This window comes from Spirosoma montaniterrae, from assembly GCF_001988955.1.
Classification (GTDB): domain Bacteria; phylum Bacteroidota; class Bacteroidia; order Cytophagales; family Spirosomataceae; genus Spirosoma; species Spirosoma montaniterrae.
The window spans coordinates 2,650,203-2,707,873 of record NZ_CP014263.1; the positions used below are offsets into that span (position 1 = coordinate 2,650,203).

Annotated in this window: 47 protein-coding genes (2 of these 47 cut by a window edge); 24 read left to right on the plus strand and 23 right to left on the minus strand. The window is 53.1% G+C overall.

Going from position 1 to position 57,671, the window contains the following annotated elements; all coding sequences use genetic code 11:
* The 3 genes in view from AWR27_RS11550 to AWR27_RS11560 are tightly spaced (at most 46 nt apart) and all read right to left on the minus strand, a layout consistent with a single transcriptional unit that may run on beyond the window.
* A protein-coding gene (locus AWR27_RS11550; protein ID WP_198045130.1) for an ABC transporter permease crosses the window boundary here: on the minus strand, positions 1 to 701 show its 5' portion. Its footprint begins 154 nt before the window's first position; 701 of the gene's 855 nt are visible here — the first part of the coding sequence; its start codon is at positions 699 to 701; its stop codon lies beyond the left edge, outside the window.
* Between the two features lie 33 nt (positions 702 to 734).
* Positions 735 to 1,856, minus strand: a complete 1,122-nt coding sequence (locus AWR27_RS11555; RefSeq protein ID WP_077131316.1) for an ABC transporter substrate-binding protein — start codon at positions 1,854 to 1,856, stop codon at positions 735 to 737.
* 46 nt (positions 1,857 to 1,902) lie between these two features.
* The gene (locus AWR27_RS11560) at positions 1,903 to 2,394 is read right to left on the minus strand and encodes an Lrp/AsnC family transcriptional regulator (RefSeq protein WP_077131317.1); all 492 of its coding nucleotides are present in this window, start codon (positions 2,392 to 2,394) and stop codon (positions 1,903 to 1,905) included.
* Between the two features lie 243 nt (positions 2,395 to 2,637).
* Here AWR27_RS11560 and AWR27_RS11565 point away from each other — a divergent pair, with 243 nt between their 5' ends.
* Positions 2,638 to 2,958, plus strand: coding sequence for a heavy metal-binding domain-containing protein (locus tag AWR27_RS11565; RefSeq protein ID WP_077131318.1), 321 nt, complete (start codon positions 2,638 to 2,640; stop codon positions 2,956 to 2,958).
* A 68-nt stretch (positions 2,959 to 3,026) separates the two neighbouring features.
* On the opposite strand, the gene AWR27_RS11570 is transcribed toward AWR27_RS11565, so the two are convergent.
* The 10 genes from AWR27_RS11570 to AWR27_RS11615 all read right to left on the minus strand — a co-directional run bounded on the left by AWR27_RS11570 (position 3,027) and on the right by AWR27_RS11615 (position 21,335).
* Positions 3,027 to 4,433, minus strand: coding sequence for a purple acid phosphatase family protein (locus AWR27_RS11570; RefSeq protein WP_077131319.1), 1,407 nt, complete (start codon positions 4,431 to 4,433; stop codon positions 3,027 to 3,029).
* A gap of 88 nt (positions 4,434 to 4,521) precedes the next feature.
* Complete coding sequence (locus AWR27_RS11575; protein ID WP_083732820.1) at positions 4,522 to 5,955, minus strand: alpha-L-fucosidase; 1,434 nt, start codon at positions 5,953 to 5,955, stop codon at positions 4,522 to 4,524.
* An 8-nt stretch (positions 5,956 to 5,963) separates the two neighbouring features.
* Positions 5,964 to 9,425 (minus strand): VCBS repeat-containing protein, encoded by a 3,462-nt coding sequence (locus tag AWR27_RS11580; protein WP_083732821.1) that lies wholly within the window; start codon positions 9,423 to 9,425, stop codon positions 5,964 to 5,966.
* A gap of 35 nt (positions 9,426 to 9,460) precedes the next feature.
* Positions 9,461 to 11,017: a RagB/SusD family nutrient uptake outer membrane protein gene (locus AWR27_RS11585; protein WP_083732822.1), complete on the minus strand. Its 1,557-nt coding sequence runs from the start codon at positions 11,015 to 11,017 to the stop codon at positions 9,461 to 9,463.
* Between the two features lie 14 nt (positions 11,018 to 11,031).
* Positions 11,032 to 14,355 (minus strand): SusC/RagA family TonB-linked outer membrane protein, encoded by a 3,324-nt coding sequence (locus AWR27_RS11590; RefSeq protein WP_198045131.1) that lies wholly within the window; start codon positions 14,353 to 14,355, stop codon positions 11,032 to 11,034.
* Between the two features lie 233 nt (positions 14,356 to 14,588).
* Positions 14,589 to 15,677, minus strand: coding sequence for a FecR family protein (locus AWR27_RS11595; protein ID WP_077131321.1), 1,089 nt, complete (start codon positions 15,675 to 15,677; stop codon positions 14,589 to 14,591).
* Positions 15,678 to 15,851: 174 nt separating this feature from the next.
* Positions 15,852 to 16,460: an RNA polymerase sigma factor gene (locus AWR27_RS11600; RefSeq protein WP_077131322.1), complete on the minus strand. Its 609-nt coding sequence runs from the start codon at positions 16,458 to 16,460 to the stop codon at positions 15,852 to 15,854.
* A gap of 91 nt (positions 16,461 to 16,551) precedes the next feature.
* Entirely contained in the window at positions 16,552 to 18,186 is a 1,635-nt protein-coding gene (locus AWR27_RS11605) for a UxaA family hydrolase (protein WP_077131323.1), read from the minus strand.
* 140 nt (positions 18,187 to 18,326) lie between these two features.
* Positions 18,327 to 19,580 carry an L-fucose:H+ symporter permease gene (gene fucP, locus AWR27_RS11610; RefSeq protein ID WP_077131324.1) on the minus strand — a complete coding sequence of 418 codons (1,254 nt, stop codon included), beginning with the start codon at positions 19,578 to 19,580 and terminating at the stop codon, positions 18,327 to 18,329.
* 219 nt (positions 19,581 to 19,799) lie between these two features.
* Positions 19,800 to 21,335, minus strand: a complete 1,536-nt coding sequence (locus AWR27_RS11615) for a P-loop NTPase family protein (protein ID WP_077131325.1) — start codon at positions 21,333 to 21,335, stop codon at positions 19,800 to 19,802.
* A 174-nt stretch (positions 21,336 to 21,509) separates the two neighbouring features.
* Here AWR27_RS11615 and AWR27_RS11620 point away from each other — a divergent pair, with 174 nt between their 5' ends.
* Positions 21,510 to 23,309, plus strand: a complete 1,800-nt coding sequence (locus tag AWR27_RS11620) for an IPT/TIG domain-containing protein (RefSeq protein WP_077131326.1) — start codon at positions 21,510 to 21,512, stop codon at positions 23,307 to 23,309.
* Between the two features lie 104 nt (positions 23,310 to 23,413).
* On the opposite strand, the gene AWR27_RS11625 is transcribed toward AWR27_RS11620, so the two are convergent.
* On the minus strand, positions 23,414 to 24,352 hold the full coding sequence (locus AWR27_RS11625; protein WP_077131327.1) for an NAD(P)-dependent oxidoreductase: 939 nt from the start codon (positions 24,350 to 24,352) through the stop codon (positions 23,414 to 23,416).
* A 203-nt stretch (positions 24,353 to 24,555) separates the two neighbouring features.
* On the opposite strand from AWR27_RS11625, the gene pdxA reads away from it, so the two are divergent.
* The 17 genes from pdxA to AWR27_RS11710 all read left to right on the plus strand — a co-directional run bounded on the left by pdxA (position 24,556) and on the right by AWR27_RS11710 (position 38,586).
* Complete coding sequence (pdxA, locus tag AWR27_RS11630) at positions 24,556 to 25,968, plus strand: 4-hydroxythreonine-4-phosphate dehydrogenase PdxA (RefSeq protein WP_077131328.1); 1,413 nt, start codon at positions 24,556 to 24,558, stop codon at positions 25,966 to 25,968.
* A gap of 107 nt (positions 25,969 to 26,075) precedes the next feature.
* Positions 26,076 to 26,963, plus strand: coding sequence for a YicC/YloC family endoribonuclease (locus AWR27_RS11635; protein WP_077131329.1), 888 nt, complete (start codon positions 26,076 to 26,078; stop codon positions 26,961 to 26,963).
* A 34-nt stretch (positions 26,964 to 26,997) separates the two neighbouring features.
* Complete coding sequence (gene bla / locus AWR27_RS11640) at positions 26,998 to 27,912, plus strand: class A beta-lactamase, subclass A2 (RefSeq protein WP_157579197.1); 915 nt, start codon at positions 26,998 to 27,000, stop codon at positions 27,910 to 27,912.
* A 12-nt stretch (positions 27,913 to 27,924) separates the two neighbouring features.
* Entirely contained in the window at positions 27,925 to 28,503 is a 579-nt protein-coding gene (locus AWR27_RS11645; protein WP_077131330.1) for a GrpB family protein, read from the plus strand.
* Positions 28,504 to 28,778: 275 nt separating this feature from the next.
* On the plus strand, positions 28,779 to 29,699 hold the full coding sequence (locus AWR27_RS11650) for an NAD(P)-dependent alcohol dehydrogenase (RefSeq protein ID WP_077131331.1): 921 nt from the start codon (positions 28,779 to 28,781) through the stop codon (positions 29,697 to 29,699).
* Between the two features lie 41 nt (positions 29,700 to 29,740).
* Positions 29,741 to 30,106 carry a DUF1801 domain-containing protein gene (locus tag AWR27_RS11655; protein WP_077133944.1) on the plus strand — a complete coding sequence of 122 codons (366 nt, stop codon included), beginning with the start codon at positions 29,741 to 29,743 and terminating at the stop codon, positions 30,104 to 30,106.
* A gap of 77 nt (positions 30,107 to 30,183) precedes the next feature.
* A complete protein-coding gene (locus tag AWR27_RS11660; protein ID WP_077131332.1) occupies positions 30,184 to 30,402 on the plus strand; it encodes a Kazal-type serine protease inhibitor family protein in 219 nt (72 codons plus the stop codon).
* Positions 30,380 to 31,027 carry a succinate dehydrogenase/fumarate reductase transmembrane subunit gene (locus AWR27_RS11665; protein ID WP_077131333.1) on the plus strand — a complete coding sequence of 216 codons (648 nt, stop codon included), beginning with the start codon at positions 30,380 to 30,382 and terminating at the stop codon, positions 31,025 to 31,027. Before AWR27_RS11660 ends, AWR27_RS11665 begins: the two co-directional genes overlap by 23 nt.
* Before the next feature lie 160 nt (positions 31,028 to 31,187).
* Positions 31,188 to 31,715 carry a DUF2975 domain-containing protein gene (locus AWR27_RS11670; protein ID WP_077131334.1) on the plus strand — a complete coding sequence of 176 codons (528 nt, stop codon included), beginning with the start codon at positions 31,188 to 31,190 and terminating at the stop codon, positions 31,713 to 31,715.
* 3 nt (positions 31,716 to 31,718) lie between these two features.
* Positions 31,719 to 31,925 (plus strand): helix-turn-helix domain-containing protein, encoded by a 207-nt coding sequence (locus tag AWR27_RS11675; RefSeq protein ID WP_077131335.1) that lies wholly within the window; start codon positions 31,719 to 31,721, stop codon positions 31,923 to 31,925.
* A 26-nt stretch (positions 31,926 to 31,951) separates the two neighbouring features.
* Positions 31,952 to 32,518 carry a DUF7010 family protein gene (locus AWR27_RS11680; protein WP_077131336.1) on the plus strand — a complete coding sequence of 189 codons (567 nt, stop codon included), beginning with the start codon at positions 31,952 to 31,954 and terminating at the stop codon, positions 32,516 to 32,518.
* 122 nt (positions 32,519 to 32,640) lie between these two features.
* Positions 32,641 to 33,279, plus strand: a complete 639-nt coding sequence (locus tag AWR27_RS11685) for a DNA-3-methyladenine glycosylase (RefSeq protein WP_077131337.1) — start codon at positions 32,641 to 32,643, stop codon at positions 33,277 to 33,279.
* A 222-nt stretch (positions 33,280 to 33,501) separates the two neighbouring features.
* Entirely contained in the window at positions 33,502 to 34,662 is a 1,161-nt protein-coding gene (locus AWR27_RS11690; RefSeq protein ID WP_077131338.1) for a 3-dehydroquinate synthase, read from the plus strand.
* Between the two features lie 59 nt (positions 34,663 to 34,721).
* A complete protein-coding gene (gene eboE, locus AWR27_RS11695) occupies positions 34,722 to 35,951 on the plus strand; it encodes a metabolite traffic protein EboE (RefSeq protein ID WP_077133945.1) in 1,230 nt (409 codons plus the stop codon).
* Between the two features lie 69 nt (positions 35,952 to 36,020).
* Complete coding sequence (locus AWR27_RS11700; RefSeq protein ID WP_077131339.1) at positions 36,021 to 37,421, plus strand: alkaline phosphatase family protein; 1,401 nt, start codon at positions 36,021 to 36,023, stop codon at positions 37,419 to 37,421.
* A 33-nt stretch (positions 37,422 to 37,454) separates the two neighbouring features.
* Complete coding sequence (locus AWR27_RS11705) at positions 37,455 to 38,012, plus strand: hypothetical protein (protein WP_077131340.1); 558 nt, start codon at positions 37,455 to 37,457, stop codon at positions 38,010 to 38,012.
* 178 nt (positions 38,013 to 38,190) lie between these two features.
* On the plus strand, positions 38,191 to 38,586 hold the full coding sequence (locus tag AWR27_RS11710; protein ID WP_232326042.1) for a hypothetical protein: 396 nt from the start codon (positions 38,191 to 38,193) through the stop codon (positions 38,584 to 38,586).
* Positions 38,587 to 38,674: 88 nt separating this feature from the next.
* On the opposite strand, the gene AWR27_RS11715 is transcribed toward AWR27_RS11710, so the two are convergent.
* The 7 genes from AWR27_RS11715 to AWR27_RS25780 all read right to left on the minus strand — a co-directional run bounded on the left by AWR27_RS11715 (position 38,675) and on the right by AWR27_RS25780 (position 45,618).
* Complete coding sequence (locus AWR27_RS11715) at positions 38,675 to 40,468, minus strand: SLC5 family protein (protein WP_077131342.1); 1,794 nt, start codon at positions 40,466 to 40,468, stop codon at positions 38,675 to 38,677.
* A gap of 124 nt (positions 40,469 to 40,592) precedes the next feature.
* Positions 40,593 to 41,762, minus strand: a complete 1,170-nt coding sequence (locus AWR27_RS11720) for an LLM class flavin-dependent oxidoreductase (protein WP_077131343.1) — start codon at positions 41,760 to 41,762, stop codon at positions 40,593 to 40,595.
* Positions 41,763 to 41,777: 15 nt separating this feature from the next.
* On the minus strand, positions 41,778 to 42,185 hold the full coding sequence (locus AWR27_RS11725; protein WP_077131344.1) for a hypothetical protein: 408 nt from the start codon (positions 42,183 to 42,185) through the stop codon (positions 41,778 to 41,780).
* Positions 42,186 to 42,198: 13 nt separating this feature from the next.
* Positions 42,199 to 43,434, minus strand: coding sequence for a sulfite oxidase (locus AWR27_RS11730; protein WP_077131345.1), 1,236 nt, complete (start codon positions 43,432 to 43,434; stop codon positions 42,199 to 42,201).
* A gap of 87 nt (positions 43,435 to 43,521) precedes the next feature.
* Positions 43,522 to 44,439 (minus strand): YeiH family protein, encoded by a 918-nt coding sequence (locus AWR27_RS11735; RefSeq protein ID WP_077131346.1) that lies wholly within the window; start codon positions 44,437 to 44,439, stop codon positions 43,522 to 43,524.
* Between the two features lie 57 nt (positions 44,440 to 44,496).
* The gene (locus AWR27_RS11740) at positions 44,497 to 45,447 is read right to left on the minus strand and encodes a LysR family transcriptional regulator (RefSeq protein ID WP_232326043.1); all 951 of its coding nucleotides are present in this window, start codon (positions 45,445 to 45,447) and stop codon (positions 44,497 to 44,499) included.
* 18 nt (positions 45,448 to 45,465) lie between these two features.
* A complete protein-coding gene (locus tag AWR27_RS25780; RefSeq protein WP_157579198.1) occupies positions 45,466 to 45,618 on the minus strand; it encodes a hypothetical protein in 153 nt (50 codons plus the stop codon).
* Positions 45,619 to 45,732: 114 nt separating this feature from the next.
* Between AWR27_RS25780 and AWR27_RS11745 the strand changes: the two genes are divergently transcribed.
* The 5 genes from AWR27_RS11745 (at position 45,733) to AWR27_RS11765 (ending at position 56,326) form a co-directional block, all read left to right on the plus strand.
* Positions 45,733 to 48,630: a TonB-dependent receptor gene (locus AWR27_RS11745; protein WP_077131347.1), complete on the plus strand. Its 2,898-nt coding sequence runs from the start codon at positions 45,733 to 45,735 to the stop codon at positions 48,628 to 48,630.
* 136 nt (positions 48,631 to 48,766) lie between these two features.
* A complete protein-coding gene (locus AWR27_RS11750) occupies positions 48,767 to 49,750 on the plus strand; it encodes an Rpn family recombination-promoting nuclease/putative transposase (protein ID WP_077131348.1) in 984 nt (327 codons plus the stop codon).
* A gap of 133 nt (positions 49,751 to 49,883) precedes the next feature.
* Entirely contained in the window at positions 49,884 to 53,417 is a 3,534-nt protein-coding gene (gene ileS / locus AWR27_RS11755; RefSeq protein WP_077133947.1) for an isoleucine--tRNA ligase, read from the plus strand.
* A 116-nt stretch (positions 53,418 to 53,533) separates the two neighbouring features.
* Positions 53,534 to 53,935, plus strand: a complete 402-nt coding sequence (locus tag AWR27_RS11760; RefSeq protein WP_232326044.1) for a hypothetical protein — start codon at positions 53,534 to 53,536, stop codon at positions 53,933 to 53,935.
* A 72-nt stretch (positions 53,936 to 54,007) separates the two neighbouring features.
* Entirely contained in the window at positions 54,008 to 56,326 is a 2,319-nt protein-coding gene (locus AWR27_RS11765; RefSeq protein ID WP_077131350.1) for a metallophosphoesterase, read from the plus strand.
* Position 56,327: 1 nt separating this feature from the next.
* Here the strand turns inward: AWR27_RS11765 and AWR27_RS11770 are convergent, their stop codons facing one another.
* Together AWR27_RS11770 and AWR27_RS11775 are read right to left on the minus strand one after the other, a co-directional pair.
* Positions 56,328 to 57,236, minus strand: coding sequence for a 1,4-dihydroxy-2-naphthoate polyprenyltransferase (locus tag AWR27_RS11770; RefSeq protein WP_077131351.1), 909 nt, complete (start codon positions 57,234 to 57,236; stop codon positions 56,328 to 56,330).
* Positions 57,237 to 57,334: 98 nt separating this feature from the next.
* On the minus strand, positions 57,335 to 57,671 hold the 3' portion of the coding sequence (locus tag AWR27_RS11775) for a glutathione peroxidase (RefSeq protein ID WP_077131352.1). It continues 284 nt past the right edge of the window; 337 of the gene's 621 nt are visible here — the last part of the coding sequence; the start codon falls outside the window, past its right edge — the gene reads right to left on this strand; its stop codon occupies positions 57,335 to 57,337.

A 57,671-nucleotide genomic window follows, 5' to 3' on the forward strand; every position in this document is an offset into this window, starting at 1 on the left:
AGGGTGTTAGGCCCTCCCAGCAGAATAGGAGCCAGAAAATCGCCCAGCGACAGCACGAACGAGAACGTACCCCCGGCAATAATGCCTGGCAGACTTAGGGGAAACACTACCTGCCGGAAGGTGGTCCAGCGGCCCGCACCGAGGTCTTTCGACGCTTCGATCAGCGACTTCGGAATCTGCTCGAAGGCCGTATAAATAGGCATCAGCACGAAGGGTGTGTAGATATGTACCATGCAAATAAACACCGCCACGTCGCTGTAGAGCAGCAGGTGGATGGGTTCGTGAGTTAGTCCTACATACATCAGGAAGGTGTTTAGCACGCCCTCCTCGCCCAGAATGGTTTTCCAGGCATAGGCCCGCACGATGTAGCTGACCCACAGTGGCAGAATGATGAGCGTGTAGAGCAGCGTTTTGTTGCGTCTGGCTTTGAAGGCAATGTAGTAGGCCAGCGGCAGACTCAGCAGCAAACACCCCAGCGTAACGGCCCCCGCCAGCACAAAGGTTTTGCCAAGCGTACCGTAATACAATGGCCCCGTCGCAAACCGCCGGTACGAGTCGAGCGAGAAACCCGGCTGTAGTAGCCCGAAGTCATCGACGGTGTAGAAACTCTGCACCAGCACCTGCGCATAGGGCAGTATCAAAAAAGCCGTCATCCACAGGGCCAGTGGCCCAAACAAAAGCCAGAAACGTGTTTTTAGCATAATGAGCATTCGTTACGCGTAACGACAATCTAACTAAGCTCCACTTTTGATCTCGTTCCAGATTTCGTTGTAGCGTTTGCGATTCTTGACATACTGCCAGAAGTTCAGCCGCTCGAAGTAATAGTCGGTATTGTTCATCTGGGTGATTTCCTGCAACTCAGCCGACATAAACCGTTTGGCATTCGGGTTGGCTACGGAGTAGTTGGTCACTTCGCCCACTTTCGCCATGTTTTCGGCTTGGGTGATATAGTCGATCCAGGCTTCGGCCAGGTCTTTATTGGCGGTGTTTTTGGTAATCATCAGCCGGTCAATCCAGCCCGTCGCGCCTTCTTTCGGAATCAGGCCCTTCACGTTCATGCCTTCTTTTTTCAGCGTAGCAGGGGTCAACGGCCAACCAACAGCCAGCGTTACCTCCTTGTTTTTCATAAGGTTATCCAACTCACCCGCCGTTACCCAGTACTTGCGGACCTGCGGCTTCAACTGCATCAGTTTTTTCTTCACCTCGGCCAGTTGCGGCTCGGTCATGTTGTAGATACCACCCTTGTCGGGTTTGTCGTAGCCGAGCAGCATCCCGGCCAGATACAGGCTCGAAATATCGTCCCAGAGAGCCACTTTGCCTTTGTATTCGGGTTTGAACAACTCGTTCCACGAAGTTGGCTCGGTTTTGATAACATCGGCGTTATACACCAGATAGTCAGGCCCCCACGTAAACGGTACGCCATATGTCTGCCCGTCTTTCACTACGTCCTGCATTGACCGCAGTTTCCCGGCCAGGCTATCATAGTGCGTTATTTTTTTAAGGTCGATAGGCTGCACGAGGTCGCGTTCTACGAGAGCCTGCGCCATATCGGGCGAGGGCGTAACGATGTCATACACCTCGCCACCGCCCGCCGTCAGCTTGGCAATCAGTTCGTCTGACGAGCCGAAGTAGGTGCCTTTGATGGTGACACCGTATTTTTCCTCAAATGCCTGCGTGAATTTTTTGTCGGCATAACCTTCCCAGCATAAAATGTTCAGGGTCTTGCCTTTGAAGTCGGCCACAGAAGTCTGACCGGTCGATTCAGACGCAGCGGATTCGGATTTTTTCTCGCCACCGCACGACCAGACGCTTGCGGTAAGGGCTACAGTGAGGGCTGAAAGCAGAAGCTTTTTCATCTTAGGAATAAATTGGTTATGTATATGAAGTAGTGCTACCGGAATGCTACCTGATGAGCGACAGTTCGGGCTGTCCCCATTTGTAAACTTTCAAATACATCACCGTTTCAGTCTTCCGAATCCCCTCAATCTTCGACAGGTGATTGTTCATTAAGTCGAGCAGGTGGTTGTTGTCGCAGCACATGACGTTGACTTCAAGGTCATATTCGCCTGTACGCATGGCCAGAAAACTAACCTCGGGCAGTTCGGCAATCTGGGCCGCCACCCGGCTAATACCCTGAATACCATCCACCTGCACCAGAATAGCCGCGTATGAGTTAAACCCAACCTTGTTTGGGTCCACGCGGCCAATAATCTTTACTATTCCCCGATCAACCAGATTCACGTACCGTTTGCTGACTGTGCTGACAGCGATACCCAACCGTCGGGCCATATCCGAAAATGACTCACGCCCGTCGCGTTGTAGCGACTGCATAATCTGCACGTCCAGTTCATCGGGAACGTAGTTATCAATAGCCTGACTCTCGGTTGCGTTCATATATTTCCAGCAAATGTAATATTGTCTTTATTGTATTGTCAAGAATTAAATCGAAATATTTTTCATAAAAACCATTATTACAGAAATTTTTTTGAATAAAATAGAACATTTCAAAATATTTAGCTACTTCATTTGGCATTTATACCAGTGGTACTGACATGAAATGGCCCTATAAGAGCTATTTATCGAATTCAGATAGATTCCTATAACTTTACGACTTCGCAACCATACACCTAACAGCGAATGCTCATCACAACTACCCCCAATATTGAAGGGAAACAGATTGCCAGCTACATTGGCTTAGTCAATGGTGAGGCCATCATCGGGGCCAATCTGGTAAAAGATTTTTTCGCTAATATCAGCGATATAGTCGGTGGTCGGTCGGGGGCCTATGAACAGGGCCTGCGCGAAGCCAAAAGCATTGCTATCAAGGAAATGACCGACCAGGCTACGCGGCTTGGTGCCAATGCCATTATCGGTGTCGATCTGGATTATCAAACCATCGGTGGCAACGGCTCGATGCTCATGGTAAGTTGTAATGGTACAGCCGTTATTGTGCAGTAAATGCGGCACAACTGGCGCGAGCCGGTCCGACGTATTGGTCCGCTCGTGCCAGCGTACACGTAGCTACGCTATTGTTTCCGAATCGTAAACGAATCCTGCACCGACCCATCGCCCGTAATCCGCCGGCCTGTCAGTGTATTTCCGTCGATTTCGAGATAGAGCGACCCACCGGCACCATCGTACCACGACCGCATGGCTTTATGCGGCCACGGGGCATCGCCGGTATTAACGGGTGTGCCGCCAGCCCCACCGTCGCCATTGACGATGTACATGGTGCCGTGGTGGCCTGTTCGCTTTAGTGGCTTGGCGTATTCGGCAACCGACGCGCTGCCAGCAGCTACTACCTGCGTTTTGGCATCGAACGATAGCGCGTTGCCGTAGTGACCGCGTATCAGATCGGTTCGTTCATAAACGTGGCTGTGGCCGCACATAACCAGGTCAACGTCATATTGCTCCAGCACCGGCAGCAGGTTGGTCCGCACGTCGATAAGTTGCTTTTCGGTGTCAGAGTCGTGGGTGCCTTTGGTATAGGGCGGGTGGTGCCAGAAAGCAATAATCCACGTAATGGCCGGGTTTTTCTGGGCAGCGTCAAGATCGCGTTTCATCCAGGCTACCTGCGTTTTCGATGGCACAAAACGTGTGCGGGCCGTTTGGTCATCGCTATCCTCGTAGCGGTCAGAATCCAGACTGATGAAGTGAATGTTGCCGTAGTTAAACGAATAATACGACTCCGTACCCGATGGAAGGCCCCCCGCTTCGCCCTGCGCCGGGTTAGACACTATCTGGAAATACGGAATGTTCAGACTCAGCCGCAGCGTATTGTCGCCCGCATAATCATGATTACCCGGCGTAGCAAAAATAGGCGTTTGTTTCATGTATCGCCCGGCAGCATAGCCCACATCTTTGCTGAATACAAATTGTTGAAATTCAGTATCTAACCCCCGGCTATAAGCATTGTCGCCTAACCACAGCCAAAGGTCGATGTAGGGATCGCCCTGTTTCCTGACAAAGGCGTCGAAGGCATCGCGCACGGCCACCTGCCGTTTAGAACCGTTCCCAAAATCGCCCAGCGACCAGATACGCGTTTTCTTCGCCGTGCCTTCTGTCGGAAACGTATGAAAGTAGTTGCTTGTATCGCCCTGTAAGCGGTTGTCGGGCGTTTCAATGGCGTAGAAGTACTGCGTGGCCGGTGTCAGGCCCGTTAGCGTTACTTCATGATCGACGGTCGGACTGCTTTCACCGACCGATTGCGTAAGTTGGTTGGCAGCGGTTCCGAAACGCACAACGCCAACCGAAGCCGGTTCGGTGCGCCACCGGATAGTTATGCTGGTAGGCGTCGCTTTTTGCAGATACGGCCCCCGTACCAGTGCGGGCATTGTTTGCGAAAAAGCCGATCCGCCAATCAGCAGATGCAGAAACCAGACAAATTTGGGGTGCGTGACCCGGATTAAGCGCGTTTGCCAGAGAAAGTTCATGTACACAAAGCTATGATAACCACCCTCATTCTGCGTTACGTACCTGTGAATTTACTCCCCATTTCGTCAAACTTTGTTAATAGTTCTGTTAGTTGATTCGGAAAGCGTAGGCTACAGATTTGGCCTGTTTGGCAGGCATTGTCAGTGTCAGTGTACCATTAGCGAAAGTGTGTTTCACTGGTTTACCATCGCTCAATGCCGTAACAGCGCGAACATCAGTCAATGGTAATTCGCTAATAGTAACTGTTTTTCCGGTTGGCTCATCGAGCAGAATGGCGTACAGCGATTCGCCTTTTTTCGTGAACCGAACGCGTCCGTCAGTGCTGGTTTTAGCTTCGGCCTTCGTCCAGGGGCGGGTGCCATAAATGGCTTCGCCGTTGGTTTTGAGCCAGACACCCAGCCCGTTGAGCCGCTCCAACTGCCCCGCCGGAATAGTACCATCGGCTTCGGGGCCAACGTTTAGCAGCAGGTTACCGTTCTTGCTGACAATATCCACGAACGAGTCAACCAGCCCATCGACCGATAAAAACGTGGCGGCATCTTCGGTGCGGTTATAGCCGAACGACAGGCCAATGCCCCGGCAGGTTTCCCACTTTTTTCGCGCAATGGAGTCCAGCATCTGGTATTCGGGCGTAGTGAAATCGTAATGCACGGCGGGCTTGGCCGAGGGTGCAGCAAACTCGAACGTGTGGCGGTTATTGACCACGCCCTGTGGGTTTTTGTTATAAAATTCGGCAATCACCGGCACGGGGTTATAGGCTTTGGGGCTACCGATGTCGGCCCAGAGCACGTAGGGATTGTAGCGGTCGGTCAGTTCGCGCCAATGGTTGCCGAGGTAAGTCACGTATTCGGGTTGTTGCGGGCCAGCCGTGAACAGGTCGGGGAAATTATTGATCGTTTTCTGATTGAAGGTCCAGTCTAAGCCGCTCGAATAATACAGCCCCATTTTCAACCCCTGACCGTTGACAGCCTGCGTCAATTCGCCCACGATGTCGCGGCTGGCCTGATAGTTTTTCTTGAACGGATTAGGCTGTTTGCTGGGCCAGAGCAAGAATCCGTCGTGGTGTTTGGTGGTCAGCACAACATACTGCGCCCCCGCGTCTTTAAACAGTTTGGCCCACTGGTTGGGGTTCCACTTCTTGATTTCGCGGTTAAAAACCGGTACGAAATCGTCGTAACTAAACGAGTCGCCGTAGGTGGCTTTGTGGTATTGTTGAGTACTGCTACCATCAATTCGCAGCGAGTTCATGTACCATTCGGCATAGGGGTTGTTGGCAAACCATTCTTCGCCTTTGGTAGTCGCCAAAATCTCCTGCAACGGTTTTTTGGTGCCTTTAGCCCAGCCCGGCACCGAATACAAACCCCAGTGAACAAAAATACCCAGTTTGGCATCATCGAACCAGCCCGGCAGTGGGTGTTTGTCGATAGACGCCCGTGTGGTATCGTACCGGGCAGGAGCCTGCGCCCAGGTTTGGTTGGCCCAGAAGAGCAGTAAAAGCGAACAGAAGATCTTGATGTTCATAATAAAAACTACGGTTTAATGGTCTGAGAAAAGGATACAACGCTATCGGCGTTGGCAGCCGCTAAAAAAAGGGACGTACCCCGCCGGGTTTTGAGCCGCACCAACGCACGCTGATCGCCACGCAGCCAGATGCCGCTTCGTTCGGGCGAGATGGCCCGGAAATTTCCCCGCCCGTCGCCCGCCAGCAGCAGACCCACCGATGCGTCGGCCCAGCCATACAGCACCTCACCCGCGTGGTTGTTGCCGCTCAGGAGCAGGTCGGGCAGGCCATCGCCCGTAAAATCACCAGCCAGCAAACCCGTTGTTGTCGAAAACTGCGCTTCGATAGGCAGGGCGCGTCGTCGAAACCGACCCTTGCCCAAATTCTCCAGCACACTGGTTTCAAACGTGCAGGCTTTCAAATGTTTAGCATTGGCAGGCAGCGGATTGGGCAGGAGTTTGGCGAGGGTGGTCTGGCCGTAACTGGCGTAATCAACGAACTGTTTACGCAGACTAACCCACTGTTTCAGCAGGTCGTCGCGGCCCGCAAACGGCACGGGTTCACGCTGGCCTGCGTTGGTCAGCAGATACTGAAATATCACAGGTTTGATGCGGTTGTTGTTGTCGAAATCGCCCGCCACCAATTCGAGCGGTTGCTGTACCGATGGCGCGTAATCGACGTTTGTACCTGCATTGCCTATCACATAATCGAGGTCGCCGTCGCGGTCCATGTCAAGGGGTAGAATACTGGTCCACCAGCCCCGGCTTTCGCCCAGCCCGGTTTGGCCGGTCACGTTCACGAATCGCCCGCGCTGATTCCGAAAAAACGACAACGGCATCCACTCACCCACGGCAATGAGGTCGGGCCAGCCGTCGCGGTCGAAGTCAGACCAGACGGCCCCGCTCACCATGCCTGCGCGGCTCAGGCCGGGAGCCACCCGCTCGGTGACGTCGCGAAAAATGCCGCCGTTGTTTTGCAGTACATAGCTACGGGGAGCGTCGGGGTAACGGCCCGGCTCGTAACGGCCACCCACAAACAGGTCGGTGTCGCCATCGCGGTCGTAGTCGGCTCCTACTACGCAACTTTTACTGCTACGCATGGCAGGCAGGACATTGGGTAGTAATGTGAACTGCCCGCGCCCGTCGTTCTGATACAGACGATCCTGATAATCAGGCGAATCGGGTTGGAATTCGCTACCGCCACTGGCTACGTACAGGTCAGCATCGCCATCGCCGTCAGCGTCGAAAAACAGGCTCCCGGCGTCTTCGCAGCGAGTCTCGGTCTGATTGATCGGTTCGGATGAAAAGGTGCCGTTGGCCCCCTGCCGAAACAGCATACCCGGTTGCCCCGCCGAACCACCCATGAAAAAATCGTCACCGTTCACCCCGTCAACATCGGCCACCGCCAGCGCAGGGCCAGCGCGGTCGTACTGTCGAAGCAGCAGCGGATTTCCGGCGAAATCGTTATGCCTGTTTTCAACGTGCCGGACATGCAGATTGAGCGCATCGTTCACCACTGTAAACAACGGATTGGTAGCCGGTTTCAAGCGGTCAGGAACAGCTTTTTCAGTCTGATAATCAATCGTTAGCGACTGATTGACGCGAACGTTACGGCATACCTGCCGACGACCATCGGGCCAGACCACCACCACCGAATCGACACGGGTTGTTGTACCCAAACCGATGTGCAACGGAGCGTCGATGCTGGACAGATACCCCCGCACCGGCGACACATAAGCCGTTTGGGTGCGATGCCCGTCATGCACCGCCACCGTTGCGCCAATACCACGCCGGTTCAGGGCGGGGCCGATCAGGGCAATAGTCAGAAAATGCGCGTGACTTTTGCGCTGACTGGCCTGATTTTCATACACATAGGCCGGTTCGTTGATATTACTCGTTACCAAATCCAGATCACCGTCGCGGTCCAGATCGGCATAAACGGCTCCGTTCGAGTACGACGGTCGGTCAATGCCCCAGTTGGCCGTTTCGTCGGTAAAAGTCAGCCGCCCGGTGTTGCGATACACGTAGTTCGACACCTTTACGCCTTTGAGTAGCCGGGTCAGTTCCTGCTGTTTTTCGGTGCGGTCGGTTTGCGTACCGAACATGGTTTCGGCGGCCTGGTAGTTCGAGAAATCGAGATCGGTAATGTTTTTGGCAAAGCCGTTAGTGATGTACAGATCGCGGAAACCGTCGTTATCAAAATCGGCCAGCAGCGGCCCCCAACTCCAGTCGGTGGCATGAACGCCCGCCAGTTGCCCCACATCGCTGAAGACTGGAACGGCGGTTTGCCTGGCTGAGGTCGGCGCGTTTCCCCGATTTAGCTGCAGGGTGTTTCGCATAAACTGCGGCACGTAACCGGCCTGGGTTTCAAGCAAAAACTTTTCGTAGTTCATTCCCGCGATGGTCGTTTTCCGCCGTAGATTCGTTTGCGGCAGCATATCCACTACCATCACGTCGGGCCGGGCGTCGTTATTGATATCGGCCACATCGACGCCCATGCCGTTGTAACTCTGATGGGCCTGACTCCGGGCGCACTCGTCGCGAAACGTGCCATTTTTCTGGTTCAGATACAGGTGGTCGTTGGTCATGAAGTCGTTGGCAACATACACATCGGGCCAACCGTCGGCGTTCAGATCGGCCACCGACAGGCCCAGCCCATATCCCTCGTGGGCGACACCCGCCCGCGCCGATACGTCGCGAAAGACCGGATGTCCCAGCGAATCGACCCGACCCAGATTCTCATACAGTCGGTCGTTGGTAGCCCCGCGCGTAACGGGGTAATCGGGCGGAATAACCATGTTTTTGTCGACGCCGTTGACCTGATTGGTCATCAGATACATATCCAGATCACCATCGCGGTCATAATCAAAAAAAGCCGACTGCACACTGAACGACGAATCAGCCAGTCCGTAAGCCGCAGCCTGTTCGGTGAAGACCGGAACGCCCTGCGCATTTACACCGCCATTGATGTGCAGGCGATTAGGCGGTTGCCGTGCGTCGGGTCGGTCGCGGCCAGGGCCAGCTACGCAGAGGTATAGATCGAGCCAACCATCGGCGTTAATGTCTACCACCGATACGCCCATAATCCATTCCGTCGTGGTAAGTTTCGCGGCTTCGGTCACGTCGCGATACATAATCGGCTCATCGTTCGTGCGTTGCGCGTTGATATACAGCCGCGACGATACCTGATTACCCGTAAAAAACAGGTCAAGCAAACTATCGTTGTCAAAATCGCCTACGGCCACGCCCCCGCCGTTGTAGCAGTAGTAATAATTGAGGATGTTGACCGAATCGGTTTCGGTGATCGTATTGACGAAATCAACGCCCGTCTGAGTGGCATCGAGCGACCGGAACAGCGGCTCCTGTTTATTTCGCTGGCAGGTACTCAGCAACACGAGTAACCCCAGCCACCCCAATAGCCGCCCGCAACAAACTGCTGAAAGCAGCGCACAACGGGGCGACGAATGGGGTTGGCACAGGGACGCGAACACAACTGATAGCTGTCTATAAGTGGCTGGAAAGCAGGCTAATACCCCGGATTCTGCTTGAGCTGGGGGTTGGTATTAATGTCGTTTTGCGGAATGGGCAGCAACTCGTTTTTATTGCGCTGAAACTGCCCGCCACTGTTCGAGCGCAGGGCCGGGTTTCGCGTGAACACGTCGGCGGTGATGCCCCAGCGGTTCAGATCGAAAATACGGTCGCCCTCGGCGGTCAGTTCCAGCACACGCTCGTTGCGGATGGCTTCGCGCATGGCTGCCTGACTCAGGCCCGGCGCAATGTTGGGCATGGTTGCCCGCGCCCGCACCCGGTTAATAGCCGCATACACAGCCGCCGACGGGCCGTTGGCTTCGTTCTCAGCTTCGGCGTACATCAGCAGCACATCGGCCAACCGAATCATCCGGCGGTTGTTGGTGGGGTAAGCCCAGCTACCCGGCGTTAACGAACTGGTTCGGTCGAAGTTAAGGTATTTACGTACCCACACGTTGTTCTGGTCGCTGCCCGTAAACGCCTTCGTGAAATCGTCCTGATAAACTTTCGCTCCCGGATAATTCCAGATCATGGTGGCAAAGGCACGCGGGTCAATGGCACCGGTAATGGTTTTCTCCTTCATAAACAGGTCATAGACCCAGCGGTTTATAGTAGTGCTGGCCTGACTGGTATAGCCTTTGGGCGCAACATCTGGCTCCCACGCCTGCCCACGCCAGGGGTTGGGCGTACCGCTCGGTCCCCAGTTGCCAGTATCTGACCGCTGGTATTGCAACTCAAAAATCGACTCAGCATTATTATTGGTTGCCGCCTGAAAATTGTCCTGGTAGTTGGCTACCAGCCGGTATTGAGTGCCATCAACGATTTTTTTGAATTCGGTGGCAGCGGCTGCCCAGTCTTTGGTATACAGATGCGCTTTACCGAGCAGAGCCGTGGCGGCACCCGCCGTAGCACGGCCTACGTCTTTGGGCTCGGCAGGCAGGCTGCTCTGAGCCTGTCGCAGATCCGATTTGATGCTGGCCCACACATCGGCAGCCGGAGCCTGTGGCACCAGTATGTCTTCCAGCGCATTCACGGGCTTGGTAATCAGCGGAATATTACCCCACATGTTCAGCAGGTGAAAATGCGCGAAGGCCCGCAGGAAATAGGCTTCACCGAGAATTTCTTTCTTGCGGGCTTCATTCATCTGAATGGCAGGCACATTGGCAATGACCTGATTGGCGCGGGCCACAATGGCGTTTAGCTCGCCCCAGCCTTCCAGCACCCGGTTGTCGGTCGAGGCTACGGCGAAGGTGCCCACGTCATTCACTTCCTGCGCCGGGAAAGGATTCAGGTCATCGCCCCGGAGCGTGGTCAGAATAGCACCCATCATCCGGCCCCAGCCCATAATGGTGGTAAGCGGACCGTAGGTGGCAACGAGGGCTTTTTCGGCATCGTCGGCGTTGCGCCAGAACAATGTCGGGCTAAGCTGATTGGGGTTATCGATGTCTAATGCTTTTTCGCTACACTCGGTAAATACCGATGATGTAAGCAGCAAAGCCGACACCATAGCGGCTCGGCGTAGCATTCGAACCGGAGTATTATTACGTGGTATCATGGTTGTGGCAGTGATTAAAACGTGATGTCAATACCGGCAAAAACGCTACGGGCCTGTGGGTATATGCCCACGTCGACGCCCGCGCCGAACAGCCCGGCGGCCTGCGTGGGGCTACCTCCGCGTCCAATTTCGGGGTCGTAACCCGTGTAGCGCGTAAAGGTGAGCAGGTTCTGGCCCTGCACATACACCCGCGCCCCGCCCAGTTGCAGCGATTTGACGAGGGTGTTCGGAATGGTGTAGCCCAACTGCATACTTCGCAGCCGCAGATACGAGCCATCTTCGACATAGAACGACGACGACCGTCGATTGTTGGCTGGGTCCGAGAGCGTAGCACGGGGAATGTCGGTGTTGGTGTTTTGCGGGGTCCAGGCCCGCAATCCATCAATCAGCCTGTTGCCGCCAAAGTCGAGTAAGTGTTTGAATTTGTTGGCGTTCCAAATTTTGTTGCCCTGTACGCCCTGAATGAACATACTCAAATCGAAGCCCCGGTACGACGCGTTGAAGATGGCTCCATACTCAAATTTAGGCACGGGGCTACCGAGGTACGTCCGGTCGCTGTTGTTGAGTCTGCCATCGCCGTTGAGGTCTTTGTAGCGAAAGTCGCCGGGCCGCACATTCAGCCGCCCATCGGCGGTAATCTGATCCTGACTTTGGTAGATACCATCGACTACAAAACCGTAGAAGCTGCCCACCGGTTGCCCTACGTCGGTGCGGGTAGCCTGCAAGCTTTCCTGCGTAAATGTGCCACCGTTGATGGGGCTAACACCCTCGCCGAGTGCCAGCACGCGGTTGCGGATGGTGCTGAAATTACCCGTAATGCTGTATTTAAGGCCATTGCTGCCGGGCCGGTGGTTATACGTACCGGCAAATTCAAAACCCTGGTTGCGGATGGTGGCCGCGTTTTTAACGATGCTGCTGCCCACGCCCCCGTACACCGGAATGGGTAGATTGGTTAGAATCCCTGCCGAACGCCGGTCGTAATAATCCATAACAACGGTGAACTTGCCATTCCAGAAACTCAGGTCGGTACCAATGTCGGTAGTGCGGCTGGTTTCCCACACCACATTAGGGTTGGCAAAGTTGGTCAGGGCCGTGCCAGGCCGAACGCCGTTGGCAAAGAAATAACTGGCATTGATGTTCAACACGCTGGTAGTTACGTAGTTGCCGATGTTCTGCGAACCTAATACGCCGTAGCTGGCCCGCAGTTTCACATCGTTCAGTACGTCATTTTTCGGAAAGAAATTTTCTTCGCTGATACGCCAGCCCGCCGAGATAGACGGGAACGTACCGAAGCGGTTCTGCTCGGCAAACCGCGACGAGCCATCGCGCCGGAGCGTGGCCGACAGCAGGTATTTGCCCGCAAAGTTGTAGTTGATCCGCCCCAGAACCGACTGGAGCGCACTCCGCTGAATGTCGCCCGTGGCATTTACCCGCACCGTCGATGCATCGATGACACGGAGCGAATTCGTCGGAAAATCGGCTCCCGTGGCTCCCAGCGACCTAAATTCGTTTAACTGCTGTGTATAGCCCGCCAGCACGTCGAATGAATGTTTGCCGAACGATTTACTGTAGTTGAGCGTGTGCTCAATCAGCGTACCGAGGCCGCGAATGTTGTTTTCGTCTAAGCGCGACACGTTGTTGAATGCCTCCTGTGAGGTGCTGAAAAAGAACGTCGGCAGGTAGTTGAACGAGTTACCAACGGTGTAGTCGAGTCCCAGATTCAATTTGTAGCGCAGGCCATCGATAATCTGGTATTCGGCTCCCAAACTGCCCAGCACCTGATCGTTGGTGAGCCGATTTTCGTTCAGAAACGACAGCCCATACCAGTTGATACCGCGCGGCAGGCCGTTGAAAACCGGGTCGATACCGGCAAAACCACCATCGTTAGCTGGGTTGAAGACTGGAATCGTCGGTATTTCACCCCGTTCGCGGCCCCAGTACACGTTGGGTCTGTTGATGGCCCGCGATACCGACAAAGCTTCGGTAAGCCGAAAACGGCCCTTTGTGAAGGTGGAGTTGGCGCGGAAGTTATACCGCTTGAACCCAGAGTTGACCACAATGCCTTTCTGGTCGAAATACTGCCCGGAGATGTAGAATTTAGCGTTTTCGTTGCCCCCCGACAGGTTCAGGCTGTAGTCCTGCACGGGTGCCGAACCGCTAATGGAAAGCTTCTGCCAGTCGGTATCGATTGCCGGATTGAAGGCTGTAGTGTTGGCCGGGGCGCGGGGTTGCCCGTCGTTGTCGGCGGCCTGATTGATGTAGTCGGCATACTGACGGGCGTTCATAAAGTCGAGCCGGTTGGTTGGTCCCTGAATACCCACCTTCGCGCTGAAGTTAATGCGGGTTTGGCCGGTACCACCCTGCTTGGTTGTTACCAGCACCACACCGTTGGCCGCCCGGTTTCCGTAAATGGCCGCTGCCGACGCATCTTTCAGAATCTCAATGCTTTCAATATCGTTTGGATTCAGGAAATCCATGGAGGTCGTGATATTACCATCGATGACATAGAGCGGCTGGTCGTTACCGAACGTACCCGTACCGCGCACAATCACGCTCACGCCCGCGCCCGGTGCGCCCCCCGCATTCTCAACCCGCACTCCCGACACTTTACCCTGAATCAGTGCCGAGGAGTTGGCGGTGGTGATGTTGTTGATGTCCGACGTTTTGATCGAACCGATGGCTCCCGTTACGTTGGCCCGGCGTTGTGTACCATAGCCTACCACGACTACTTCTTCCAGAATTTTGTCGTTCGGAGTTAGGCTAACATTCAGCGTCGATTGGTTGCCCACCACAATTTCCTGCGACAGGTAGCCCACAAAGCTGAACACCAGCGTTACGCCCGGCCCTGACACGCTTAGGCTGTATTTGCCCTGCGGATCGGTGACAGTTCCCTGCGAGGTGCCTTTGACCACCACGCTAACGCCCGGTAGCCCGCTGCCTTTTTCATCGACCACTGTACCCGAAATCGTTACGGCCCGTTCAACGGCAGTAGTAAAATCGGGCTGCGGCAGAGACATTACCGACGTGCTGCCCACCACCCGCACCAACACAATTTCCTGATCATTGGCCTGATATGTCAGATCCAGCGGTTTCAGCAGTAAATCGAGTACAATGCTCAGCGGCTGGTTAACGGCGTCGAGGGTTACAGGCCGGTTAGCTTTAATAACGGTAGGGCTATACGTAAACCGCGCATTGGTCAGTTTACTCAATTGTGCCAGTACCGTCTTTATAGGCTTGGCTGTTACGTGCAGGCTAACCCGGCGGTTCAGAACCTCCTGGGCACTGGCAGGCCCGGCAACGGCGATGCCTGCCAGTGCGGCCAGTAAAACAAATTGCATGAACGTGACTCGCATAACCCAATACAGTTGCCTGTGGGATGACGTAAAAAACTTCATATTTTTAAGCCGTTTTTGTGAATTCTATCTCAGAGCGTGCAAAAACTATCCGTAGCGTGTGTTGTGGAAGACGGCACTGCGGTCATTGGGCGGGCGGGTGATGCTGATACCATCACCCGCTTTGTCGTGTTCGGAAGGTAAGCGATTTGTTTAGGGCATAAGCATGGCCGTTGAGGTTAGCAACCGGAACTCTCGATACGAATCTGTCCGTCGGTAATGGTGTAGGTGGCACCAATGGCCTGACAGATGAAACTGAGTCGTTTAATCAAACTTTCATTCGTAAACGTGGTCGTGATGGTACAGTTGGCTAAAGCTGCTTTATTGTAGTCGATTGTTAGTCCGTAGATAGCTTCGAGCCGGGTTAGTACTTCGTTCACGGGCCGTTCATCGAAAACCAGTTCAGTTGGTATGGTTGCCAACGGCAATGGTTCAGGAGCGGGCACTAATTCGCGCCGTAGATGGGCCGTGCGCGTCACGAAAACAGCCTGCTGATTGGGTGTTAGTTGTACGCCCTTCCAATCAGACCGCGCCACCGCCGTTGTGGTTGGGCGGGCATATACCGACACTTTACCCGTTCGCACCGATACCTGCACGGTCGGCTCATAACCGTAGGCTTTAATCCGAAAACTCGTACCCAACACTCGCGTCACGGTCTGACCCGCATACACCAGAAAAGGCTGGGCCGGACGTTTCTCCACCTCGAAAAATGCTTCGCCCGTCAGAAAAACGACTCGGCTGTCAGCCGAAAATACCGTTGGGTAGGTAAGCTGACTTTTGGGCTGTAGCACCACCGTGCTGCCATCAGCCAGCCGTAACCGCAGAGGCTGTTGGCTGGTATTGAGCCGCTCTTGCATCAGTGTTGCAGCCTTGTCAACGGGTGGCTGATAGGCTTGCGGGTTTGACGTAGAAACCGCCCTAAACTGCCACCAGCCCAACGCGAGCAAAACACTGGCCGCTGCTGCCACCGAGAGCCAACGCAGAGGTCGAAACGTGATGACCCGACCCGTTGTCTGCTTACTATCAAGTTCTTGACGAATGCGCTGCCAAACCAGTTGTTCTTCGGCGGTATCTGCGTAGGCGGGCGCGGTAGCCTGCGCTAACTGCCGCACAACCTGCTCGGCCTGCCGAACGGTTTCGGCCTGATTAGGATACTGCTGGAGGTAGGCTTCCCAATACGCCGACGATTCAGCATCGGGCTTAAGCACCCATCGCCGGAAATTGTCGTTAGTAACGAGGTCTTGCCAAGAAGCGAACGGAGGAGTCATTGGTAGTGGCGTTATACTACCAATAGGGCAAACCATATGGTTTTAACTCAATTTTTCCCAAAAAAAGTTATTTTTTAGGGGAACACCCCACCCCAACCCCTCCCCAGAAGGGAGGGGCTTACCGGCGTAAGCGTTTTTAGCCCCTCCCTTCTGGGGAGGGGTTGGGGTGGGGTATCACCGAATCGGCAGCAAATGCAGCATGAGCATTGCCCACAAAACGCCCGTCAGCAGTTCGCGCAGGGTATGCAGTGCCCGGTTGATGTGGTTCGTGACCGACTGGCCGTTGATTGCCATAATCTGGGCAATTTCCTGATGGCTGAATTGGTGGTAAAAGGCCAGCGTCAGGGCTTCGCGCTGCCGTTGCGGAAGTTGCTCAATGCATTGGCGCAGACGCAGTTGCACCCGATCGGATGTTTCCTGCTCGGTAATTAACAAGTCGATGGCTGGAATGCCTATATCCTCTGCGTGTTCGGCCAGCGCGTGCGGATGGAGCAGCGGGTTGGTCCTGGTCGTTAGCTGCTCCGACAACTGATTACGCAGTACCCGGAATAGGTAAAACCGAACCGTACCTAAATCGCGGAGGGTGGCCCGCCGTTTCCAGACTTCCACGAAAACATCCTGCACCGCATCCTGCACCAGCGCGTGGTCGGCGCAAAGTCGTTTACCATAAGCGAGCAACGCCCGGCTATGCTGGTAGTATAACTGCTCGAACGCGCTGCAATCGCCCGCCCGGAAGGCGTTCCAGAGCGATGTATCATCTGAAAACGAGAGATGGTTTGCCATGATGACGTAAAGGAAGAGCTTCGCGGTACAACCAGAAATAAAACGAATCGTAGACAGGTTTTGCTTTTTTCAAGCCAAATTTCTTTTGTTCTTACAACGACACCCCGAACTGCCACGGAATGAAATCGTCCTGACCAAGTTGCTGGGCTTTGGTTTGTACCTCGCCACTCGCCAGCCGAATCACGTATTCCAGCAGCGCATCGCCCGATTGCCCGATGGTTTGTTCACCCCGAACGATGGGGCCGCAGTCGAAGTCGATAATGTCAGGCATTTTCTGCGCCAGAGCCGTGTTGGTTGCCACTTTCGCTACGGGGCAGATGGGGTTTCCAGTGGGCGTGCCTAAACCAGTCGTAAACAGAATGATGGTTGCCCCGGCGGCTGCTTTGCCAGTGGTAGCCAGCACGTCGTTGCCGGGCGTACAAACCAGATGCAGACCGGGCTGCGTAGCTATCTCCGTGTAATTCAGCACGTCGACAATAGGAGCCGTACCGCCTTTTTTGGCCGCCCCCGCCGACTTGATGGCGTCGGTAATCAGGCCGTCTTTGATATTGCCGACCGATGGATTCATGTCGAAACCCGCGCCCACGGCTTCGGCTTTGGCTGCGTACTCGCGCATGAGCGTTTCAAATTTGCGGGCTTTTTCTTCACTTACGCAACGGTCGATCAGGTTTTGCTCGACGCCACAGAGTTCGGGAAATTCGGCCAGCAGGGTAGTGCCGCCCAGGGCTACCAGCACATCGGAGAGGTACCCCAGCGCGGGGTTGGCCGAAATGCCCGAAAACCCATCCGAACCACCACATTTCAGCCCAACTACCAGCTTCGAGAGCGGAGCGGGTTGGCGCGTGAGTTTGTTGGTTTCGGTCAGGGCCGCAAACGTTTGGCCGATGGCGTCTGAAAGCATGGCAAACTCGGTGCCGTATTGTTGCTGCTCAAAAAACAGGATGGGCTTATCGAAAGCCGGATTACGCTTCTGAATTTCGGTCAGCAGGTCGTCGTACTGCGTTTTCTGACAACCGAGGCTCAGCACCGTCAGCCCAGCCACGTTTGGGTGGTTGGCATAAGCCGCAAACAGAGCCGCCAGCAGAGCCGAATCCTGATTTGTGCCGCCACAACCCATCTCATGCGTCAGAAACTTGATACCGTCCACGTTCGCAAAATACGGCTTCGGCGCGGGGGCCGGAGCGTCGGGCAGGTTCGCCATCGACGCGCCCGTTTCGTACTGCAATCGCCATGCCCGCACCTGTTGCTGGTAGGTATCGGGTTGGGCATAGCCCAGTTCGCGCTCGAAGGCATCCTTCAGTTTCTGAATGTTCCGGTTTTCGCAGAACACTAACGGCAGCACGAGCCAGTAGTTGGCCGTACCTACGCGCCCATCGGAGCGGTGATAGCCCATGAACGAGCGGCCCTGCCAGCGCAACACGTCGGGGGGCAACCACGGTTGCGGTTTGCGCCGGTCGGTCGAGTAAGGTTCGGCCTCGTGGCGGAGATTGAAGGTCGTAATTTGTTCGCCCTGCCCGATAGGCTGCGTGGCTTTACCAACCAACACGCCGTACATAGTCACCGGGTCGCCGGGGGTCAGATCGTGCAGCACAAATTTATGTTTAGCCGGAATGCTTCGTGGCAACGTAAAGCTATGACCGTTGGAGACGATGGGCGTTCCGGCGGGCAAATCCTGCAAGGCGACCAGCACCGTATCGGTCGGTTCGAGTTTAAGATATGTTTTCATTCGTTATACAAGTAAGGGGTTATTACACAGAGACTCACGGAGCAGACACGGAGCTACACCGAGGATAATCTTAAAAAAAGCTCTGTGTATCTATTTTTCTCTTTGTGCATCTCTGTGTAATAGCTGCAATGCCCCAAACGTTAGTGAGCCGCCTGCACGGTGATTTCTTCGCGGGCGGTGGTTTTTCGGGCAAAATAAAAGACAACGATAAAACACAGAGCCGGTACAATGTAAGCCGTCTGGATGTTGCTGATGTCAGACACGCGGCCCATAACGACAGGAAATAAGGCCCCACCCGCAATAGCCATTATCACCAGTGACGAACCCACTTTAGTTTGTGGTCCCAGCCCGTAGATGCTGAGTGAAAAAATCGTCGGAAACATAATTGACATAAAAAATTCGGTGCCGATGAGTGCGTACACCGCCACGGACCCCCCTGTGCCTACAGCCACCAACAGCAGTACAACGTTTATTAACGAGTAGATTCCCAGCAGTTTATACGGCGCAACATACCGCATTAAAGCTGTACCGGCAAACCGGCCTAACATAAAACCCAGCAAGGCCACCGATAGATAAAAGGCCCCTGTTTTTTCGTCAATGCCAGCCGCCTGTTCTACAAATCGAATGAAAAAACTGGAAATGCAAACCTGCGCTCCAACGTAGAAAAACTGCGCCAGTACGCCCAGCATCAGGTTTCGCTGCTGCCACAGGTTATTCGTGTCGGTACTGACCAGTTCGTCGGCAGGTTCGGCAATGTCGGGCAGGCGGGTACGCCAGATGAGCACGGCCACCAGCAACACCACCACGCCAATCACGATGTAGGGCATTTGCACCGCAGTTGCTTCCTGATCGAGCAGCCGGTCGACCTGATCGGGGGGCATTCCGGCCAGATCAGCTTCTGAGATGGCCCGGCCCGACAGAATAAACAATCCGCCAACCAGTGGAGCCAATGTGGCAGCCAACCCGTTGAACGACTGCGCCAGGTTGAGCCGCTGCGTGGCCGTACTCGGTTCGCCAAGCACCGTAACATAGGGGTTAGCGGCTGTTTCTAAAAACGTTAATCCACTGGCTATCACAAACAAAGCCAACAGGAAAAACCCAAATACGCGTGTATCGGCGGCTGGATAAAACAGAAACGCGCCTACCGCAAATAGCAACAGCCCCGTCAGAATACCAGCTTTGTAGCCGTACCGCTTCATAAGCAACCCCGCCGGAATAGCCGTTACGAAGTAGCCAATAAAAAACGCCGAGTCGATCAGCGACGATTGCAGGTCGGACAACTGACAAGCTTTTTTCAGGTGTGGAATCAGAATTGGATTCAGGTTATGGGCGAAACCCCACAGAAAAAAAAGAACGGTAATCAGAATGAGCGGAGTCCGATAGGGGTTGGACATGAGTTCGTAGCGAGTGAGTTTACGAATAACAAAGTAGTAGGACTATATAAAGATTTTGTTTTATCTGTTTACCCAATCATACCACTATATTGGCAATAATTATTCGTGATTACCGATTTTTTAGCCAATATGCCGACAAAAGGAAAAAAAAGCCGCAACTACCAGACAGGCAATTGCGGCTTACCGTCGCACTCTCCCCAACGAAGAGCGGTGAGGTTATTAGTACTTGTCGTCTTCGTCCTCCTCCTCATCTTCGTCGCCGAAGGCTTTGCCGGGGTTGAACATCGAGCCGAGCAGGTCTTTGAACTGCTGCCCGGTATCCATCGGTGTTTTGCCCACCATTGAATGCTCAGCGAGACCGTGGAGCGCGAATTCCATCATGAACAACTTTTCGGCTTTGCTCAGGCGAGAATGGTACTGATCAACCACGTCGTCAAGCCCGTCTATGGTACGGAGCCGGGCTTCGTAATCGCGATTGGTCAGGTCGTTGAGCATGTCCATCGTGTTGCCGTCGCCGAACCAGTCGGTAATTTTTTTGTACGGATTGCCGCGCTTGTCTTTTTTTGCTTTTTCAGGATTCGGGAAGTAGTTCAGAAACTGATTCCGAATGGCTTTCCCGATCAGGTTCTGTGCTACGATTACCGGCCCTTCTACCTCGCCTTCGTACACCAATTCGACCTTGCCACAGATGGCCGGCACAGCACCGTAGAGATCGGCGATGCGGACATACGTTTCCTTTTCGCCGTTCAGCAACGACCGCCGTTCAGCCGCCGACAGCAGGTTCTCGTAGGCCGATATGGTCATCCGGGCCGATACCCCACTTTTTGCGTCAACGTACTCACTTTCACGGGCTTCCATTGCCACCTGCTCAATCAGGTCGGCCACGAGGTCGTTGGTTTTTACCATGCCTTTCTGCTCCGTTTTCACGATGGCCTCCTGCATCGTAATCTTCTTACCGATGGAAATCGACTTCGGATAGTGGGTCACAATCTGACTGTCGATACGGTCTTTCAGGGGCGTCACGATGCTGCCCCGGTTGGTGTAATCTTCCGGGTTAGCGGTGAACACGAACTGAATATCGAGCGGCAGGCGCAGCTTGAAACCCCGAATCTGAATGTCGCCTTCCTGCAAAATATTGAACAGCGACACCTGAATACGCGCCTGTAAATCAGGCAGTTCGTTGATGACGAAGATACAGCGGTGCGAGCGCGGAATCAGCCCGAAGTGAATCGTCCGTTCGTCGGAATACGGCAGTTTGAGCGTTGCGGCTTTGATCGGGTCAACGTCGCCGATAAGATCAGCCACCGACACGTCGGGCGTAGCGAGTTTTTCGGTGTAGCGATCTGAGCGATGTAGCCACGAGATGGGCGTAGCGTCGCCTTTTTCGGCAATCAGGTCGTGAGCATAGCGCGAGAGCGGGTGGAGCGGATCGTCGTTGAGTTCCGAACCGGCCACAACAGGAATGTACTCATCGAGCAGATTCACCATCAGGCGGGCAATGCGGGTCTTAGCCTGCCCGCGCAGACCCAGCAGATTGATGTGGTGCATCGACAAGATAGCCCGTTCTACATCGGGAATAACCGTTTCTTCGTACCCCCAGATGCCGGGAAAAACAACCTCTTTTTCTTTGATGCGTTCGATGAGGTTGTCCCGCAGTTCCTGTTTAATCGAGCGAGGCTCATAGCCAGCGGCTTTCAGTTCGCCCAGGGTGTTAATTGTCAGTAAGCGTGATGGTTTCAGGCTGCGGTAGTTCATTGTTTGTTAGTGATAAGTGATGAGAGATGAACGATAAGTAATTAGAAGTAACTCATCACTCATCGTTCATCTCTCATCACTTATTGAACAGGCTTTCGGAAGAAATGGTTTTTAGACGCTGAAAATGGCTAATTTTACAGGCTATTAGTTGTGAGAGGGGTTGTTTTGCCAACTATGAGATCACCTTTTTATTTCTTACTTATAAGTATCTTTCTGGCTTGTTTGTCGGCCTGCCGGGTGCAGAACAACCCGCCCGAACTGCTGAAAGTTTCGCCCAATACGGCTTACGTTGACCGCGAGGTAGCTCTGTCGGGTTATCAGTTTGGCAGCGAGCCGGTCGTAACGTTCGGTGAGGCTGCATCGCTCGTAACGGCCCGCATTCTTTCCAGCGATGATAACAACATCCGGGTCTCGGTGCCGTTTGCGCCCCCCGGCCCTACGCAGATTCGGGTTCGCAACGATCAGGGCGTTTCAGACCCGCTGCCGTTTACGGTGCAGCAGCCCGCCCCGGCCCTATCGGCAGTAACGCCTGCCAATGGTCTGCCAGGCACAACGGTCGTATTGACAGGTAATTACCTGAACCAACTGCTTTCGATAAAATTCAGCGATGCCGACGCCGTTATCCGCGACAGTACAGCCCAAAAACTAACGGTTGTTGTCCCGGAGAATCTACCGCGCGGCCCGCTGAGTATTGTAGTCGAAACAAAAGGCGGCCAACTGCTTATTCCATTTATCGTGGCCGATACGCCACAAATTACCAGTATCAGCCCACGCTCTGTCCGACCCGGTGGCGAACTGCTTATTCAGGGCAAAAACCTGACCGATGGCATTGTTCGTATCAATGGTCTGCTTGTTTTTCCAACCAATACGACCGTCAAAGACAATGAAATACGGGCAACGGTGCCAGCCAACGCCACATCGGGCGTAGTAACAGTCACTGTATTTGAGCGATTGATAGCCACTTCTGCCGATTCCGTGAAGATTGTTCAGCAACCGTCGGTAGCTAATTTAAGCCTGCGCGACGGTATTGCGGGCGATAAAATCATACTGAACGGCCTGAACCTGCGCGATGTAACGAGCGTGACGTTTGGCACTACAGCCGCTGCCTTCCGGGTATTGAGCGATTCACAGATCGAGACTACCGTACCAACGTTACCCGCACCTGTTCAATTGGCCGTTTCGGTCGGCAGCGTAGGCGGGACGTTTACGGCCACCGATCCGTTTTTCTATTACGTGGCTCCCGGTGCCATCACATTCAGTCCGACGCGGGCACTGCGAAACGCGCAAATTATTATCACCGGCCAAAACCTGCACCGGATTACCGAGGTAAAAGTCAGTGGTTTTACAGAACCTATCATCGACCGAATAGAAGGGTCGCAACTGCGGGTCAGCGTACCGGCCAATGCACTGACGGGTGCCGTTACGGTTACGAACCGCGCGGGTTCGTCAACGGCGGCCCGGCAATTGGTGGTGATTCAGCCACCAGTTGTTACCGAGATTATTCCGACAAAGGCGCGGCCCGGCGAACGCGTGGTGCTGAAAGGTAATTTTCTGCTGAACGCCCGTATTTTGTTTACTGGCACTGCCGTTGCCGCTGCCGATGGAGGTCGCACGGAAGACAATGAACGGTGGGTGCTGGTGCCTGCCGATGCGCAAAGTGGTGTTATTCGGCTAACCAACGAAGTGGGCGATGCCGTCACAACAGATGCGTTTACGGTACTCCGGCTGGCTGTAATTGCGGGGTTCGCTCCTCAAAGCGCGGTTGTTGGCGCCGACGTTACCATTACGGGCCAACACATGAGTTCGGTGAAAGAAGTGCGTTTTAACGGTGGAGCGTCTCTCCCGGCTCCGTTCCGGCTTTCGGGCAACGCGTTGATTGTCACCGTTCCTGGTTCGGCCACCACTGGTCAAATCTGCCTCACCACCGACGCAGGCGTGTCGTGTACAACAGGAAATTTTACAGTGGTCAGGTAGAGACGCAAGATGTTGCGTCTCTGGCACCGGATGGCGTTTGCTGACGCATGCAAAGGCTGACGCATAAGGAGACGCAACATCTTGTCGCTCCGGCGCACCGGTCTCTACAGGTTCATCAACTGTCGTACCAGCACTTCGTTGATTCTGACGTAACTTTCGTGTGTCCAGCCTGCGATATGGGGCGTCAGCACTACCCGATCCGACTGCCGGAGGTAATCGAAGGCGGTTTGTTGTTCAGGGCTGAGCTTTGCTAACTTCTCGTTTTCGAGTACGTCTAAACCAACTCCGCGTAGTTTACTGCTTTTCAGGCCGCGCACAATGGCCGACAACGAGGCTATTTCGCCCCGCGATGCGTTGAGGAGATAAAACGGTTTTGCCATTTGTGCAATGAATGCATCGCTGATGAGCATCCGGGTTTCGTCGGTCAGCGGAATGTGCAGACTCAGTACATCGGCTTCGGCCATAAGCTCTTCCATAGTGGCTTCCTGCGCGTAGGCATCGCCGTAATCGGTGCGGTATTTGTCGTGCGCCAGTACGCGGCATCCAAAGCCGCTGAGCCGCCGGGCCGTGGCACTTCCGTTGTTGCCATACCCAATCAAACCTACGGTCAGACTACCAAGTTCGTAGCCCCGGTTGCCTTCACGGTCCCAGATGCCCTGCCGTACCTCGCGGTCAGCTTTCAGGATGTTTGCCAGCAGCACCAGCAGCATGCCTACAACCTGTTCGGCCACGGCGTCGCGGTTGCCCTCGCCCGCATGAAAAACCCGAATACCGCGCCGGTTGGCAGCGTCGAGGTCGATCAGGTCAAGCCCGGCTCCAGCACGACCTATAAATTTCAGATGTGGGGCGTGGCTGAGTAGCTGCTCGTCAACGTTAGTTTTGCTTCGGATAATGAGTCCGGTAAAGTCTGGAAGGCGGTTGAGTAAGTCGGTTCGGGTAATGGCAGGCTGGTAATCAAACGAGTAGCCGGCATTGGTCAGCATCGCAAACAGCGACGGGTGCATTTCATCGGCAACGAGAATGGTGGGTGAAGTGGGAGACATCCGTATGGTTTTCGTAACTTGCGCGTTATTAACCTCACCCCCGACCCCTCTCCTGAAATCAGGAGAGGGGAGAAAACCATCTGGGACTGCTCCGCCCTCCTGCTTTCAGAAGAGGGGAGAAAACCATCTGAGATTGCTCCCCCCTCTCCTGATTGCAGGAGAGGGGTCGGGGGTGAGGTTAATGGCGAAACTAACGAAAGTAGATGGAACAACGCCAATCCGATAATGTAAACGATACCCGCCCCGAACCGTCGGACAGCGAGCCGGTTGTTAATCAGCCAGTTAGTGAAGGCCCGGTCAGTAGCGGAAAAGCGGCACCCGAACAACGAAACAACCCACAGCATCGGCGTGACCGCGACAATCGGGAGAACCGTAACAATGGTACTAACCGCTCCAACGGCGGTCAGCCGCGCGAAGACCGGCCAAACGACCGGCGTGGCGAACCCAAAAACGGCGACGAATCCCGCCGACCCAGCCGGGAAGATCGCCCGAATCGCGATGAGCGCGAAAACCGGCAGCGCGACGACGACGGTAGCCCGCGCGGGAGCAATCGCAGCGAGGCACCGAGTCAGGAGAACACCGGGCGCGAAGATCGGTTGGTGATCGGCATTTCGCTGGGCGACTATAATGGCATTGGCCCTGAAGTCATCCTCAAAGCTCTGCAATACAACCGATTACAGAAAATTTGTACGCCCGTTATTTATGGCTCGATGCGGATTCTGAATCGATACCGCAACCTGCTGGAAATGAAAGACTGGAACCTGAATGGGGCACAAACGATTGGTCAGATCAGCCATAAACTGACCAACGTTATCACCTGCTTCCCCGATCAAAATCAGGATATTCAGCCGGGGCAGGTAACGCCCGAAGCCGGGCAGGCCGCGCTGGCCTGTTTGCAACGTGCCGTCGACGACCTGAAAGACAACAAGTTAGATGCACTCGTCACGGCTCCAATCAATAAATACAACATTCAGTCAGACGAGTTTAAGTTTCCGGGACATACTGAATTTCTGGCCGAACAATTTGGCGTACAGGACAATCTGATGTTCATGGTCAGCGAACGCCTGCGCGTGGGCGTTGTAACGGGACATATTCCGCTGGGTCGCGTTCGGCAGAACGTCACGCGCGAACGCATCTCGCAGAAGCTGACACTTATGATACGGTCGCTGAAGCAGGATTTTGGCATCGACAAACCCAAAATTGCCGTGCTGGGTTTGAACCCTCACGCGGGTGAAGAAGGGTTATTGGGCAACGAAGAGAACGACGTTATCAAGCCGCTGCTGGCCGAATGGCGCAACAAAGGGCATTTGGTATTTGGCCCCTACCCCGCCGATGGCTTCTTCGGTACGCGCAGCTACGCTAAGTTCGATGCCGTGCTGGCGATGTACCACGATCAGGGGTTGATTCCGTTTAAAGCCATTGCCTTTGAAGAAGGCGTTAATTTCACTGGCGGGATGTCTATAATACGTACCTCGCCCGACCACGGCACCGCCTACGACATTGCCGGGAAAAACCTCGCCGACGAAACGTCTATGCTGCAAGCCATTTACACGGCTATCGACATTGCCCGCAAACGAAAAGAATTTTTAGAAACCGAAGCCAACGCACTGAAATGAGTTGTAGAGTTGTAGGGTTATAGGGTTACAAAGTTGTCGGATGGCAGCGGAGTTAACTCTACAACTCTACAACTCTACAACTCTATAACTCTACAACTCTATAACCTATGCTTAAATCCATGACCGGTTTCGGTAACGCGACAATAGAGACCGAGAGTTTATCGGTAACTGCCGAAGTCAAGACCCTGAATTCTAAGTTCTTAGATATTTATTGTCGATTACCCCGGCAATTTGCCGATAAAGAAATTGAGTTGCGGTCGTTGTTGACGCAGCAGCTTGAGCGCGGTAAAGTCGAAGTGTCGGTCAATGTTTCGCGCACGAATGCCGTGCGGCCCGGTGTGGTTATCAACCGCCCACTGGTGGCAGCCTACGTCAGCGACCTGAAAGAGACAGCCAACAGTATGCTGATGAGCATTCCCGACACCGACGTGCTGCAACTGGCTCTGCAACAACCCAATGCTTACCTAACCGACACACCCGAAACCACCGCCGATACCAACGAATACGCTACAGTACGGGCGGCAGTTGAAGAGGCTATTCGCCGGTGCGACGATTTTCGGCGGCAGGACGGAGCCGTACTCGAGCATAAGTTTCAGGAGTATATTCAGATTATCAGCGACCGGCTCGATGCCATTGAAGAACACGACGTCCGGCGCATTCCTGCCGTGCGCGACCGACTACGAAACTCGGTTCGCGAATTGCTCGAAAGCGAATCCTTCGACCAAAATCGCTTCGAGCAGGAACTGGTCTATTACGTCGAAAAATTTGACATTTCGGAAGAGAAAGTCCGGTTGAAAAACCACCTCGGTTACTTTCTGGAAGTGCTGTCGACCGAAGAGGCCAATGGTAAAAAACTGAATTTTATTTCCCAGGAAATTGGCCGCGAAATCAACACCATCGGCTCGAAAGCCAACGACGCAACCATTCAGCGGTTTGTGGTGCAGATGAAAGATGAACTGGAGAAGATTAAAGAACAGACCATGAACGTGATATAGCAGCACATTTGCGTACGTTAAAAACAGCCAAAATCTGAAAATGATGAAAAAATCGGTTCAATTGGCAGCCTTGTTATTCGTTCTGATCGCCTACGAAACATCAGCCCAAACGACCGATGCGCTAAGGCAGAAACTACAACAAATCATTTCGACCAAAAACGCCGTTGTTGGGGTTTCAATCATTGCCAATAATGGTAAAGATACCCTTTCACTACACGGGAACAGGCATTGCCCAACGCAAAGTGTGTTTAAGTTTCATGCTGCGTTAGCCGTATTAGACCAAATTGACAAAGGAAAATTCTCGTTGGACCAGAAAGTAGCGGTACAGAAAAAAGACTTATTACCCGGATTCTGGAGTCCTCTACGGGAAGAAAACCCTGACGGAGGAAGTTTCGCCATATCGAAACTGATCCAATACGCTGTTTCTCAAAGCGACAACGTTGCCTGTGATGCTCTGTTGCGGCTACTGGGAGGGCCACAAGTCGTTGAAGGATACATCAGAGAAAACGGCATTAAGGATATATCCCTCAAATTCAACGAAGAAGATATGCAGGCGCAGTGGGATAACATGTTCCAGAATTGGACCACGCCCATAGCGGCAAGCGAGACGCTGAGAAAATTCTATGACACAGGTAATCAACTACTTTCTCCAAAAAGCTATGCCTTTATCTGGCGAATAATGAAAGAAACAACAACCGGGGAAGGCAGACTAAAAGGGCTATTACCTAAAGGAACGATTGTTGCGCACAAGACAGGTTCTTCGGGAACTAATAAAGAAGGTCTGACACCTGCCACCAATGATATAGGCATTGTGTTCCTGCCAAATGGGAATTATTTTATCATTAGCGTCTTTGTGGCTAACTCTACAGAAAATGACCAGACGAATGAACGAATAATCGCCGAGATAGCCAAGGCAACCTGGGACCACTACGCTACGGCGAAAAAATAAACCTGTCCGACAATGACGAATTTTATTGAGCCACATAAAAAAGAATGGAAAACTGAATTCGACAACCTGAGACGAGTTTTACTAAAAATACTTGACGGCTATGATGTAGACATTCAGCACGTAGGAAGTACGGCTATTTCAGGACTTCACGCCAAACCGATTTTAGATATTGACATCATAATTGAGAACAAACACCGTCTGGGCGAAATAGCTATTGAACTCGAAAAGGTTGGATACCAAAACAGGGGCGAGCAGGGTATTTCAGGTCGTTTTGCCTTCAGACAAACTTCTACCTTGACGCCTAAAACTGACCATGCTAAGAAATGGCAAAAACACCACCTCTACGTGTGTTTTGCTGACAGTTTAGCCTTGAAAAATCATCTTTTATTTCGTGACGCATTGTTGCTCGACGAAAAACTTGTCGAGCAATACTCGCTGCTGAAAATCAGGCTGACAAAAGAAAATGGAATGACCAGAGACAAGTACACCGAGCGAAAGACAGATTTTATTGTTTCTGTTCTGGAAAGTCTCGGATTGGACAAAAAGGAACTCCATAAAATCACAAGTGAAAACTGTACCGATAGGCTATGACCCGATTCTTTTTTCAGGTGGCAGTGAAGTTCTGACCGCTTATCCCATTCAGGTTTATTAAAAAAAGATCAGTCAGTAGTATTGCAGGAAATACGACTGACCATGGCGAACGAGCTATTTGATTTTATTGCCCGGTACATGCCTCTGACCGAGGGTGAAAAGCAGGTCATTTAAGCGGGTGCAGCAGAACGCTAAAGCATTGGTGTAGAAGCTGCTTCTTTCTTGGCGAAAGTCAACGAGTTGAGCCGTCGACTACACGTAGATTTGCATCGATCATGAAATCTGTTATTTACAAAGCCTACGGACCTCCATCGGTATTGCACCTCGCCGAGGTGGAGAAGCCCCAACCCAAGTCCAACGAGGTGCTTGTACAGGTCTATGCCTCAACCGTTACGTCGGGGGCAGTCTGGGTCCGGCAGGGGCGTTTCCCCGGTTCTTCGTTTTTTACGCTCGCGCTTCGGCTGATGTTCGGCATTACCAAACCCCGTCGGCCCATTCTGGGCTTCGAGTTTTCGGGCATAGTAGAAGCGGTGGGACCGAACGTAACGCGCTTCCGTGCCGGCGATGCGGTGTACGGCACTACCACTGGCCTGCCCAATGGGGCGTATGCCGAGTACGTATGCGTGCCCGAACGCTGGTCGCAGGGGGTTATTGCGAAAAAACCAGCCCAACTGACGTTCGAGGAGGCTGCTGCGCTGCCCGTAGGTGGCATGACGGCCCTGCAACTGCTTGGCAAAACGCAATTACGGGCCGGGCAAAACATTCTGATCTACGGAGCTTCGGGCAGTGTCGGCACTTACGCCGTTCAGTTGGCGAAGCATGTTGGCGCAACCGTTACGGGCGTATGCAGCACCGCCAACGTATCGTTCGTACAATCGCTGGGAGCCGATACAGTTATCGACTATACTTGCACCGATATCACGCAGTATGGAGGTCAGTTCGACGTAGTGTTCGATGCCGTTGGCAAGCTCCCTGCCGCTACGCTTAAAACTCTATTGACCAACAACGGACGATACATATCGGTACGCTCCATGACCAACGAACGAACCGAACACCTCGATGCTCTCCATCAGATGATCGAAGCCGGGAAGCTAAGACCAGCCATCGACCGCACTTACCCACTCGAACAGATCGTCGATGCACACGAATACGTAGATACAGGCCGCAAGCGGGGCAACGTAGTGATATGTATTTGAGTCAGATACGAGTAGCTTCGCTTCCACCTAACATTGTTGGCATGAAAACGCTCGATAATTTCTACGCAAGTCTGCCCGACGCTACACAAAGCTGTTTGCTCGCTCTGCGCGATCTGATTCTGGCCCAAAGCGAACGCCTGACCCCGGCCTGGAAATGGAATACGCCTTTCTTCGATTATAAAGGCCGGTACCTGTTCTATCTTTCGGCCAGGCACAAGAAACTCGACTGCCCATACATCGGCGTTGTGAATGGTAATGAGTTCGACCACCCCGCCCTGACTCTGGGGAACCGAGCACAGATAAAAATCATGTTTATCAATCCTGAAGAAGACCTGCCCGTTGAGCAAATCACAGAGGTACTTCAACTGGCTATGGCACAACGTGATCAGCCCAACAGCCGAACGTAATTGTGCTGACCATTACAACCCTTTCAGCTTATAAGAAGTCTTTTACGTATTATTAACGCAACAAATACGCTACGTACATGAAGACGCTGCTAATCTCTGCCCTGCTCGTGTCTCTGTTTGGCTGCTCGCAGGAATCTGTCGAGAGTGATTGTGTAGAGAAAATAAACCCCGATATTGCCTGCACCATGCAGTATGATCCTGTGTGCGGGTGCAATGGAAAAACCTACGGAAACGCCTGTATAGCTGGTGCATCGGGCATACGTGTTGTAGCCAATGGCGATTGCAAAGCCAACTAACGCCCGACGCCTGCACTACTACGCCGGACTAACCATCGCGGTGTTTGTGGTGATGCACTTGATCAATCATCTCAGCAGCCTCTACGGGCCCGAGCGGCACATCGCCCTGATGCAAACGCTACGTAGCGTGTACCGCCATCCGGTGGCCGAAACGCTGCTACTGGGGGCCGTGCTGGTGCAGATTGGTTCGGGACTGCGGCTGTTTCGGGACACGCGCCACACGGCCACTACGTTCTTTGGGCGGATGCACCGCTGGACGGGGCTGTATCTGGCCATCTTCTTCGTCATTCATCTCAGCGCGGTGCTGGGTGGCCGCTGCGTACTGCACCTCGACACCAACTTTTACTTTGGCGTGGCTGGCCTGAATAGCTTTCCGTTCAACCTGTTTTTTGTACCCTACTACGGCCTCGCCATCCTGTCGTTTTTTGGGCACGTAGCGGCCATTCACCACAAAAAAATGAGCCGTACCGTAGCGGGTTTGTCGCCCACGGTTCAGGCCCGCGCCATCTTGTTGCTGGGCGCGGTCGTAACCCTGCTTATCGTCTACGGATTGACCAACGGCTTTCGGGGCGTAACGATCCCGGCGGAGTATGGAGTGCTGATTGGGAAGCCCATCGCGGAGTGAAAAGGCTATGCTATATGGACTGAAGCAAACGACCAGTGCTGTTTGCCAGCTATCAAGATAGCTAACCTTTCAACAAACAATAGCCGTATAAAATTAAATATTTATTGTTTTTCAATAAATATTTATTGATGTTTGCTACACAATCAAACAAAATACGCAAATGACAACCACTAACACTACGGTGCTGAAGATCATGAATGTGTTCTTCTGGATCGTGTTCATTGGGCTTTGTATCAAGACCGGCGCGTTGCTGGTTTCTCTCTTCGTCAGCCTGTTTGTGAATCCGGCTGGTGCCAAAAACCTCTACATGGGCCTTGACCTTTCGAATGTGCAGACATACAGTCAAAGCTATTACGTTCATCTGGCGTCCCTGATTATTGCGTTGAACGGCCTGAAGGCTTTTATCGCCTACTTAGTGGTCAAAATTTTCCTGAAGTTCGACCTATCGAAGCCCTTCAACCACGACATTACCGCGCTGATCAACACCATTAGCCATGTAGCATTAGGCGCGGGCATTGTAGCCATGATTGGGTCAGGGTCCAGTGACTGGCTGATGAAGCGAGGACACGTCGTGCCCATCAATTGGGGCGGGGGTGAGATTCTGTTCTTTGCGGGCGTGATTTATATTATCGCCATTGTATTTCAGAAAGGCACCGAGCTACAAACCGAGAACGATCTAACCGTATAGTCAATGCCCATTATTGTGAACTTAGACGTGATGATGGCAAAACGAAAAATATCACTCAATGAGCTTTCGGCCAAAGTCGATTTGACGTTGTCTAATCTGTCGATTCTGAAAACCGGCAAAGCCAAAGCCATCCGGTTCAGTACGCTCGAAGCGATTTGCAATGCCCTGGACTGTCAACCGGGCGATATTCTGGAGTACAAACCAGACTAATCAAACAAAAGCCATTCGCTACCACAATGACTACTCCTGCCCTTTCTCAGCCACCCGACCCCAAAGCACCCGAAACCATTGAGCAGGCGCAGCGCGACATGCGCCTGAGTTATGCTGCGGGAGCCGTCGGTATTTTTGTGTCGGGTACGGTATGGCTCGTTGCCGCGCTTGTGAATTTATACGTCTCCCCTCAACAGGCTATCTGGACGCTGTTGATTGGCGGAGCACTGATTCACCCGCTGAGTCTGCTGGTCTATAAAGTGCTGGGAATGAACCAGCAACATCATCCGCAGAACCCACTGGCGAAACTGGCCATGGAGGGAACCGTTTGGATGCTCATGTGCATTCCGCTGGCTTATGTTCTTTCATTTCAGCGCACCGAATGGTTTTTTCAGGGTATGTTGCTCATTATCGGAGGGCGTTATCTCACCTTTGCAACGTTATACGGTATGCGTCTGTACTGGCTGCTGGGAGCCGTGCTGGGTATTGCGGCAAACGTACTGTTTGTATTACAAGCCAATGCCTTCGTGTCGGCCCTCGCTGGCTCACTAACCGAAATCTGTTTCGGTTTCGTCATCTACCGACGCCGTTGACACGGCTGTGTCGTCCCTCCGGGACGCAACGTCGTGACCAGCCCCCGTCCCAGCGGGACGATACAGCGTAGCGTCGGTAGCGCGATGATAACATCTGACCTGCCAGATTCGTTGAACGTTGTATGCCGACCAAACTCCCGCTCTCGTTCTACGAGCAGCACGATACGCTGACGCTGGCGCAATTGCTGCTTGGCTGCGAACTCGTCCACGAATCGCCTGAAGGCCGCACGGCAGGAATTATCGTTGAGACCGAAGGATACATTACCGGCGACCCGGCCTGCCATGCCTACCGGCGCGAAACGAAGCGCAACGCGGCTATGTTTGGCCCGGCAGGTACGCTCTACGTCTATCAGATTTACAACCACTACAACTGCATCAACGTCGTGACCGGCCCGGCAGGCGTGGGCGAAGCCGTCCTGATTCGCGCCCTCGAACCGACCGAAGGTATCGAGTTAATGGAAATGCGCCGAAACGAAGCGTTTAAGACCGGCTTTGAACGTTACCGCCTGAACACCATCGACGCGCAAACACCGGAAGGGTTCCGTAACCTCTGCAACGGCCCCGGCAAGCTCGTCATCGCGCTGGGTATCGACCGACATCGGCACAACTTTTCGTCGCTTACAACCGGGCCAATTTCCATCTGCGGGCCGGTTCTACACGACTTTGAGCTGGTTACGACCACGCGCATTGGCATCAAATTCGGGGCCGATCTGCCTTACCGCTACTACATAAAAAGCAATCGGTTTGTCAGTAAAAAATAAACTGTCAGAACCATCAGAACCAGGATTAGCCGGGATTGGCAAGATTAAACAGGACTTATGCGCTGCACTTGTGTACAGACTGAAAGATTAGGTAAGCGCAGCGTAGAATCTTGTGGTAATTTTGTCAATCTCGGCTAATCCTGGTTCAGACATCATGGTTCAGATGGTTATGATTTGTATTTTTGGGAGACAAACGCAGCTACTCAATTGCCTTTGCTTTCCATGACCTACCTCCAGCAGGATTTTAGCGTTCGGTTTTCGTATCGCGTCTTTTTTACCGAACAACTTTTTCAGATAGACAACCCAACGCTTGCCGATTTTTTTGCTCAACAGGCCAGTGAGACTACGTCTAAAAAAGCCCTGTTCGTACTTGACTCAGGGGTTGTCGAAGCATTTCCATCGCTGTTGGCTGACATACAAACCTATTTCGGTCAACAAGTTTTGGGCGTTGATCTAATACACGATATGCTGGTGCTGCCCGGTGGCGAAGCGGCTAAAAACGACCCAACGCTGGTTGAGCAGATTGTTGATGCCGTTGACCGGTATGGTATCGACCGGCACTCGTTTGTGGTAGCTGTGGGCGGAGGTTCGATTCTGGATCTGGTGGGCTACGCAGCCGCCATTTCGCACCGGGGCATTCGGCACATACGCATTCCGACAACGGTTCTGTCGCAGAATGATTCGGGCGTGGGCGTTAAAAATGGCGTTAATTATCGCGGAAAGAAAAACTTTCTTGGCACGTTTGCGCCCCCCGTGGCCGTATTCAACGACAGCCTTTTTCTGACCACGCTCGATGACCGCGACTGGCGGGCGGGCATCTCGGAAGCCATTAAAGTGGCCCTTATTAAAGACGCTCAATTTTTTGCCTGGGTAGAAGCCAATGCGGAAGCCCTCGCCCACCGCGACGCAGCCGCCATGCAGTACCTGATTCACCGCTGCGCCGACATGCATCTCCAGCACATTGCTGCGGGCGATCCGTTTGAGCAGGGGTCATCGCGCCCGCTCGATTTTGGCCACTGGAGCGCGCACAAACTCGAACAACTGACTGATTTTGAGATCCGTCATGGCGAAGCTGTTGCTACCGGCATTGCGCTCGACACGCTCTACTCGAACCAACTCGGCTGGCTTTCCGACACAGATACGAACCGGGTGCTAACCACGCTCCGAACCCTCGGCTTTGTGCTCTACCACCCCCAACTCGATGCCGACAACAGCGCGACCATTCTGCGCGGCCTGTCTGAATTTCGCGAACATCTCGGCGGACAGTTAACCATTATGCTCCTACAGGCTATTGGTCGGGGCGTTGAAGTCCACGAAATGGATGAAAATCGTATTCGGCAGGTCATTGCCGTGCTGAAAGAACAGGAATTGGTGAACATGTAACGCGGGTGGGAACCCGCAGTAGTAAACTCACAATGCGGGTTCCCACCCGCGTTACGGTTATGAAAACGCCTTTAGGCCATCTCGGCTATTGTACCAATATTCACCCCGGCGAGTCGTGGGCCGATCATTTCGCAGCTTTGCAACAGGCCGTGCCGGAACTGAAACAGCGACTATCGCCCGATGCACCGCTGGGGCTGGGGCTGCGACTCGCCAACGAAGCCAGTGAGGAGTTAGAAAAGCCCGAAAACTTAGTGGCGTTTCAGCAATGGCTGGCCGATACGGGCTGTTATATCTTCACAATGAACGGATTCCCGTTCGGTAGCTTTCACCATACGGTTGTAAAAGATCAGGTGCATAGCCCCGACTGGACCACTGAAGCGCGGGTTGACTACACCAAACGGCTATTCAGAATTTTGTCGGTGTTATTGCCTGTCGATGAACTGGGTAATGCCATACCGGGTGGCCTTTCGACTTCGCCCCTCTCCTACCGCCATTGGTTCGAGTGGGAGCAGCCAGCCGCCCGCGACTATATTTTTTCGCAAACCACCCAGAACGTTCTCGAAGTGGTGGTAGAACTTATCCGGCTTCGGCAACAGACCGACCGGCTTATGCACCTCGACCTCGAACCAGAACCCGACGGTATCATCGAAACCGCCGACGAGTTCATAGCCTGGTTTACTGACTACCTGCTGCCGATGGGTATCGAGCAACTGACCGACCAGTTTGGCCTGACCGACGAAGCCGCTGAAGCTGCCATTTGCGAGCACGTTCGGCTTTGTTACGATGTTTGCCACTTCGCCGTGGGCTACGAACGCCCCGCCGAGGTGCTCGACAAGCTGAAAAACTACGGGCTTCGGGTCGGCAAAATTCAGATTAGCGCGGCTTTGAAAGCTGCTTTCCCGGTCGATGCCGACGGTCGTGAAGCGGTACGACAGGCGTTTGAACGGTTCAACGAACCAACATACCTGCATCAGGTAGTGGCCCGCACACATGATGGCTCGTTGTTACGTTTCACCGATCTGCCGAACGCGCTGGCAGCAGTAGACGACACTCATGCAGAGTGGCGGGCGCATTTCCACGTTCCGATTTTTGTACCAGATTATGGCGTCTTACAGTCTACGCAGGACGACATTCGGGAGGTGCTGCGGCTACAGGCCGAACGGGCATTTACCAATCAGATGGAAGTAGAAACCTACACCTGGGACGTACTGCCAGAAGGGTTGAAACTCGATTTAATAGACTCAATCGAGCGGGAAATGAAGTGGGTACTTAATTTTAGTGATGAGTGATGAGTTTTGGGAGCGTCAGCAAACTCATCACTCATCGTTCATCACTCATCACTACCTACCATCACTTTTATGAAAAAAACTGTTGTTCTCGACGTGGTGGGGTTGTCGTATTCGCTGATTGGCGAACATACGCCCTTTCTGAAACAGTGGTTTGCCGATAAGCAACAGGCCACCATTACCCCCATGCTGCCCGCCGTAACAACGTCAGTACAATCGACTTACGTAACGGGTAAATGGCCGTCGGAAACGGGCATCGTTGGCAATGGCTGGTATGACCGCACCGACTGTGAAGTAAAGTTCTGGAAGCAGTCGAACAAGTTGGTGCAGGGGGAAAAGATTTGGGAAGCCGCTCGGCGTGAATTCGCTCGACAGGTTAATCCAGCTTTTACGGTCTCGAATATGTTCTGGTGGTACAACATGTACTCCAGTGCCGATTTTTCGGCCACGCCCCGCCCGCAGTACCCGTCGGACGGCATAAAACTTCCCGACTGCTACACCTACCCCGGCAACCTGCGCGACCGGCTCCAGCGCGAACTCGGCACGTTTCCGCTGTTTCAGTTCTGGGGGCCGCAAACCACCATCAAAAGCACCCGCTGGATTGCCGACGCCAGTATGCTGGTCGATCAGTGGCACAATCCTACACTGACGCTCGTTTACCTGCCGCATCTGGATTATTGCCTGCAGAAATTCGGCCAAGACATTCCGAAGGTGGCGCAGGATTTGCGCGAGATCGACGATGTATGCCGCGACCTGATTCAGTTCTATGAACAGCGTGATGCTGAAGTGATTGTACTGTCGGAATACGGCATTACGACCGTTAGCAAACCTATTCACATCAACCGGATTCTGCGCGAAGCGGGCATGATTCGATACCGCGAAGAGCGCGGGCTTGAGTTGTTCGATGCCGGAGCCTCGCCCGCCTTCGCCACTGCCGATCATCAGATTGCCCACGTGTATGTCAACGAAAAGTCGGTGTATGATAAGGTTCGTGGGATTCTGGAAAACACGCCAGGCATTGATCTGGTGCTGGATAAAGAGCAACAACGGGCTTGCCACATCAATCATGAACGCTCCGGCGATTTCGTGGTTGTGGCCGACGCGGATAGCTGGTTTACGTACTACTACTGGCTCGACGATGCCCATGCGCCTGATTTTGCCCGGTTGGTGGCTATTCACCAGAAACCCGGCTACGACCCCGTTGAGCTATTTATGGACCAGACAAATCCGTTTATTAAGCTGAAGGCGGGCTATAAACTGGCACGCAAACTGGTCGGTTTCCGGTATCTGATGAACGTCATTTCGCTTGATGCAACGCTGGTAAAAGGGTCGCACGGGCGATTAGAAAGCAATCCGCAGTTCCAACCCGTATTTGTGAGCCGACAGAATATCGCCAAACAACTTGCGGCTACGGATGTCTATCACCAGATTTGGGCGACGCTTATGGCGGAAAAAACAGTGGTGCGGCAGTAGCAGTTATGGAGATAAGTTGTTAACTTCATAATTATGAAGCCACTATACGCCCTCTTGCTGCTTCTTTCGGCCTGCACCACAAACCGGCCACCGGCTATTAATGCCCCCGCCGACGAGTCGGAATATTACCAGCCGAATCAGCCAACGTACATGGCGCAGCGTCGGCTTTATCCCGACCCGCACGGTGGCCTCGGCCACTCGCAGGACCCCGACATTCGGGTAACGGATATAAAGCTGACAGCCGCCTACACGGTGCTGTACCTGACCTATGCCAAAGACCGCAACGAGCGCAACAGCGGCTATTTCGGCCCCGGCACCAATGCTATTTCGTTCAATCCCGAAGCCAAATTGGTTTCGCGCGATGGCAAACAGACGTATAAACTGCTTAAAGCCACCGGCATTCCTATGACGCCCGACAGCCGGGAAGTACGCAACGACGAAACGGTAACGTTTGTGCTGTATTTCGAGCGGTTGGATAAAGGCGTTGAATCGTTCGATTTGTTCGAGTGCAAAAGCGACAGCCAGAGTTCATGCTTCAACGTGGAAGGCATGAACATCGAAAATCCGGCTGACACGGCAAAGGCGAATTGACAATTGGCTGGCAACAAATCTGAAAACGCTACGTTATCGGATAGTCTATAGTCTTTATCAATTAGCGTTTCAACTCGTTTTGCAGTATCTCCGTAACGTCCGTTTCACCTCTTTTCTGGTCATTGGTTTCTTTGTCAGTCTTGCTGTTTTAGGGCAGGAAAACCTAAAACACCGGCTTTTGCACGGCTACCTTCTAAGTACCGATGCACCTGTTGTCAAAGGGAAACCAACCCTGTTCGTCTTTGAATTAGCCGATACGTTCGGCGAGGTTTTCAAAGCAGCGTCCTCACAAAGCAAGCAGCCCGATGCTATCAATTTCGAGAAAGAGATGGTGATTGGTGTTGCCTTACCAGCCACCAACAAGCCGCCTAAACTATCGATCAGCCGGGTGTTTGTGCAGGACTCAACGCTCACTGTGCGGTATATCAGGATGACGGATAGTGCTGTCGTTAAATCGCCACTCGCTACCCCAATACAACCCACACTGCTCATCGCCATTCCCAAACAAACGGTTTTGAAAACCAGATTAATTGAGAACGGCAAGGTTATGCAAACCTTGAAAAAAGACATTTAACCCCACCCCCGTCCCCTCCCCGTTAGGGAGGGGCAAGCCTGAAAAGCTTCGCGCTCCTCCCTAACGGGGAGGGGACGGGGGTGGGGTGTCACGCAAAATAATACATAATCCAGACCATTGCGCCCGTGAGTAATCCGGCATAAAAAATGTCGGATTGGTAAAATACCGGGCGTTCTGTTTGCCGCCGTTCGTACCATCCAAACAGGCCAAGCGTAACTAATGCCGCCGGAAGCGCAGCGGTTTGCGGGCTGATTACGTCGGCAAAAACAAGTAGTAGAATTGGCACCTGCAAGGCTGCAAAACGCAGCAACGCCCCACCAATACCGCTGAACGTTATGGTCAGGTCGTCGTGGTCGCGGCTCTGAACGCTGCGTTTGTTGAAATACACGCTCAAAGCGGCAATCAGACCGGAGCCAATCACAAAAATCAAAAATACGCGGTACAGAAAATTCAGCGTTTCGCCGAATGTATCGCGCACAAACGCGCTCTGTGCCAGCCAGTTGTTGTATACAAAGTCGCAGCCAAAACCAATCAGGGGCGAGCATACCAGCACAATTACGGCGGCAATTGGGTTAGTTTTCTTCCACAACACACCCCAGAAAAACGCAACAACCAAACCCGGTTTGATGTAGGACGTTTGGTTGGCAAGAATCAGAAAAAAGTTGTCGGATGAGGTAGGATCGTAGGTGGTGTAGGCCAGCAGCACGGCTACGGCGCACATCAGAAAGACGCCCAACTGCCCAAACCGCACCGTGGCCGAATCAGTGGCATTCGGTCGGATGTACTTACGAAATACGTCATAAGCCAGCATAGTCGAGACGGAGTTCATCATGGAGTAGATGGCTGAAAAAATGGCGCACATCAACCCCGCCAGAATCAGCCCCACCAGCCCGTAACCCACCGGTACAACCGTTCTGAGCAGGGTCAGAAACGTATCGTCGGGCTTGACCACATCGGCCCCGAAACGGCTGGTAAACAGGTAGTAAGCCGCCGAACCGGCTCCGATGGAAAAGAACGGAATCAGCAGTTTCAGGAAGCCAGCCGCCAGTGACCCTAACCGGGCGTCGTACTCGGTCTGGGCGGCCAATACGCGTTGCACCTGATATTGGTTGGTAGTCCAGTAAAAAAAATTCAGAATAGTAAGCCCTGTAAAAATGCCGAGCCAGGGTAGTTTGGGGTGGTTGGCAGGCAGGTATAGGTGCATCTTGTTGGCTCCGGCCTTATCGATGGCAAGCAGTCCGCTCAGACCACCTATTTCGGGCTGGAGGTAGGTTAGCGTCCCCATTGTCAGTACGGCGATAATCATGATGACAGTCAGAATGTTATCAGCAATCACCACAGACTCCATGCCGCCGAAGACGGTAAATACAATCGTCACACCCGCAATTACCAGAATACCTTGCAAGTACGTTGGCTCGAACGATGTACCATCGAGCAAAATACCCAGCGTTCGGCTCCCGATGTAAAACCCGCCGATAAGCTGAATCATGATAAACGCCAGCATCAGCACCGTGTAAACCAACCGGGTATGCTCGTTATAGCGATTTTCAAGAAACTGCGAAAGGGTAAAAAACTGCCGTTTCCGATAAATGGGGATAAACACATACACCAGCACCAGAATAGCAGGCACGGCCCATACCTCGTAATGGCTCTGGGCAAATCCAATCGAGTAGCCGATGCCCATCATGCCGATAATTTGCTGGGCATGAATATTCGTACCAAAAATCGACCCTGCCACCGAGTACCATTTCAGCGAGTGCCCAGCCATGAAATACTCATCGGAACTCTTCTTCTTCAGGCTGGAATACATACTGGCTATTACCAAAAAAAGTAATAGTAATATCACAACAGCCAAATCGACGGTGGATAGGGATTGGAGCATTTACAGTGTGTTTTAGTAGAGACGCAAGATTTTGCGTCTCCTCTGCCGGATGGTTTTTATAAAATGGCTGGCGCACGAGAAGACGTAACGGCTGGCGCACGAGGAGACGCAAAGGGTTGCGTCTCTACGTGAATATACCTGTCGTCAACGGTGTGCTGGGCGTGGTAGCGGGTGTGCGCCCCTGTTCGACAGATAGTTTCACGTTTGGTAAGTGGGGCAGTAGGTGCTTGCCAAACAGTTCACACTCGTCAATCAGCGGATACCCCGACAATATGAACGCCCGGATGCCCATGTCCATGTACCGGTGCATTTTTTCCAGAATCTGGTCGGGCGTACCAACGATAGCCCCACCGCAACCCGACCGGGCGCGACCGATGCCCGTCCAGAGCATTGGCTCAATGAAATCATCGGGGTCGGCCTGTTTACGAAACTCATCCTGCCGCAGTACGCCCGCCGATTTAGAATCCTGGGTGCGGTGTTTAAGGTGTTCGGCCACTTCGGCATCGAACTTCGACATCAGCGTTTTGGTATAGGCGCGGGCTTCTTCTTCGGTCTCGCGCACAATGACGTGAATACGCAAACCAAAATCGATGGTGCGGCCATGCCGGGCGGCCCGTTCGCTCATGTCCTGCATGGTTTCGTAGATGCTATCTTCGGGTTCGGGCCACATCAGAAACACATCGCAATATTTGGCGCATACTTCTTTGGAACCGGGCGAGATGCCACCAAAATAGAGTAGCGGTCCGCCGTTTTGCTGATAAGGTTTTACGGGACCGGCGGGCAGGCTGATCTTGCCGTAAATGTCGCCCTCAAACTCGATGCGCTCCTGTGTCCAGGCTTGCTTGAGGATTTCGATAACCTCTTCGCAACGTTTGTAGCGCATCTCGTGATCTTCTTTCAAACCCGGCAAATCGGAGTTGATGATATTGATCGTCAGCCGTCCTTCCAGCATATGGTCGAGCGTGGCGAGGTGCCGGGCCAGCATGGGGGGGTGAATTTCGCCGGTTCGAATGGCCGTCAGCATCGAAATGTTTTTCACCTGCGGAGCCATAGCCCCCGCAAACGGCAGCACCTCCTGCCCTACCACATAGGACGTAGGCAGCAGAATATTCTGAAAGCCCAGCCGGTCGGCAGTTTTCATGATGTCGGCACAATGGGCGTAATCACTGCGCCGGGCGGGGTCGATGGTGCCGAGGTAGGCCGTGTCGCCCCCGCAAAGGTCATCGAACCACGCGACCTCGCAAACGCGCTTCTCCGTGCGGATAGCTACGGCTTGAATGGGTTCTGTTAACATAAAATTGTGTCTTTGCTACTGTTCAAGTTGATACCACTGCACGTTTTTCAGGGGTGCCCGGCGGAGCGTGTTACTGAATCGTGCGGTTTGAGGGCCGTAATACTTTTCCAGATAATCGAGTACTACTTTTTCCGATTCGCCCAAGTCCCAGAGTTTGTGGTATTTCTGCATCCAGCGGATACGCTCCTGCCAGCCGTCGCGCGTGAATCGGTGCTGTAAAATCAGTTTGCTCGAATGGCAGGCGGTGCATTGCGCCTTCACCAGCATCAGGTTAGTATCGTCGACCAGCCCGGTTTCGGCGTCAACTTTCAGCGTATCGGCCACTGTTGCCCAACCGTTCGGCGCGGGCCGTTTGCCCGTTCGGAAGCCGACTAATGCTACAAACAAAACCGCCGTGAGAGCGAGGAGTTGAATGGGTTTCATCCTTCTTTTTTCTTTATACCGCCTTTATAGCAATGCGATGGCAGGCATTGTTGAGATAACCACCGGGGTTCCACTGGGGAATCACCATCGGCTGCGACACGCCGGCATCGTCGGTGGCGCGTACCCAGACTTCGTAGTAGCCCGCTTTTGGAAACGCGATTTCAGTTTGCCAGTGCTGCCAGGCGAGCCGGTTTTTGGGAGCCTGCAACTTGCACGGTTGCCAGGTTGCCCCGTAGTCAATCGACGTGTGTACGTTTGCCACGGCGCGGTCGCCCGCCCACGCATGACCACGCAGAGCCAGCTTCGTTTTCAGATCGAACATGGCTCCGCTCTGAGGGTACGTAATCAGTGATTTGACGGGCATCGACTCGATGATGCGGAAATTTTCGGGCGTTTCGGCAATCTTTTCGCCGGGCTGAACGGGCCGGACCGGCATTCGGTAACTGTGGCCTTCCATTTTGGCTCCGTCATGCTCTTTGTTGCGCACCGCAATGGTATGCAGCCACTTACCCGACACCGACGCAGGCCACCCACCCACTACCAATCGCAGCGGGTAGCCATGCACGAGTGGAATATCATTGCCATTCACAGCCCAGGCCAGCAACGTTTCGTTTTCGAGAGCTTTCTTTATCGGTACTCCGCGCGAGATCGCCACTTTGGCCGGGTCCTGGCTCAGATGCAGGTCTTTGCCGTAATAACCAATGTACACGGCGTCGTCTTTCAGGCCCACGTCGGCCAGCACGTCTTTTAGCCGCACGCCCATCCACTCGGCGCAGCTAACGGCTCCCTGATCCCAGGGGTTGCCAGATGTCTGCGGCTCAAACCCCGACCGTCCATTACCGCCACATTCCAGCACTACCTGATACGTATAGGATTTAAACCGCTTCTTCAGTTCGGTCAGGGTATAGGTTTTTGGTGCTTTTACCGATTCACCGTTGATCGTCAGTGTCCAGGCGTTTGGGTCGATTGGCTGCGATGGCAGAAGGCCGTTGTTCCGAATAAACATTTTCTCAACGGGCGTAATGGCATCGTCGAGCCGGTGAATGGGCGTTTCCACGTTCCAGGGTTTATCGCCCAGCACCTTCATGTCGGGGATTTTACCCTTCATCGGATCAATGTCGAAACCCAGCGGCACGTAGTTCGGCGGCATGTGTTCGGCGAAAACAACTTCCGCGCCAACCATTGCCGCAAGTGCAGCCAAAGCACTTTTCCGCAAAAATCCCCGCCGGTTATGCAAATCGTTTTTCATATAGTAACGCGGGTGGAAACCCGCATGGTGTAGTAAGGCGGGTAAAAACCCGCACTCTGAGTTTATCACTGCGGGTTTCCACCCGCCTTACACATACATCACAAATAACAACGCCGAGATGCTGACCACAACCCAGAGTAGTACGGCTTGCAAAAGTACAGCCCCGCCCACGGCTTTCAGCGAGCTGAGTGACAAATTGGAACCAATCAAAAACAAACTTACTACCATTGTCTGCTTGGCCGCTGTGTATAGAGGTTTCGCGAGTGGCTGTATCGCCGGTACGAAACTATACAGACACGACGCCAGCACAAACCCCACAATAAACATCGGAATCTTAAACGATTCGCGGTTTTCGGCAAATCCCACCACCAATAGCAACGACACCGGAATAATCCAGAGTATCCGCAGCATTTTGGTAATCGACGCTACGTGCAGGGCTGTATCGCCATACCGCGCCGACGCGCCCACCACCGAGCTTGTATCGTGAATGGCAATGGCTGCCCACGTTCCAAACTGCTCTTGCGTTAAACCGAGTGCATGTCCCATCGCCGGAAATACGAACAGGGCCACGGCATTAAGCAGAAATACCACGCCTGTCGCCATCGACAGTTGACTGGGGTTAGCCTTCATCACCGATCCCACGGCGGCAATGGCACTCCCCCCGCAAATGGCCGTTCCGACTGCAACCAGCAGGCCCGTGAGCCGGTCGATGCCCAGCAGCCGTCCCAACAGCAGACCCAACGCCAGCACGCTCAGCACAAAGATGGTAGTGGTGCCGATATTAGCCTGCCCTGCTTTGATAAGTACATGCATATTGATGCCAAAACCCAACCCAATTACCGATGCTTTCAGCAGATAACCGCCCCACCGACCCGCCTGCTCCTTAAACGGATTGCCCACTATCAGCGCGAAAGCCAGCCCCAGCAGTAAAGACCCCGATGATGTTATCACCGGCAGAAAACACACAACCGCCGTGAATACATACAACGCTTTTTTGCCATTCATGCTGGCAAAGCTATTTGTCTATTTTTCCTAAGAAAAATGATGTTTTTTGATACTCGATTACTTTTTGTTATATTGACGCATGGCAAATCGCATAAATGTGGTCGATACGCCATCGGGTTGTCCGAGCAGGTGAATAAACGAGAACTTGCGCATAATCCGAAAGCCGTTGATTGGTAGAATCGTTAGTTCACCGTAGGCAATCTCCTTCTGAATAGCCCGGATCGACACAAACGAAACGGAGTTGGAATTTTCTAAAAACGACTTAATGCTCTCAGTACTACCCAAATGCATAATAACGGGCAACGACGACAGCTTTACGTTCTGCTCTTTCAATGCACTTTCCAGCACCTCGAGCGTACCCGACCCACGTTCGCGCAGTACGAGTGGCATAGTAGCTAAATCACTCAAATTAACCTGACTTTTTCGGGCAAACTGACTCTTACTGTTCGTGACCAGTACCAGTTCGTCGGACGTGAAATCGACGTATTTGAGACCGGGGTGATGGCGTTTACCTTCCACAATACCCAAACTAATGGATTTGGACAAAACTGAATTTTCAATAATCTCAGAGTTTCCGTTGAGCAGACTGAGTTGAATCTGCGGAAATTTTTCATGGAATGACGCCAGAACCGGCGAAATCAGGTACTGTGCGATGGTAGTGCTGGCCCCCAGCCGAAACTCGCCCGACAGTTGGTCGCGCATGGCTCCTAATTCAAATTGAATACCCTGGTATAACGTAAAAATCTCATTGGCGTACCGCAGCACAACGGCCCCTTCGGGCGTGGTGAGAATGGTGTTGCCTTTCCGGTCGAACAGGCGGGCACCAAGCAGGTCTTCCAAATTTTTAATTTGCTTGGTAACTGCCGGCTGACTCAGCGATAACTCGGCGGCTGCTCTGGTAAAGCTTTGATTACGGGCTACGGCGGCAAACACTTTGAGCCGAAAATCTTCCATACGAATGGGGGCTAATACGTACAGCGGCAAGTAAAGCAAAAACAGAGTAATCACATAACTTTTGGTAATACTTTATAAAAAACTGTGATTTCTCTTTTCATAAAGCTGATGCTTTCTTTGTTCAAATTTTTGTTGGAATTGTTTTACTTTTGCCACCCGCTCGTATGCCACCATCGGTACTATGTCTGCTAATTTTTCTGCTTGCAGTAGTAGAATTTGCAGCATTGGCTGTATGTTTGCAAAAATCTACCAATTCAATAGAATAAGTACTATACTCTATCTAACACCGGGAGAATAGTACACACGTCGTTCTTTTTTCACATACCCACTTCGCTGTTTATGAGGCACATTTTTCTAACAACCTGGCTCGCCGTACTTTGTCTGACTCAAACATTCGCTCAAACCGTGCTGACCGGCACTGTCACAGAAGTTGGCACTAACAGCCCCATTCCGGGCGTGAACATCACAGTAAAAGGCACTAACATCGGTACAGCCACCAACCGTGACGGTAAATACCAGCTTGCCGTTCCGGGTCCCTTTCCGCTCACGCTCGTGGCCTCGTTTGTAGGCTATGCCCGGCAGGAAATTGTGGTCAATAACGGCACCAGCGTCCTGAATTTCAGTTTGGCCGAATCGGCAATTGTGGCCGATGAGGTAGTGGTATCGGCCAGCCGGGTCGAAGAAAGCATCACCAAAGCCGCCGTGACCGTTGAGCGGCTCGGTGCCCGCCAGTTTGCCAACTCCCCGGCAGCCAACCCCTTCGATGCCCTCCAGAACCTCAAAGGCGTCGACCTGCTCACCCAGAGCCTGACCTTCAAATCGGTAAACCTGCGCGGTTTTGGGGCTAATAACAACAACCGCTTCGTGCAACTCACCGATGGCATGGACAATCGCTCGCCGGGCTTAGGCTTCGGTTTTGGCAACGTGGCGGGCATTTCCGACCTCGACATCGAAAGCATCGAACTGATTCCGGGGGCGTCGTCGGCGTTGTACGGGCCAGATGCGTTGCAGGGGCTGATGCTGACCACCAGCAAGAATCCATTCACATACCAGGGGTTGAGCGCACAGGTAAAAGTTGGTGCCAACAACGTTGGCAAAGCTAACTTCGGTCCCAAAGGCTACTACGACGTAGCGATTCGGTACGCTAAACAATTCGGTACACGCTTTGCGTTTAAAGTGAATTTTCAGCGGCTCGATGGCACTGATTTTATTGCCGATGATTATAACGACCGTTCGACAAGTGCCAGAACCAATTTCTGGGCCGTCGACCCGAACCGGGGGAATGTGGCAACGGGTGTCGGCTACGTGCCGAACAGCAACCGCAACGCCAATTTCGAATACGACGGGGTGAATATCTACGGCGATGACATCAACGCGGGCGGGGCGTTCCGGTTTCCGGCCAACTTCACCAATGCGGCCCTGCAAAATCGCTTGGTAACCCGCACGGGATACACCGAACTCGACGTACTGGGTAATAATGGTAAGGTGTTTAACAACCGCGCCAACGTCTCGCTGCATTACAAACTGGGCCGCAATGTAGAAGCGTCGCTCGGTTGGTATTACGGCAACGGAAACCTCATCCGTACTGCCGGTTTCCGTGAATATTTCCCGAACTACATCCGGCATCAGTTCCGGGCCGAAATCAAAGGCGAAAACTTTTTTGTGCGGGCTTACACCACACGCCAGAATGCCGAAGGCTGGAACATCGGGCAAACGGCTGCGGCTATCAACAACGCCTGGAAACCCCTCGGAACGGCCACGACGGGTTGGGCAGGTGATTTTGCAGCCGCTTTTGCCGCTAACGGTGGGCAACTCGAAGCCGCTCGCCAAGCTGCCAATCAGGGGCGTTTCATGCCCGGTTCGAGCCAGTTTAACGATATTCGCGACCAGTTGGCGAACACGTATAATAACGTGCGAATTGCCAGTTTAGGCCGGAATGGGGTGCGTTTCAAAGACAATTCGACTATGAACCACTTCGAGGGAATGTACAATTTCACGAAGCATATTAAAATAGCTGAGTTGATTGTGGGTGGTAGTTTCCGCCGATTCCTCCTTGCTACAGGCGGCACGGCCTTACCGCTCAATGCCGATGGTTCGGAATACACCATCAACGAATACGGAGCGTATGCGCAGTTGTCGAAGGAGTTCCGCTTAGGGTCGATTGGTCTGACCCGTCAGCCCATCACGTTCAAACCGACAGTAGCCGTTCGATACGACAAGAACCAGTATTTTCAGGGTGGTTTCACCCCACGCGCATCGGGTGTGCTGAGTGTTGGGCCACACAACTTCCGGGGATCGTGGCAGTCGGCATTCCGTAACCCCTCGCCGGGGCAGTTGTTCGCCGTGCCACCGACCGGGCAGGGTGGCGAAGTAGGTGGTTCGAGTGTTGCCGCCGACCGCGCCGGGCTGAACACCAACCGCGCCTTTTTGGGTGCCGATGTGAACGACTACGTAGCCGGACGCATCACTGCCGACCAGCTAACGGCCCGCGCCTACGACCCATCTCGTTTTACAACCGAAAAAATCAATACCTGGGAAGTAGGCTATAAGACGCTGATTAATAACAAGTTGTTTATCGATGGCTTTTACTTTCATAGCCGCTACACCGATTTTATTGCGGCCCAGAGTTTCTTCCAGTTGCTGACGCCGGGCGGTGGTCCCGATGCGTTCCGAACGCCGTCGAACTACCGCACGTTGCAGGTTAACTTCAATAACTTCAACGAGATATTTGTAAACGGCTGGGGCTTTGGTGCCGAATATGTGCTGGGTCGGGGCTTCGCGCTGAGTGGCAACTACGCCCGGCAGGTGGGTAGCATCACGCTCCGCGACGCGCAGGGCAACGTGCGCAACAACCGCGCTGGCGAACCCATCGTGAACCGGCGCATGAGCGACCCCGACGTGGCTCAACTGGGCCGTAACTTCTTTATCTCGCCCGAAAATCGCTACAACATCAGTCTTGCCAACCCACGCATCAACGGCGGCAATCTCGGCTTCAACATTACCTACCGATGGACCGACAAGATGTGGGTAGAACAGGGTACCACAGCGGGTGACATCTGGCTACCAAGCTGGACATCGCTCGACGCGCAGGTGAGCTATCGTCTGCCAGTCGCCAAATCGGTTGTAAAATTCGGTGGAGCTAACATCCTGAATAAGTACTATTCGCAGGGCTACGGCCTGGCTCAGATTGGCGGATTGTATTACGTAGCCCTGACGTTTGATGAGTTATTCCGTTAAGTTAAGTTGAGTTAAGTTAAGTTGAGTTGAGTTGAGTTGAATTCGTTTTCTCAGTCGCCCGGCAACGTTGTCGGGCGACTTTTTTGTGGAGTGACAATGGGCAAATCCGTGCGTCTAAGTTGCATTTTAACTATCAATGCCCACCCAGCCCGACAATCCACACGACCGATTTTTTAAGGCAACATTTTCGCAGCCACTCATTTTTGCCGATTTCGCGCAGGCGTTCATGCCCCGCGACGTGTTTGAACGACTCGATCTTGGCACACTTGTTCGGGAAACCGATTCGTTTATCGATGAGCAACTAAGCGAACATTTTGCCGATCTGCTCTTTTCGGTACAGTACGGCAAAAAGCCTCTGCGTATTGCTCTGCTGCTCGAACACAAAAGTTACCCGGTCAGGTATCCGCATTTGCAGCTAAATCAATACCTGCTCAATTACTGGACGCACCAGATACGGCAGAAACAACGCCCCGTGCCAATTATTCCGATTGTTGTTTATCACGGTAGAACCCGCTGGAATCAACGACCGTTTGCCGCTTATTTTACCGAAGCTGATACTTCCTTACATCGATTTCTACCCGCATTCGATTATCTACTGTTCGATTTGTCGACCGTTCAGACAGGCGATTTGATGCCGCTCAAAACGAGTTTCGGGAAGCTTACGGCTAAGTTATTGAAAAACATTCGGCACAAGCACGCACTCCAGCGTATGTTTGTCGAGTATGCTTCTTTGATTCGGCAATTACTGGATGAACCGGAAGGGCAGCAATTTCTGGGAACGGCGTACATCTACATGAGCTGGTCGTCGGGCTTGACAACCCCGGAAATCGTGCATATTTTTGGTCAGGTTTCGTATCACGCAAAAGATATAGCTATGTCGGCAGCAGAAATTTTAATTCAGGAAGGGTTAAAAAAAGGCATTCAACGAGGCATCGAAGAAGGTCGCCAAATAGGCATACAACTTGGCAAACAGGAAGGTGTTCAGAGCATGCTCGTGCAAACAGTGCAAGCGATGCTGAAACTCAACATGGACATTCACACCATCGCGGTGGTGGTAGGTCGACCGGAAGCCGAAGTAGAAACGATTATTGCGGATATTACCCGTTCGGGCGAGTCTTAGATTCCTTCAGCCTTTTCGTCTTTTATACAAGCGAACCCGGCAGGTTCGCTTTTTTGTTAGCTACTGAACAGGAATCTTGATCGACTCAAACCGTTGGGCCGTGCGGTTACTGTATCTTTGCCGAAATTTTCTAATGCAGTCAGGCGTGAACTACCAGCAATATGAATCCCTCGACTACGCGCAACTTGCCGCCGAGGTGTTAACGTACTGGAATCAGAACCAGGTTTTTGAACGGTCGGTCAGTACCCGCGAGGGGGCCGAAACGTTTACGTTTTATGAAGGACCACCGTCGGCCAATGGTACGCCGGGCATTCACCACGTCATGGCCCGGACCATCAAAGATATTTTTTGCCGGTACAAAACACTACGCGGCTTTCAGGTAGCACGTAAAGGTGGTTGGGACACGCACGGCCTGCCCATAGAATTGCAGGTTGAAAAAGAGCTTGGCATCACTAAAGATGACATTGGCAAAACCATTAGTGTTGAAGACTATAACCGCAGATGCCGCGAAACGGTGATGCGGTTTACCGACCAATGGAACGACCTCACCCAGAAAATGGGCTACTGGGTTGATCTCGAAAATCCGTATATCACCTACAAAAACGAGTATATCGAGTCGGTCTGGAACCTGTTGAAACGGCTCTATGACCAGAATTTGCTCTATAAAGGCTACACCATTCAGCCTTACTCACCTAAAGCTGGCACGGGATTAAGTTCGCACGAACTGAATCAGCCCGGCACCTACCGCGACGTGCGCGACACAACCGTGGTGGCGCAGTTTAAAGTAAGACCCAGTGGTAAATCGGGCTTTCTGTTTTTCGACTCCGGCGATCAGGATGTTCATATTCTGGCCTGGACCACTACGCCCTGGACCCTGCCCGCCAACTCGGCCCTGACGGTTGGCGCAAACATTGATTATGTGCTCGTAAAGACATTCAACGCCTACACGCATCAGCCCATCAACGTGGTACTGGCGAAAGCGTTGGTCGGTCGGTGGTTCAATGAAAAAGGCCGGCAGGATGGGCCTGGAAGCCCGGCTTTCGATGCCTATCTGCCAAATGATAAACTGATTCCATGGGCAATTCTTTCGGAGTTCAAAGGCGCGCACCTCGAAGGCATCGAGTATGAGCAACTATTGCCTTACGTGCAGCCTTCTCCCTCCCTCGACGGGGAGGGCCGGGGTGGGGTTGCCTTCCGGGTTATTCTGGGCGATTTTGTAACGACCGAAGATGGTACGGGCGTCGTACACACCTCGCCGACGTTCGGAGCCGACGACTTCCGGGTGGCGCAGGCCGCTGGCATTCCGCCCATTATGGTGAAAGACGACACCGGCAAAGACGTGCCCATTGTTGACAAACAAGGGCGGTTTGTGCAGGAGATTACCGACTTCGCCGGTCGGTATGTGAAAGAAGAATATTACAGCGACGACGAACGCGCCGACCCCAACTTCAGGCCAACCGACGTACTGATTGCCATCAAACTGAAAGAAGAAAACAAGGCATTTCGGGTCGAAAAGTACGAACACCCCTACCCCCACTGCTGGCGCACCGACAAGCCCATACTCTATTACCCGCTCGATAGCTGGTTTATTCGTACAACGGCTAAAAAAGACCGGCTGGTTGAGCTGAACAAGACCATCAACTGGCACCCCGAAAGCACCGGAACGGGACGTTTCGGCAACTGGCTCGAAAATCTCGTAGACTGGAACCTGAGCCGCAGCCGCTTCTGGGGAACGCCCCTGCCCATCTGGCGGAGCGAATCAGGCGAAGAGGTTTGTGTGGGTTCAGTAGCTGAACTGGTGTCAATGATTGAATTAGCGAATGACAGACTGATTGAATGGGTTCGGGAAGGTAAGACCCAATATCAAACCTACATCGACGCCAACAATTCGTTCATTCAATCAGTCAACAAGTCAACCTTTGACCTACACCGGCCTTATACCGACGAAATTTACTTTGTTTCGGAGAGCGGTCAACTGATGCAGCGCGAACCCGACCTGATCGACGTGTGGTTCGATTCGGGCGCGATGCCGTATGCACAGTGGCATTATCCGTTTGAGAATCAGGACGTGTTTGGCAAGGCGTTCCCGGCAGACTTTATCTCGGAGGGTGTTGATCAGACGCGGGGGTGGTTCTTTACGCTCCACGCCATCGCCGGGCTGCTGTTCGATTCGGTGGCGTTCAAAAACGTGGTTTCGACCGGGCTGGTACTCGATAAGAACGGTAACAAAATGTCGAAGCGGCTGGGCAATGCCATCGACCCATTCAAAACGCTCGAACAATATGGCCCCGACGCTACGCGCTGGTACATGATTACCAACGCCGAACCGTGGGACAACCTCAAGTTCAACCTCGATGGCGTGGGTGAAGTACAACGCCGATTCTTTGGCACCCTGTTCAACACCTACAACTTCTTCGCGCTCTACGCCAACTTAGACGGCTACAAAATCAACCAGTTCGACCGGGTGCCGCGCGAACAACTGCCCGAACTTGACCGCTGGATTTTGTCGAAGCTGAACACGCTGGTACGCGAGGTAACGGAGGAGTACGAAGCCTACAACCCCACCAAAGCCGGACGACTGATTCAGGACTTCGTGAACGATCAGCTTTCAAACTGGTATGTGCGGCTGTCGCGTCGGCGGTTCTGGAGTACCACCCCTAACCCCTCTCCTGATTCAGGAGAAGGGGGAATGCCGCAGGACAAGCGGGCCGCTTACGAAACGCTTCAACATTGTTTAGCCGCCGTAGCGCAACTGATGTCGCCCATTGCGCCGTTCTTCGGCGATTGGCTGTACCGAAATCTGACCGATTGCGTTCGGGAAGAATCTATTGAGAGAAGCACACCATTCCAGCACGATTCGGTACACCTGTCCAACTGGCATCCGGTCGAAGAAAACTGGATTGACGCCGACCTGGAACGGTCGATGGAACTGGCACAGCAGGTGTCATCGCTGGTGCATTCGCTGCGGAAAGGCCATAAACTTAAGGTGCGGCAACCGTTGAGCCGGGTGCTGGTGCCGGTGTTGAATGCCGACACCCGCCGACAGCTTGAACACGTTGCGCCCATTATTATGTCGGAAGTAAACGTGAAAGCCGTTGAGTTTGTGGATGATACAAGTGGCATCCTGAAGAAGCGGGTGAAGCCAAACTTCAAAACGCTCGGCCCCAAATTCGGCAAGCAGATGAAAGACGTAGCAGCCGCTATCTCAGCCATGACCGATGAGGAGCTTCGTGGTTTGGAGCAGTCGGGCGAATTTTTCATTCAGGCACTCAATCAGTCAATCATTCTATCCGACGTCGAGATTCTGACCGAAGACATTCCGGGCTGGTTAGTAGCCAGCGAAGGTGGCCTGACCGTAGCCCTCGACGTAACCGTGACCGACGAGTTGCGTCGGGAAGGCATTGCCCGCGACGTAGTGAACCGGATTCAGAACCTGCGTAAAGACCGGGGCTTTGACGTTACGGATAAAATCAGCATTCAACTCGAACGCAATAATTTCCTGTTGGCAGAAGCCGTTGAAAAGCATAAAGACACCATTCAGCAGGAAGTGCAGGCCGTTTCACTCGATTTAGTCGATGGTCTGAACGGCGAAGCGTCCGAATCCACGGCGGCTGACATTGAGATGGATGAGTTTACGTTACGCGTGAAAGTTAATGTAGTGAGATAGGCAGAATCGCGGCTATATCAGTGCAAATAGTGGCATGAATCTTGTAAGTAGTGGAGAAGAACGGATTACATACCTTTTGGTAATAAACCTATCATCACTCCTAAACAAGTACAGCCTTGCTTGATTCTCTACTTTCTTCACTGCACACCTTTGCCAATAATTATCAGGCCGTTATGTGGCGACTGCGTGAATGCGCACTCAACGACGAACAGTTGGGTGCTGCTTTGGGCGTTAGCGGCAATGCCATCCGCAATCGGCGTGCCAAACCTGATTTATGGAAACTGTCTGATGTCGAACGGCTGGCATCGCATTTTTCTCTGCCGACGACAGCCTGCACCCACCTCGACCGTGACCTGAAAGAGTTCCCCAATCGGTTGCGTAGTATGCCGCCCGATGAACGCCGACGAATGGAGCGGCTACTACTGCTCAAGATAGCTCAGTTCGAGTCGTATAACAAAAACGACTGGCCCGTTCGTTATTTGCTGCGTATGCACCGGGCCTTACTGAATGGCAGTTAATGTAGCAGCAACAAATACGCAGGAGAATCGGCAGAGCATCCGTATTTTTATGGTTTCGGCAGATACCCTATTATGCGCTATTTCTCTACGCTTATTTTCCTGCTTTTTTTCGGCTACGCACATGCCCAAACGCCACTTATTACGCGTGGCCCGTACTGGCAGGTCATAACACCCAACTCGGCCTTTGTGCGCTGGCGCACCGATCAGCCCACAACGGGCCGAATATGGTTCGGTACGGATGCTGCCCAACTAACCAACAGCCAGCGCGAAAGTCAGCCCAGCCAGGAACATAGCCTGACCCTCACGGGCCTGCAACCCAACACACGCTACACCTACGCCGTAGGCTACGACGACACCCGGCTGGCATCCGGTGCGGATTATTACATTAAAACAGCCCCGCCCACGGGTAGTACGCAGCCGTTTCGACTATGGGTGCTGGGCGATTTTGGCTTCCCCGGCAACCGGCAGATTCAGACGTATCAGGCGTATCGCAGTGCCATCAGCAGCCGACCAGCAGATGCCTGGTTGTGGCTCGGCGATAACGCGTACTGCTGTGGCACAGAAGATCAGTATCAGCGATATGTATTCGATGTATACGGGCCAACTTTTCGAAATACGCCTATTATTCCCAGCCCCGGCAATCATGACTATAATGACAGTAACACCAATTTCGACGTTGCTTACTACCGGTTGTTTTCAATGCCCCAGCGCGGAGAAGCGGGGGGCGTAGCGTCGGGCAAGCCTACTTATTTTTCAGTTGATTACGGTAATCTGCATATTGTTTCGCTCGACTCGCAGGGCCAGCAAACTGACGATAACAAACGCGTTTATGATACAACCAGTGTGCAGATTCAATGGCTCAAACGCGATCTGACCGCCAACCGTCTGCCGTGGACAATCGTTATTTTTCACCATCCGCCTTATACCAAAGGCACTCATGATTCCGACACGCAGGAGCAGTTGCGCCTGATCCGGCAAAACCTGACACCCATTTTTGAGCAGTATGGCGTCGACCTCGTCCTGAACGGCCATAGTCACGTTTATGAACGCTTTTACCGAATGCGGGGTCATACGGGCCTGGCTAATTCGTTCGACCCAACCCGCCATATCGCTGAATCGACGACGGCCCGCTATGATGGTTCCCCTAATTCGTGCCCCATACTAACAAAAGGTCAGGGTACGGTATATGTTGTGAACGGTGCCGGTGGCGCACCGGGTGGGCAACGAGCCAGCTACCCAATGCCTGCCATGCTGGTAGGCAATACCGTTCTGGGTGGTTCGATGTTGGTCGATGTGAACGATAATCGGCTGGATGCTCAGTATATTTTAGAAGATGGCAGCGTATTCGACCGCTTTACTGTTCTCAAAAACGTGAACAAAACAGCCTCGCTCACCGCCGAATTTGCCGACACGCTGCAATTATTGGCCTCATGGCCGGGCGAATACCGCTGGACCAACGGGCAAACGGGCCGCAGCATCCGGTACATCGCCAATCAGGCGGGCACCTTCCCGGTAGCCGTCACCGACAACCGGCAATGCCTGAACGACCAGTTTAACCTAACCGTACAGGCCGCGCCCAAAATAACTACCCGCTCGTTGGCAGTACCTGCGGTGTGCGTGGGTAGCACCGTTTCACTGACTGCCACGCCCGAAAACACGACCAAAGCCGCTGGCTGGCAATACGATGTGCTGTTGTCGGATGCAGCGGGCAACTTTGCTGCCGAGCGGGTAGTTGGTTCGGGCAGCTTGACCACGCTGTCGGCTACCATTCCGGCAACGGTTTCGGCAGGAACGGGCTACCGGCTACGTGTTCGGCCACGCGGCATCAGCTACGCCGAGTTGATTCCATCAGCCGCGTTTGCTGTCAGACCACTGCCAACGGCTACCCTGTCGGGTACAGCTACAGTACTGATTGGCGAACCTGCATCCGTAACGGCCACGTTTACGGGCGATGCTCCCTGGCAGGCTACGCTCTCGGACGGAACAGCGTTCACGGCTCATACCAGCCCCAGCGTACTGACAATCAAGCCACTACGCACGGATACGTATACCATTCAAACCATTGAGAATGCCTGCGGCAAAGGCACTGCGACTGGCCAGGCCAACATTATAGTCCTGTTTCCAACCGCCACGCAGGGAGCCACCGACGGGCGGCTGCTCGTATACCCAAACCCAACACGTGATGTCATCGTTGTGGAATTGGCATTAACCCAACGGCAAGCCGTTAGACTGAACCTAACTAATACGCAGGGGAAAACCGTTTTTCAAAAACAAACGGGCGTTACACAGTCCGTTAATGAGTCGATTAAACTGCCCGCAACTGCCGGAACGTATTTATTGACGGTTCAAATCGGTAGCGAAACCCTGACGCGAAAAGTAGTGCGGGAGTAAATCAGATGGCTTGCCCGACGCCGAACAGGATAACGAACAGCAGGGTGGTAAGGGCGAGTTGACCCAATCGGGGATTCAATTCGGTGGGGTGTTTGTGCGTGGCTACGGCTCGGCCATTCAGCACAAACAGCGGAAATGTAAGCAGGTAGAGATACGAAATCAGTTTGGCGTCGGTCAGGAACGAGTATGCCACAGCACAGGTCATGCCCGCCAGCAGCAAACCCCAATGATAACGAATTGCCAGCGTTCGGCCCAGCCGCACCGGAATGGAGCGTTTGCCGGTCTGTGCGTCGGTTTCTATGTCGCGTATGTTGTTGATATTCAGCACACCCGTGGCAAACAAACCCACCGCCGTGGCAGGCAGCAGCAGCAAGGGCCGAAAGTCGAGCGTATGCAGAAAGTATGTACCCAATACACCAACCCAGCCAAAAAACAGCAGCACGGCAATGTCGCCGAAACCTGCGTAGCCGTAAGGTCGTCTGCCGTTGGTGTACCCTACCGCAGCCGCAATGCTAAGCAACCCAAGTATCAGCATTCCATAGAAAAAGCCCGGTGCATTGAGCGTCCAGTCGGCATCGAACAGCGACACTACCAGCAGCCAGACGCCCGATATGAACGCCAGAACGCCCGTCACCACAATGCCGCGCAACATAGTCTCCCGGCTTATATCGCCGGTTGACACAGCCCGACGCGGCCCGACCCGCGCTTCGGTGTCTTTGCCCGACACGGCATCACCGTAGTCGTTGGCAAAATTCGACAGCACTTGCAGGAAAATAGTAGTCAATACAGCCAGCAAAGCTATTTCCCAGCTAAAGTGCCGGTCGGCAATTGCCAGAAAACAGCCAAGAATAATGCTCGCCAATGCCAGCGGCAACGTTCGCGGTCGAGCCGCAGCAATCCAGGATTTCATAAAAGAGCGAAAGAGTGAAAGAGCGAAAGAGCGAAAGCGTGACAACCTGGAGTTGGGTTGGGGCATTCTTTCACTCTTTCGCTCTTTCACTCTTTAATTTAAATGCCTACGGCTTTCTTAAACTCGACATCGTCGGGTTTTACGCCCGAAGCGAAGAAATTGGTCAGTTCGCCTTTTTCGTTGATGACGTATTTGCAGAAATTCCAGGTCGGAGCTTTGTCGTTCCAACCATTCATCGACTTGGTGCTGAGCCATTTATAGAGCGGAGACTGATCGTCGCCTACTACGGACACTTTCTCGAACATGGGAAACGAGACGCCGTAATTTTTCTGACAAAACGTAGCAATCTCATCATTACTGCCCGACTCCTGATTGGCAAAGTTGTTGGCCGGGAAACCCAGTACTACAATTTTGTCGCCATGCGCTTTGTAGAAT

Coding starts and splice junctions, on each gene's coding strand:
- AWR27_RS11655 (WP_077133944.1), top strand. CDS start 29,741: ATGAAAACGCTCGATAATTTCTACGCAAGTCTGCCCGACGCTACACAA.
- eboE (WP_077133945.1), top strand. CDS start 34,722: ATGAAAACGCCTTTAGGCCATCTCGGCTATTGTACCAATATTCACCCC.
- AWR27_RS11660 (WP_077131332.1), top strand. CDS start 30,184: ATGAAGACGCTGCTAATCTCTGCCCTGCTCGTGTCTCTGTTTGGCTGC.
- AWR27_RS11675 (WP_077131335.1), top strand. CDS start 31,719: ATGCCCATTATTGTGAACTTAGACGTGATGATGGCAAAACGAAAAATA.
- AWR27_RS11600 (WP_077131322.1), bottom strand. CDS start 16,460: ATGGCAAACCATCTCTCGTTTTCAGATGATACATCGCTCTGGAACGCC.
- AWR27_RS11650 (WP_077131331.1), top strand. CDS start 28,779: ATGAAATCTGTTATTTACAAAGCCTACGGACCTCCATCGGTATTGCAC.
- AWR27_RS11735 (WP_077131346.1), bottom strand. CDS start 44,439: ATGAATGGCAAAAAAGCGTTGTATGTATTCACGGCGGTTGTGTGTTTT.
- AWR27_RS11560 (WP_077131317.1), bottom strand. CDS start 2,394: ATGAACGCAACCGAGAGTCAGGCTATTGATAACTACGTTCCCGATGAA.
- AWR27_RS11705 (WP_077131340.1), top strand. CDS start 37,455: ATGAAGCCACTATACGCCCTCTTGCTGCTTCTTTCGGCCTGCACCACA.
- AWR27_RS11680 (WP_077131336.1), top strand. CDS start 31,952: ATGACTACTCCTGCCCTTTCTCAGCCACCCGACCCCAAAGCACCCGAA.
- AWR27_RS11570 (WP_077131319.1), bottom strand. CDS start 4,433: ATGAACTTTCTCTGGCAAACGCGCTTAATCCGGGTCACGCACCCCAAA.
- AWR27_RS11690 (WP_077131338.1), top strand. CDS start 33,502: ATGACCTACCTCCAGCAGGATTTTAGCGTTCGGTTTTCGTATCGCGTC.
- AWR27_RS11585 (WP_083732822.1), bottom strand. CDS start 11,017: ATGATACCACGTAATAATACTCCGGTTCGAATGCTACGCCGAGCCGCT.
- AWR27_RS11700 (WP_077131339.1), top strand. CDS start 36,021: ATGAAAAAAACTGTTGTTCTCGACGTGGTGGGGTTGTCGTATTCGCTG.
- AWR27_RS11770 (WP_077131351.1), bottom strand. CDS start 57,236: ATGAAATCCTGGATTGCTGCGGCTCGACCGCGAACGTTGCCGCTGGCA.
- AWR27_RS11595 (WP_077131321.1), bottom strand. CDS start 15,677: ATGACTCCTCCGTTCGCTTCTTGGCAAGACCTCGTTACTAACGACAAT.
- ileS (WP_077133947.1), top strand. CDS start 49,884: ATGCAGTCAGGCGTGAACTACCAGCAATATGAATCCCTCGACTACGCG.
- AWR27_RS11765 (WP_077131350.1), top strand. CDS start 54,008: ATGCGCTATTTCTCTACGCTTATTTTCCTGCTTTTTTTCGGCTACGCA.
- AWR27_RS11565 (WP_077131318.1), top strand. CDS start 2,638: ATGCTCATCACAACTACCCCCAATATTGAAGGGAAACAGATTGCCAGC.
- AWR27_RS11685 (WP_077131337.1), top strand. CDS start 32,641: ATGCCGACCAAACTCCCGCTCTCGTTCTACGAGCAGCACGATACGCTG.
- AWR27_RS11715 (WP_077131342.1), bottom strand. CDS start 40,468: ATGCTCCAATCCCTATCCACCGTCGATTTGGCTGTTGTGATATTACTA.
- AWR27_RS11750 (WP_077131348.1), top strand. CDS start 48,767: ATGCCCACCCAGCCCGACAATCCACACGACCGATTTTTTAAGGCAACA.
- AWR27_RS11670 (WP_077131334.1), top strand. CDS start 31,188: ATGACAACCACTAACACTACGGTGCTGAAGATCATGAATGTGTTCTTC.
- AWR27_RS11605 (WP_077131323.1), bottom strand. CDS start 18,186: ATGAAAACATATCTTAAACTCGAACCGACCGATACGGTGCTGGTCGCC.
- AWR27_RS11720 (WP_077131343.1), bottom strand. CDS start 41,762: ATGTTAACAGAACCCATTCAAGCCGTAGCTATCCGCACGGAGAAGCGC.
- AWR27_RS11625 (WP_077131327.1), bottom strand. CDS start 24,352: ATGTCTCCCACTTCACCCACCATTCTCGTTGCCGATGAAATGCACCCG.
- AWR27_RS11730 (WP_077131345.1), bottom strand. CDS start 43,434: ATGAAAAACGATTTGCATAACCGGCGGGGATTTTTGCGGAAAAGTGCT.
- AWR27_RS11555 (WP_077131316.1), bottom strand. CDS start 1,856: ATGAAAAAGCTTCTGCTTTCAGCCCTCACTGTAGCCCTTACCGCAAGC.
- AWR27_RS11645 (WP_077131330.1), top strand. CDS start 27,925: ATGACGAATTTTATTGAGCCACATAAAAAAGAATGGAAAACTGAATTC.
- pdxA (WP_077131328.1), top strand. CDS start 24,556: ATGGAACAACGCCAATCCGATAATGTAAACGATACCCGCCCCGAACCG.
- AWR27_RS11745 (WP_077131347.1), top strand. CDS start 45,733: ATGAGGCACATTTTTCTAACAACCTGGCTCGCCGTACTTTGTCTGACT.
- AWR27_RS11665 (WP_077131333.1), top strand. CDS start 30,380: ATGGCGATTGCAAAGCCAACTAACGCCCGACGCCTGCACTACTACGCC.
- AWR27_RS11615 (WP_077131325.1), bottom strand. CDS start 21,335: ATGAACTACCGCAGCCTGAAACCATCACGCTTACTGACAATTAACACC.
- fucP (WP_077131324.1), bottom strand. CDS start 19,580: ATGTCCAACCCCTATCGGACTCCGCTCATTCTGATTACCGTTCTTTTT.
- AWR27_RS11725 (WP_077131344.1), bottom strand. CDS start 42,185: ATGAAACCCATTCAACTCCTCGCTCTCACGGCGGTTTTGTTTGTAGCA.
- AWR27_RS11590 (WP_198045131.1), bottom strand. CDS start 14,355: ATGCAATTTGTTTTACTGGCCGCACTGGCAGGCATCGCCGTTGCCGGG.
- AWR27_RS25780 (WP_157579198.1), bottom strand. CDS start 45,618: ATGCTGCAAATTCTACTACTGCAAGCAGAAAAATTAGCAGACATAGTA.
- AWR27_RS11575 (WP_083732820.1), bottom strand. CDS start 5,955: ATGAACATCAAGATCTTCTGTTCGCTTTTACTGCTCTTCTGGGCCAAC.
- AWR27_RS11620 (WP_077131326.1), top strand. CDS start 21,510: ATGAGATCACCTTTTTATTTCTTACTTATAAGTATCTTTCTGGCTTGT.
- AWR27_RS11635 (WP_077131329.1), top strand. CDS start 26,076: ATGCTTAAATCCATGACCGGTTTCGGTAACGCGACAATAGAGACCGAG.